Origin of the sequence: Synechococcus sp. W55.2, from assembly GCF_047461635.1 — a bacterium.
GTDB lineage: Bacteria > Cyanobacteriota > Cyanobacteriia > Thermostichales > Thermostichaceae > Thermostichus.
Genome location: NZ_JANSHM010000012.1, coordinates 1 through 51,468, shown reverse-complemented (window position 1 = coordinate 51,468; position 51,468 = coordinate 1). Strand labels below are relative to the sequence as shown.

Sequence of the window (51,468 nt, the reverse complement as noted above, 5' to 3'; positions counted from 1 at the left end):
AATGCCTGGGATCCAGAAGACATTTTGTTAATTTTGGGGAATCAAGATGGCGCGATTCCCCACACCACTTTGAATGCTCAAGAGCCATCTTCTGTTGCCAACACGTTGCTTCTGTTGGTTGAGCAAATGATGCCCCAGGTGGTTGTTTGAACAGATTTTCAGGTATCCAGCAGGCTACAGCTTTTTTTAGCAACATCGACCCCAGCCAACACAGGCGTATCTTTTGTGGGACAGGGATCCCTCCCGCAAAGCCGGAAAAGGGGAGACTGGATTCTGTGGAGATTCGCCGGATAATAAAATGTCCTGAGTGCTCTTTCTGGCCAGCCATTGAACCAAGGGGATCCCTGCTGTGTTGCTGCTCGATTGCTCTCCCCTGACCCTTTCCCCAGAGGCAGCGCGGGAGAAACTGTTGTACCTCCTTGCCCAACTGGCCTACCGAGAAGGCTCCTTTACCCTCACTTCTGGACAGAAGAGCCCCTACTACATCAACTGCAAACCGGTTACCCTTCACCCCCAAGGAGCTTATTGGGTGGGATCCCTGCTGCACCGGCTGTTGCCTCCCGAAACCGAAGCAGTGGCTGGGATGACGCTGGGAGCGGATCCCTTGGTGACGGCGGTGAGTTTGGCCTCCCTGAGGGCTGAGCCTGCCAACCTAGCCGCCCTAATCGTGCGCAAAGAGCCCAAGGGGCACGGCACGCAAGCCTGGATCGAGGGGCCGGAGTTGCCGGCAGGCAGTCGGGTGTGGATCCTGGAAGATGTGGTGACCACCGGCAGTTCTGCCTTGAAGGCGGTAGAGCGGGTGCGGGCAGCCGGCTATCGGGCGGAAGGGATCCTCGCTTTGGTGGATCGGCTGGAAGGGGCAGAAGATCGCTGCCGCGAAGCAGGGATCGCCTTTCGTCGCCTATTCACCCTTCCAGAAGTGCAGGCTTGCCATCGGGCCTTGACCTCAGGAAAATCAAAGGACTAGCCTGCCCCCTTGGTGAGCATCAAAGCTTTGGAGAGCGGACATGCTGCCCCCTGCCTACTCAGCTCTGCCCAGCCGAAATCTGCCGAGCCTACCGCATCGGGCGCGGGTGGCCGTGTATGTGGTGATGAACATCGAGCACTTCACCTTTGGCAAGCTGGGCACAGCCATTCAACCCCATCTCACCAGCTCCCCTGAGATCGCCAACTATGGCTGGCGGGACTACGGCAACCGGGTGGGCATTTGGCGCCTGTTTGAGCTGTTTGCCGAGCTGGGGATCCCGGTGACGGCGGCCTTGAATGCAGAAATGGTGCAGCTTTACCCCCCCATCATTGAAGGGATCCGCCAATACGGCTGGTCGGTGTTGGCCCACGGCTGGAACAACTCTACCGGCCACAGCGGCCTGGCCCGCGAAGCCGAACAAGAGCTGATCGAGCGCAGCTTGTCCCTTTTGGAGAAGGTTTCCGGATCCCGACCCTGGGGCTGGCTGACACCGGGGTTTTCCGTTAGCGAGAACACCTTTGACCTGCTCAAGGCTGCCGGGATCCGCTACACCACCGACTGGGTAAACGACGACCAACCCTACTGGTTCCCAACTGCCGCCGGCCCCCTCTTGGGGATCCCTTACACCCTGGAGGCCAACGACATCAGCCTCTGCCTCAGCGCCCGCCTGTCGGCAGAAGACTTTGCCCAAGCCCTCATCGACCAGTTTGATCAACTCTGGCAGGATGGGGAACGCTCCCCCCGCATCATGGCCATTGGCCTGCACCCCTTCATCGTTGGGCAGCCGCTGCGGATGGGATCCCTAAAAAAAGCCTTGCAGCACATCCAATCTCGCCCTCATACTTGGCTCACCACCGGGGATGGCCTCTATGACTGGTATGCCCAAGCCTGCCCTGCGCCTGAGATGGCCTGACAGGATCCCAGTTCCGGATCCCTGGCCAGGGCGGAAAAGGGGGTCTTTTGGCTTTGTGCCGATTTTGTCTTGTCTGGAGCTGTTCATCGTGGCTCTGGAAGTGACAGCATAGGCGGTGAAGCCACCTTCAGCAAAAGGGCTTGGCCATGCGCATGGGCAGACTCAGTGGGATCCTCTTGCACCCCACCTCGCTACCGGGGCCATTTGGTATCGGCGATCTGGGGCCATCGGCTTATCGCTTTGTGGACTTTCTGGTGGAGAGCGGCCAACGCCTCTGGCAGGTTCTTCCTCTTGGGCCGACCGGCTGGGGCAACTCCCCCTACATGAGCTTTTCCTCCATTGCCGGCAACCCGCTTCTCATCAGCCCGGAGCTATTGGTGGGGGCCGGTTGGCTGGATCCCAACAGTTGGCAGGATCTGCCCCAATGGCCGGCCATCCAGGCGGGAGATAGGGGCCGGGTGGACTACGAAACCGTGATCCCCTTCAAGCTGGGCCTGCTACACCGCGCCTGGGCAACCTTCAAAGAAAAAGCGTCCGCCGCCGACTGGGAAGCCTTCCAAGCCTATTGTGCTGCCGAAGCCGATTGGTTGCCCGACTATGCCCTGTTCATGGCCCTCAAGGATGTGTACGGCGAGCAAGAGTGGAACCAATGGGATCCGGCCTTGGTGCGACGGGATCCGCCGGCTTTGCAAGAGGCTCGCGATCGCTATGCCGATGCCATTACCGAGCAGATGTTTTGGCAGTATCTGTTTGCCCAGCAGTGGGGATCCCTAAGGGAGTATGCTCATCGGCATCAAGTGCGGCTCATTGGGGATGTGCCCATCTACGTTGCCCCCAACAGTGCCGACGTGTGGGCCAACCGGGAGCTGTTTCACCTGGATGAACGGGGACAGCCCTTGCAGGTAGCCGGTGTGCCGCCCGACTATTTCAGCCCTACTGGGCAACGCTGGGGTAACCCCCTCTACAACTGGGAGGTGCTCAAGGCTCGCGGCTACGACTGGTGGATCCGGCGCATCCAGGCCATCCTCAAGCAGGTGGACTGTGTGCGCATCGACCACTTTCGCGGCTTCGAGAGCTACTGGGCCATTCCAGGCGATGCAGAAACGGCTGTGGAAGGGGAGTGGCAAAAAGGGCCGGGGGCAGATTTCTTTCAGACCCTGGCCGACAAGTTGGGGGAAATCCCGGTGATTGCCGAAGATCTGGGAGACATTACGCCGGAGGTGTTGCAACTGCGGGATCAATTTGGCTTGCCCGGCATGAAGGTGTTGCTCTTTGCCTTCGGCTCTGGGCCCGATAACCCCTATTTGCCCCATGCCTATGAGCGCAACTTTGTCGTTTACACCGGCACCCACGACAACAACACGGTGGTGGGTTGGTTTAATGACCCGGATCGCTCGGAGTGGGAAAAACAAAACCTGCTGCGCTATTTGGGCTGCCAGGGATCCGAGGGCATCCATTGGGATCTCATTCGCCTAGCCCTTGCTTCCGTAGCCGACCTGGCCATCATTCCCCTGCAGGATGTGATGGGGCTGGGGGCAGAGGCGCGCATGAACTTCCCCGGCACCACCGAGAACAACTGGGCCTGGCGCTACCGCGAGGACATGCTGCGGCAGAACATGATCCAGCGGCTGGCCGAGATGAGCGTCACCTACGGGCGCATCTCTCCTCAAGAGTTGGAACAACGGCGAGCAGCCCTAGCCCAAGAACGGGCGGCAGGATCTTCTCAAGCTGCCCCCGGCCTCGTCTAATGCTGGATCCCGCCCATCAGCAGCCCTAGCTGCTCTTCGGTGGCCTCTTCAGGCGTGAGTTCTCCCACCAGGTGGCCCTCATGGATCACCAAAATGCGATCCGACAAGCTGATCACCTCATTCAAATCCGCCGACACCAGCAGCACCCCCATGCCCTGATCCCGCGCCTGCAGGATGCGCCGATGAATGGCCTCGATGGCCCCCACATCCACCCCCCGCGTCGGTTGGGCAGCCACCAGCACCTTGGATCCACAGGAAAGCTCCCGCCCCACAACGATCTTCTGGGCATTGCCGCCAGAATAGCGGCGGGCCGTCAACACGGCCGTCGGCTGGCTTTTCTTTAGAAAGGGACATTCAGGCCCTTTCTTGAGCTCCCCGGCATCTGGGATCCTCAAGTTCTGAAAACTCCACTGCCCTCCATTGCCGCAACCGGCTAGTTGAGCGCCTGCACCTGATCCAGGAAGTCTGCCACCGTCAGGGATCCCAGCTCCTGTCCATGGCGCTGGCGCACGCTCACCGTTCCTGCCGCCTGTTCCTGTTCCCCCACGATCAGCATGAAGGGGATCCGGGCCTTCTCGGCATTGCGGATTTTCTTCGGCAAACGATCGCTGTCGGCATCGATGTGGACGCGGATCCCGTGCTCCCGCAGCTGATCCCGCACCTGGAGGGCGTAGCCCAGGTATTGGTCGGAAACGGGCAAAATGCGCACCTGTTCCGGGGCCAGCCAGAAGGGAAAATCCCCAGCGTATTCTTCGATGAGGATCCCAATCAGCCGCTCCAGCGAGCCAAAGGGAGCGCGGTGGATCATCACCGGGCGTTGCCGGGATCCGTCCTCAGCTACGTATTGCAGATCAAAGCGCTGTGGGTTTTGGTAATCCACCTGCACCGTGCCCAGTTGCCACTCCCGATCCAGGGCGTCGCGGAAAATAAAATCCAGCTTTGGCCCATAGAAGGCTGCTTCGCCGATCCCTTCAAAATGGGGCATCGAGAGCTTCTCTACAGCGCGACGGATGGCATTCTCGGCCCTGTCCCAGTCCTCAGGGGATCCCAGATATTTGTCCGACTTGGGATCGCGGAAGCTGAGGCGGGCGCGAAAATCTCTGAGTTTAAGCTTGTCGAAGACCACCAAAATGAGATCGACAACCTTAAGAAACTCCTCCTCCAATTGATCGGGGCGAACAAACAAATGGGCATCGTCCACCGTGAAGCCACGCACTCGCGTCAGACCTCCCAATTCCCCCGATTGCTCATAGCGATAGACGGTGCCGAATTCGGCATACCGTAGGGGCAAATCGCGGTAGGATCGCAGCTCGGATTTGTAGATTTGGATGTGAAAAGGACAATTCATCGGCTTCATGACAAAGCCCTGTTCAGCCGCACGCGCCTGCTCATTCTCCGCCATCATGGGGAACATATCTTCCCGGTACTTTTGCCAGTGGCCGGAGATCTTGAACAAGTCCACACGGGCAATATGAGGGGTAACCACCGGCAGGTAGCCCCGCTTGAGCTGCTCCTGCTTGAGAAAATCCTCCAGCACCGAGCGCAGAATGGTGCCCTTGGGTGTCCAGAGAGGCAGCCCCGGCCCCACCTCATCCGAAAACAAAAATAGGCCCAGTTCTTTGCCCAGCTTGCGGTGATCCCGCCGTTTGGCTTCTTCCAGCCGCCGTTTGTATTCTTTCAGCTCCTCTGGGGTCTCCCAGGCGGTGCCGTAGATGCGTTGGAGCTGCGGCTTGGTTTCATCCCCCCGCCAATAAGCGCCGGCCACACTGAGCAAATCAAAGGCTCTGGGGTTGAGATCTCGGGTGTTTTCCACGTGGGGGCCAGCACAGAGATCCCACCATTCATCCCCCAAGTGATAAATGCTGATGACCTCTCCTTCGGGAATGCTGTCCAAGATCTCCAGCTTGTAGGGTTCTCCGAGGGCTTCGATGCGGCGCCTGGCCTCTTCACGGCTCACCTCCTCGCGGATCACCGGCAGGCCCTTTTTGATGATTGCCTGCATCTCTTTTTTGATGCGATCCAGATCTTCCGGCGTGAAGGGCTCGGGATGGTCAAAATCGTAGTAGAAGCCGTAGTCGGTTGTGGGGCCGATGGTCACCTGGGCCTTGGGAAACAGCTTTTGCACCGCCATAGCCAGGACATGGGAAGTGGTGTGGCGGATGCGCTCCAGTTGGGGAGACTCGTGAGTGCGCAGCAGTTTGAGGGTGCTGTTGGCCTTCTGAGGTGATTCGGCTGGCTGAGACATCGGAACCTGCTTCGACAACAAAGAAAGAACAGTGAAGAAATGGATATCCGTGTCCCTATCTTAGGCTGGGGCGAGAACGGCAGGGATCCCCAGCTAATCAATTCCCCTGTTTGCCGAGTCAACCGCGAACCTCACCTCACGACTCGGCCCGGAACAAGGGGGGAAAGTACACAGTATCCTAAAGGGGTTGACCCCCTTACCCGAGCCATGATCTCTTCGCCCACCAACTTCACGGAACGCTCTGTCACCTCTGCTTCCCCAGTTTCCGAAACCAGCCCGGCTTCTCGTTCTGAATCTTGGGCGGCCCCCGTTCTGGCGGCCATCGATGTGGGCAGCAACTCTCTCCACATGGTGGTGGTGCGCATCAATCCCCGTATCCCCAGCTTCACCATCATCTCCCGCGAAAAAGCCACCGTGCGGCTGGGGGAATACTGCAACCAGACGGGCGCCCTCACGCCTGCAGCTATGGAACGGGCCCGGACGGCTCTGGAGCGGTTTTGCCGCATTGCTGAGAGCTTTCAGGTGCAGGATATTGTTGCCGTGGCTACCAGTGCTGTGCGCGAGGCCCCCAATGGGCCGGAGTTTTTGAAGCGGATTGAACGGGAGCTGGGCCTGCGGGTGGAGTTGATCTCGGGGCAGGAAGAGGCCCGCCGCATCTACCTGGGGGTGCTCTCGGCGATGGAGTTCCACAACCGGCTGCACGCGGTGGTGGATATTGGTGGCGGCTCCACCGAGCTGATTTTGGGCAATGGCCAAGAGCCGGAGTTTCTGCGCAGCGTCAAGGTAGGGGCAGTGCGTCTGACCCAGGCTTTTTTGCAACACGACCCGCCCACTTCTGCCGAACTGCAAGCCCTGCGCCAGCACATCCGCGGCATGCTGGAATCCCCCATCGAGCAGATGAAGCGGATCCTTGCCTCTTCACAACAACAGGGATCCCTGCCTTTGGTGGGCACCTCTGGCACCGTCGAGTGCCTGGCCCAGTGGGATGCCCGCCGTCGGTTGGGCGCTCTCCCCCATCGCCTGCAGGGGTATGAGTTCAGCCTGGAAGCCTTGCGCGGCTACATCAAAGAGCTGCGATCCCTCACGGTGGCCGAACGGCAAAAGCTGCCCGGCCTGGGGGAAAGGCGGGGGGAGATCATCCTAGCCGGCGCCCTGATCCTAGAGGAAGTGATGAGCCTGCTGGGGGTAGAGCGGGTTCAATTTTGCGAACGGGCTTTGCGGGAAGGGCTGATCGTGGACTGGATGATCGGCCAAGGGCTGATTGAGGATCGGCTGCGCTACCACAGCTCGGTGCGGCGGCGCAGCGTCCTCAAGTTGGCGGAAAAATACCAGGTGGAGATCCCCTATGCCGAGCGGGTGGCCGAATTTGCCCTCAGCCTCTTCGACCAGACCCGCGGCCTGTTGCATGGTTGGGGATCCCGGGAGCGGGCTCTTCTCTGGGCGGCGGCCATGCTGCACAACTGCGGCCACTTCATCAGCCATGCCGCCCACCACAAGCACTCCTACTACCTGATCCGCCATGGAGAACTCTTGGGCTTCAACGAAGAAGAGGTGGAGGTGATCGCCAACTTGGCCCGCTACCACCGCAAGTCGCCCCCCAAGAAGAAGCACGAGAACTTCCAGCGCCTCAGCGACGAGCGGGATCGCCAAGTGGTGCTGGAACTGAGCCCCCTGCTGCGCATAGCCTGTGCTTTGGATCGCCGCCGCCTGCAGGCCATTCAAGCCCTGCACTGCCGTTTTCAGCTCCTGGGAGAAGGCCCCCGCCGCATGGAGTTGATTTTGGATCCCAGGCATCCCAAGGACGACTGTGCCCTAGAGTTGTGGAGCTTAAACGAGAAGAAAAAAGTCTTCGAGCAACAGTTCAACCTGCAGGTAATCCCCAAGCTCTCTACCCAGATCCAGCGCAGCGCCGATCCCTTTGAGGCAGCAGTTTAGCCTTCTCGGGGATCCTAGCTAAGGGGCGATGGTAATGGGCGAGGGGCTGGTTTGGGTGGTCTTTTGGCCCCCTCTTTGCAAAATCACCTCGATGATGCCGTTGTTGACCGGCTGCATGTTGAAGGGCAACTGCTGCTGGGTTTCGTATAGGCCCGGCGCCACCTCCCGCATTTCGACTTCCGGCGTTACCCCAACAATCCGAAAAGCAGCCCGCCCCCCCGGATCCCCTCGCATGGTGACTTTGAGAATTTCTCCCATGCGCAGATTGGTGCTGTTGGTGGTGACACTGAAAATCTGGGGCAGTCCCGTGGCGACGGGTGCGGAAACCGGCTGAATGGTGGAGCGGGTTCCTCTGGAGCCATCGATGGAAAAAGGAAAAATCTCCCGATGTTCCTGGCTGAGGCCGTCCTTGGTGAGCACAATCCTCAAGGTGGGATTGTTGGCCTGGTGGGTGGGGGCTACCACGTAGGTGCCTTCGTAGTGGTTGGGTCGTACCTCCCGCATCGGCTGGTTCAGGGCCAGATTCCCCAGATCAAACTGGGCGATCCCTCCAGATTCCCCCCAAATGGCAATGGTGAGAATGTCCCCTTCCACCAAGTCGCGCTGGGGATCCAAGCGAATGGCCTCAATGCGCGGATAGCGATTGCCGGCTGCAGTCAAAGGGGCAGGGGACGGCTGCGGCAGAGGAGCCGGGGGCGGAAACACCGACTCCACCGGCGGGGGAGCGACATTGCCCAAGGCCAGTTGAGGTAGCCGCCGTTGAACGCGGGTACTGACGCCATTGAGGGTCAACTGAATACTGATGTCGGGGCCAAAGACGGCATCCTGAGGACCAAGGCTATAAACTGCGCGGTAGTAGCCGGGCTGCACCTCCTGCATCGGCAGACCCTGAACCACGCCGCCGATATCAACCGTAGCCCTGCCGTTGGGAGTGGCCTGCGCTTCAATGGTCAAGGTTCCCCCTGCAGGAACACTTCCTCCCTCGGGAGTGATCCGCGTTTGGAAGATTTCGGGTTGGACAGTCTCGGCCACCGGAGCCGGGGAAGGACGCAACTGGGCCACAGGGGGTGGCAAGGGCGGAAGCTGACCGCGATACACCAGGGCCTGATGCAACAACACTGCCCCTTCTGCTCGCCTCAGCACGCGATTGGGCTGAAGACGGGCCGGATCCGGCACATTCACCAGCAGCCCCGCCTCGCCTGCCATGGCCACAAAAGCCCGCCCTACCTCCGGCACATCAGCCGCATCGGTGTACAGAGCCATCCAGCGCTCAATGTCGGCCTGGGTGGGAGCAGGCAATTGCAGAGCCCGCACCAAAATGGCCAGGGCTTCCAGGTGGGTGATATCCCCTTGCGGGCGAAACTCGTTGCCCTCGTATAGGCGCATGGCCCCCGCCTGCAGCACGGCTTGGGCAGTCCAATAGTCGGGGGTGTTGGGCTCCAGGTCGCGAATCTCCTGCACCTGGTTGGGATTGGGAATGTAGCCGAAAAACTCCGTCAGCCACTGGGCCAATTCCAGACGGGTCAGGGTGGCTGACAGGGGTTCTTGGGTGATCACCACATCTGTCTGACGTTCCAGAGCCGCCACGTAGGGGTCGGTCCAGGCCAGCGAGGCTTGCTGCTCCACCCCTTGGGACCAAGCCGGCAAGCTGACACCCGACCAGCCCAGCGTCCAACACAAGCTCAGAGCTAGGGGCCACGAGCACCGCATAGCTGTCACTCCTGTTCCAACAACATCCCCTCAGGGCCAGCTTATCTCAAACTTCCGCCCCATCCTCAAGCCCTCGATGCCCCTTGGGATTGCGCCCTTTGGCAGTGAGATTCTGAAAACTCGGGTAAGAAGGTTCGCCGCAGGGATCCCTTAGGAGATTTTACCTATGCAAGACGGGATCCGGCTTGACAGCAAAGGGCCTAAGCAAGGGTCTCGTAACTTGTAGTTGTGCATCCAAATCCTTATCATTGTGTTATAGACTCAGAAAGTTCAGAAAGCACTTTTGCCCCTACCCTAGGGAGGAGTTTCATGGCTGGCAGCACCGGAGAGCGACCTTTTGTCGATATCATTACCAGTGTCCGCTACTGGGTTATTCACGCCCTGACCATTCCCGCTTTGTTTTTGGCAGGCTGGCTTTTTGTGAGCACTGGCCTGGCCTATGATATTTTTGGCACCCCGCGCCCCAATGAGTATTTCACGGCAGAGCGCCAGGAGTTGCCGATCGTTAGCGATCGCTTCAATGCTCTGGAGGAGCTGGAGAGGCTGACTCGCTAAGGGTGGCTGTGGGCAAGTGGACTATTCGTTGTTGCAATTTGTAAGTTGATTGAGCTTTTTGCGTAGGGTGATATCTATGGCCACTAAATCTGATGAACCCGTTTTTTACCCTGTTTTTACCGTCCGTTGGCTGGCGGTACATACCTTGGCGATCCCAACTGTTTTCTTCTTGGGAGCTATTGCTGCAATGCAGTTTATTCAACGGTGAACCCAATGGCTGATCAACCCGAAAGGAATCCCAACTCCCAACCGGTGGAGCTAAACCGCACTTCCCTTTACCTGGGTTTGCTGCTGGTGTTTGTGGTTGGGCTGTTGTTCTCCAGCTACTTTCTCAACTGAGGCCAGGATCCCACTCTGCTCTTGGAGTTGGGAAAGAGCGCAGGGGACAATGCTGGCTTTTGGCTAGCCCTTGCTCCCCTTTGCTAAGTTTACTGAGAATGTAATTGCTGCTAGTTCTGTCTTTTTTGGAGACCAGTTGCTATGACCAGTCAAGCAAGGATCCCTTTGTGGATAGTGGCTGTGGTTGCCGGTTTGGGTGTGATCACGGTAGTTGGGCTCTTTTTCTATGGCTCCTATGTGGGCCTAGGCTCTAGTCTGTAGGTTTGAGGTTTTCGGTCTGGTAGTAGCCCCCAATAGGTAGGGGTAAAGGGTCCCATGGTTTTTACGACCTAGCCGAATTCAGTTAGGCTTTGTTGACCCATGGCCAGTGTATCTACCACTTTTTTCGGGGCTACCTACCACAGCGCAATATCGATCCCTTGCCCAGCAGGGATCCCACTTCATTGCAGACCTTAATACTCAACTTAATACTCAATACACAGTCCGAAAAAGCTGCCGCTATTCCTCACAACTGGTTACAACCAGGCGGTGAATCTGGACTTCTCTCTTCTCCCCCTGGAGAGGGTGAAGTTCGCGTTAGCAGGTCAGGGATCATGGGCAAGAGCGCGAATTGCTGAGGACAGGTTCTGCGAGGGAATGTCTCAAACTTATGTCTCAAACTTATTTAGAAGAGCTATCTCTGTGTTAAGCGAGCATGAACTTTTTTAACGATCCGGATGGCAGTTGCCGAGAAGGTAACTTAGGCCCCGTAGAATGAATCGCAAAATTCCAGGCAGGACTTTCGGACATGGATTACATTCGCACCTTTAACGACGATCCCTGCGAGGGGCATCTTTCGACGCCCATCAGCGATTCTCCTGTCACCCGTCTGTTTATCAACAATCTTCCCATCAACCGTCCTGGCTTATCGCCGCTGTTGCGGGGTCTAGAAATTGGGCTGGCCCATGGCTATTTCTTGGTAGGGCCAGAAATTGTGCTGGGGCCGCTGCGGGATTACCCTGAGGCAGCTAACTTAGGCGGGCTGGTTACGGCGATGGCGATTGTGCTGCTGGGAACCGCCTGCATGTCGGCCTATGGCAGCGTTACCTTCGGAAACAAGCCGGAAACACCGGGGGCCGCTCCTCTGGCTACAGCTCGGGGTTGGGGGGATCTGACGGCAGGATTTTTCTTGGGAGGTATGGGTGGCGTGTTCGCTGCCTATTTCCTGCTGGAGAACTTTGCCGGGATCGACGCCATCTTTCGAGGGCTGGTGAATTAGTTGTCAAGTTTGTCAAGTCACTTGAGAGGAGCAAAATCATGACCGGTTCTTACGCTGCTGCTTATCTTCCTTGGATTTTTATCCCCATTGTTGGTTGGCTGCTTCCTGCAGTGGGCATGGCAGTGCTTTTTTTGTACATTGAGCGGGACTAGTCCCGGAGTGCTTTGATACTCACTAGTGCTGATTAATTTCAATTATTTCAGGCTAGAGATCAACCCCAGATATTGAGGCAGGGATCCCAAAAAAGGGATCCCTCTCTTTTGGTCAGGATGATTTCCATCCGCGCTACCAGAGTCCCGAAAGGCGAAGGCTGTCCCCTCACCTCTTTTTTTTAGGAAGGGAGCATTTCCAAAGGACTTTAGATTGGAGCAGGATCCGGCGAGCTGATCCCAAGCCAACAAGGGGAAGGGCAGCTTCCGCAACACCCTTGCAACTTCAACGAGAAGGAGGAGTCGATGGCCAGCCTTAGCTTTCCAACCCTGCGTATTGGGGATCCCATTCAAGAGGGCAGTTTCCAGGTTTTCCCTCTCTTTTCTCAGGGGGAGCAGGAAGTTGCCTATCGCCTTCCAGAACTGCAAACCCAGGAAGCAACCATCACCGAGGTGAGCGAGGCTGGAGCAGTGCCCTACCTGGCTGTGGAAAACCACAGTGAGTTCCTATTGCTGCTGGGAGTACCGAGCAGAGTCCCAGCGGGGCGACCAAGGCTCAGCTCTGTTCCATGACGGGAAGGTGGTTTATCTTTCAGCAGTCTCTCGGCAGTAGTGCCAGGCTTCTCACCTAAGCTGGTTCCCCCTTTGGGGGATCCCTAGAAATTGGAAGAAAAAGAAAGAAATTGGAAAGAAAAAACATCCTGAGTTAGCTCGGTCACCGCCTGTTTGGCTTCCTGGCGGCCTCGGCAATACCGCTCTAACCGCTCGCTAACGGAGATGGGATCCCCGACGGTCACGTGAACCCCCCGCCAGCCTAGGCGAGGGCGGGCTGGGTAGGATTCCCCTCGAAGGCGGGCCAGCACATCAAATAGAATGAGGGCAGTTTCTGCCAGCCGCTCAAAAGAGGGTTTGCTCAGCAAATACTCTTCCTGGACGGCTACACAGCTTTCCACCAAGCGCATGTGCTGCAGGTAGAGCGTTGCCTGGTGGGCTTTCCAGTCGAGCAACCCCCGCTGCAGGGGAGACAGGGATCCAGGATGCCGCAATTCTTCTCGGTAAATCTGGATCCAGGCGACTTCTTCAATGCGGCGGCAGCGGCTGTTCCAATCCCCCTGGGGAGATAGGCCAAAGTAGGTCTCTGCGGTTTCCAGGGCTCTGTGGAGCAGCCGCTCCAGGCGAGCGTTAAAGTGGCCAGGGGCTAGCCTCTGCTCTATCCGTGGTTCTTCTTCATCTCTCCCAGAGATGAAGGGAGGTAGGTCGTAGAAAGCTTCCAGTTGTCCCAGGAGATGCTGGGCTAGGCGGCAGATCCGCTGGGTGTAGCGAAGGTTGGGGCTCCTGGAGGATCTTGGCTCTGGCTTCGGAGGCGTCAACCCACTCAGGTGCTCAAGGCGCGCCAGCAGGCGCTCCAGCTTCGTCCAGGAGGGATCCGTGTAGTAGTACCGAATGCCAATGGGCAGCAAAATGACGGTCTCTGAGCGACCAGCTTTGGCCAGGTCCTCGGCGCACCAAAAGCACAGCTGAGCCATTCCCGGTTCCAGGGGATTGATCCGTTCGCTGTGGCCGTTGGTGGCTCCTTCTGGGGCGATTGCAAAGGGAAATTGCCCATCCAGGAGCAGTTGCCGGGCCGCCTTTAGCGCCACCCGATCCACCCTCCGACCGCGGCGTATAGGGATCCCGCCCAGGCGAGACAACAGCCACCCCAGCCATTCCCCTCCCCAGAGGGGCATGCCCCGGTCGTAGAGAAAATGGGCGTGAAGGGGTTCTCGAAGGCGGATCCCTTGTCGACGGGCGGCTTCGGGCACCAGGCGAGATAGAACGTACAGGCCCACCAGCGGGTCATCCACCTCCACATGTCGGAAAGCCAGGACTAGGCGAATTTGACCCTCCTGGAACTGGTGGTAGAGCCGCGCCAAGATCTCCGCCCCTGTGGCCTCGATTTTGGCAATGCCGGAAGGAAGCCAGCGCCGCACCCTCACCCGCAAGAGCAGGGGCAGGATCCCGTGGACGAGCCGTAGCACCCAGGCGCTATAGGCGGGCGGAATAAAGTCGAGGGGAGGACGGGCAAAATGGGGCGGTGGTGACAAGAGCAAGATTTGTTCCCAAGGTAGCTCAAGAGAAGAAGTGTAGTTAAACGCAAATCAGATTCATATCCCATCGCTCAGATTATTCATCAAGTCGCTACAGAGATCACTGGATATGCAGCCATTCTCAATCAATAATCAATATCAACAATATCAATGATTGAGATCCTTCCCCTGAGACCCCACGCCGTCGGCGCAACCGCTCTCTACTCTCCTCAAGCCCCCGACCCCTCTCTCACAAGGGGAGATGAGAGTTGGGAATCGTGGCCATGTCGTGCCCTTTACATTGCTTTCTTTGTCTTCCGTTGCAGTGAAGACGCTCTCTTCTCTCTACTTTCGTCTCTTAACTCAAGGTGGCTACAGGCTGGGCCTCTGCCAAGAGCGCCTGAGTTTGCAGGTCGGTGATGGTGACCAACAAGCGCCGCGAGCTATCAATGGCAAATTCGACGCGAAGGCGATCCTCTCCCACGCGGCCAGGGGGCTGCAAACGGGCCAGACAAACCGGTAAGGACTCCGTCTCGCTGAGGCGAATGGGCAGGGATCCAAGAGGAGCTAGGGATCGGAAATCGGTTTGCCGGGTGAGCTGCCGGCTGCTCATCCGCCCCAGCTCGTCGTAAACCACTTCCGACTGGACTACCTGGGCCACTTCTCCCACCTCTAGGCGAATCTCCGTTTGTCCGTCGTTGGCCACTTGCAGGATCAAGGGCTCAGCCCGTCGGCAGGGATAGGGGCTGCCCTGTTCGAAGAGGGGGTAGTAGATGTAGCTTTTCTGCAAGGGATCCCAGAGGCGGAGGGCATAGCTGTGGTGCAGGCGATCCTCCAGCTTCACCTGGCGGCCCACCTGCAGGGCGCCCAGGGCCACAGCATCGAAGGGGCGTTCGCAGCGCACTTTCTTTTTGCCGAAGTAGGAGCGCAGCAGCTCTTGAACTGCTGGCAGTTGGGAGCTGCCTCCTACCAAGAGCACCTGCTCAATTTGGTTCTTGCCCAATCCCCTCGCCTGGGCGGTGAGGAGAACGTCGTCTAGGCACTGGCGGATTTGATCCAAAAGCTGACGAGCTTCCAGGATCTCTTCCAGCTCCTGCCGGCTTAACTTCAACTCATGGGCAGTGAGGGCTTCGTCGTCAAACCAACTGCCCACCGCTTTCATCTGAGTGGAAAGGGCGATCTTGAGCTGTTCCGCCTGCTCCAGGAGGTTGAGCCAGCCCAGAGCTCCAATTTGCTGTCGGCTTAGCCCCAGTTGCTGCAGTAGGTAGTCGGCAATCCAAATGTCGATGTCCACCCCGCCCACATAGGCATCGGCCTTGGCGATCACCTCCGCTTTGAGGACAGGGCTACCCGCTTGGGGAGCGAGGGTGCGCACCAAGCTGAGATCCAAGGTACCGCCGCCGAAATCCACCACCAGCACTAGGGATCCCGGCTGGCCAACCGCATAGCCCAGGGCTGCTGCCGTGGCTTCATCGACAATTTGAACGGGATCCCAGCCACAGGCACTGGCCACTCCCCGCAGCCAATTCAAGTAGCGCTCGAAGGATCCCACGGGGGCTGTGAACACCACCCGGTCTGGCTGCAGGCCCTCTTTCTGAACCGCTTCCATGACCGCCTGCAGAAAGGCTTGGGCCACCGTTTCGGCGTCGTAGCGTTGCCCATCCAAGAGGCGAGGGGGCGGCACGAAGTCTGCCACCAGCTCCCGCTTAAACCCTTGAAACAGCCGCTGTGGATCCACCGCTCCCCAGCGACCGGCGCGGACGGTTTCCCCCACCAGGAGCTGGCCTTTTCCCTTCACGTAGACCAAGCTGGGAATAGCCAAGTGGTCTGGGCGAGAGAGGCCGGGAAGAGTGAGGAGACGGGGCACTGCTTGGGCGGGATCCCAAACTGCCACCACCGTGTTGCTGGTGCCAAAATCAATGGCTAGGGTCGCTTTGGGGGCAGGTGCCATCAGCTCAATCCTCCGGGCAGGGAACGGCTGACTTTGGCCGGGCAAAGGATGTGATCTCCCCGACGGTAGCCGACAAAGCGAATGTAAACGGGATCCCCCTTTTGAATATCCAGCTGATCCGGTTGATGCAGTTGCGGATCAAAGGGGACGGACTCCAGGGGGTTGCCGATGGGCTCATACCCCCAGCGCTGCAGCAGAGCGTCTAAGGAGCGAAACAGAGCTGTCACGTTTTGGGCCGGCCAATCGGGCTTGCGCTGGGCAATCTGGCGGACAGTGGGGTAGCTGGTCAGCAGCGGCTGCAGCAGAGAGAAGAGGACTTCTGAGGAATCGGTGGCTCCCATTTTGTCATTCCCGTTGAGGCGCAGTAGGGATCCCAAATCCCACTGCAGAGCGGCAGCCAACTTTTGCAGTTGCTCCAGGCGCAGGGATCCCCACTTCCCCTGGCGCACCTGATCAAGGGCGCGGCGGCTGATCCCGGCCTGGGCCTGTAAAGCCCGCCAAGAAGACAGGCCAACAACCCGCATGCGTTCCTGCAGCCAACTATCCAGCGGTCTCTCGGCCATTGGGTTTTGCCAGGGATCCCTACGATCATGCCCCAACTTGGGTCTAGCTCAGGGATCGGCAAGGCGCAGGGAACGGGCTATAGCTTCCACATCTCGGTCATAGCGCTCGCGCCGGCTGGCCGGGTACACGAACTCAAAGCCAGCTTGCAGCGAAGGGCGGACAACTGTTTTGAGATAGAAAATCCGCTGGCCAAAGGGCTCCGCACCGCTGACACGAACGGGCTCGTAGCCGGAGACCACAAAGAAATCCCGGCCAACAGCTTGGTAAGTAACCCGGCGTTGGTTTTCCCGGCTGCGCTGCAGCTCTTCCTGCAGGGCGCTGGCAGGGGTTTCTTGAAAGATGTTGTACCCACCCCAAGCCCGCAGCTCAGCCCCGTCTTGACCGAGGAACACTTGGCCGTCGCCATTGTCGGATTCCCCTTGCGGGATAAAGTCTGCCGGGTAGTCGATGCGGTAGCCGAAACGGGCATTGAGATAGGGCCGGAAACCGGCTTGGGCAACGGGAAGGGCGGGGGCGGGAGCAATGACGGGGATCCCCGCTCCTAGGATCAGTCCGGCAAGCAGACAAGCTAGGCGAGCAGCAGACTTCATGGTTTTGATTGCTCTAATCTGTAGCTATCCTAAGCTCTCTCACCTCCAGCCCCTCTCCTAGGGGGACAGAATTTGGTTTGTCCAAGCTCTTTCCCAAAAGACAAAGGGAATAGGAATCCAAGTTTCACTGCCGTTGAGAATGGGTCGGTTGCGCCGCTTGTATCTGGGTGCCACTTGAAATAGTAGGTATAGCATCTTTTTCGAGAGTTTGAAATAAAATACCGATTTTTGGGCCACTATTTTGTTTTGTCGACCAAGTTTAAGTTTGCCGATCAACATCAGGGTTTTGGCCGGAGCGCAGCCGTTCGATTTCTTCTCTTGCCCGCTGGATAGCGCTGCAATTGTCTACCGCTGCCCAGGTGGAGGCCAGAAACAGTCCGGGTAGGGAAACCTCTCCCTCGTCGTCGCTAAACAACACGCCAAGGAAGAAACACCAGCCCAGAAAAACCATCAAAGCTTTCCACCGCCGCGTGTAGAGGTAGGCTCCGAAGGCAAGCAGAATAGACAGAAGGATCACCATCCCCTCGGACTTTTGAGAAAGGGCATAGGTGCGCCGCACCTCTTCATCTCTGCGCTTTTGATCTTCTTGCTGGAGCAACTCTTGCAGATGCTTGTCCATAAGGCCGCCTCAAAATCGGACGGCCTTATCTTAAAAATCCTGGGAAGACCCTTGTTCAAAACAACTTTTCGGGATCCCACGGCAGAAGAAGAGAGGTGAGACTGGTCATCGCCCCTTCCTTCTGTAGAATGGGAAAGCCTCTCTCTAGTTGCAGGCTACAAGGCCCGGACGGACTCTGCCATGACCTCAGCTTCTTTTGCTTTTTCCCCTCGTGTTTTGGATCCTCTCGACCCGCAGGTGCGTCCGGATCCCCAGGGGCGGTTTGGGCCGTTTGGGGGTCGGTTTGTGCCGGAAACCCTGATGAGCGCCCTAACGGAGCTGGAGGAAGCCTTTGAGCATCACTGGCGGGATCCCGACTTTCGCGTCGAGTTTCACAACCTGTTGCGGGATTTTGTTGGGCGGCCCAGCCCCCTCTACTTTGCCCAGCGGCTAACCGAATACTACGGCGGCCCGCAGATCTACCTCAAACGGGAAGATCTCAACCACACCGGCGCCCACAAGATCAACAACGCCCTTGGCCAAGTGCTGCTGGCGGTGCGCATGGGCAAGCGGCGGGTGATCGCCGAGACCGGCGCCGGCCAACATGGGGTGGCCACGGCAACCGTGTGCGCCCGCTTTGGCCTAGAATGCGTCATCTACATGGGGGCGCTGGATATGGAGCGGCAGGCCCCCAATGTGCAGCGGATGCGCCTTTTGGGCGCTGAGGTGCGGGGAGTGGAATCGGGCACGCGCACCCTCAAAGACGCCCTCTCCGAGGCCATCCGCGACTGGGTGACGAATGTGGAGACCACCCACTATGTGATCGGTACGGTGGCAGGGCCCCACCCTTACCCGAAGCTGGTGCGGGCCTTTCACGATGTCATCGGCCAGGAGACGCGGCAGCAATGCCAGGAGAAGTGGGGAGGGCTGCCGGATGTGTTGCTGGCCTGTGTGGGGGGTGGATCCAACGCGCTGGGGCTGTTCAACGAGTTTGTCCGGGATCCCCAGGTGCGGCTGATCGGCATTGAAGCTGCCGGAGAAGGGCTGCACACGCCCCGCCACGCTGCCACCCTCAACCGCGGTCGGATTGGAGTCCTGCATGGAGCCATGAGCTACCTACTGCAGGATGAAGAAGGGCAGGTGCAGGAGGCCCACTCCATCAGCGCCGGCTTGGATTACCCCGGTGTAGGGCCCGAGCACAGCTATCTGAAAGAAATTGGACGAGCCGAGTACTACGCTGCCACCGATGATGAGGCCGTAGAGGCGTTGCTGCTGCTGTCGCGGCTGGAAGGGATCATCCCCGCGCTGGAGACGGCCCATGCGCTGGCCTACCTGAAAACTTTGGCCCCACAGCTCGGCCCTCAGCAGCGGGTGGTGGTCAACTGTTCTGGGCGCGGCGACAAGGATTTGAACACCGTTTTCAAGTATTTGCAGCAGAGAGGGCGTAGCTTTTAGAGTACGGTTGTTGTGACCACCAACGGGATTCTCTTGGGTGTTCACCTGCCGAGTTCACTTCACGGTTCGATTGCTGGGTCTTCTCGGCCTGCTCCTGGCTGCGGGGCTGGGCTTGTGGACGGGATCCGTGGGTGGTCCGCACCGCTGGCACAACCGCACGGGCGAGACGGAGTTCAATAAGGACTCCGTCCCGCTAACGCGATCAGCAGGGATCCCCTCTCCCAGCCGGCGACAACCTCTCCCTGACACCCTGCCGGCGCTGGCGCGTCAGGCCATTGCCTACTACTTCGCCACCGGCCAGGTGCTGCCACCTCCAGAGGAGATCCCGCCCCACTGGCGGCGCTCTGCGGGGGTTTTTGTAACGGTGAGTACAGAGGGTCGGCCCCGTGGCTGCTGGGGCAGCTTGGATCCCAGCGGCGAGGACCTGGTCAGGGCCACCATCCGGGCGGCGGTGGGGGCAGTCACCCGCGATTGGCGCTACGTACCTCTGCAACCCGGGGAGCTGGAGTCGGCCTCCATTCAGGTAGCCATTGTGCGGCGGGTGGTGCCCATTGCGTCGGCGGGACGGAGTTCTTTTGCCGCTGTGGAGCAGGTGGATCCCACCCGCATGGGCCTATTTGTCCGCTCTGGAACCCGGGGAGCGGTGTTGCTGCCGGGAGAGGCTTTGACGACAGAATGGCAGCTTGCTACCGCTAAGAGGTTGGCCGGGATCCCTGTCGACCAGCCGGTGGAGCTGTTTCGCGTGGAGGCAGAGCTGCTGCATGAGTTTTGAGGAGGGGGCAGATCTCAGCGCTTCGCACCGCTGTCGTGAATGGCTGGCAGCCGTGCTGGGCAACACTCACGTGCGCTGGGGCTGGTTTGTGGGGGAGACCCTGGTGAAGGTGGAGCGGTTTCCTGCTCACCAGCCCTTGTCCTGGCCGCAGCAGACAGAGCTGTGGCTGGCTCCTGTGGGCTCTGCCCCCCTGCCGCCAGCATCGCCCTGGGTGCATCAGTTGGAGCTGTCGCAGGTGCCGCTGCGGGATCCCTACCCAGGGCTGGGGCTGGATCGGGCCTTGGCCTTGTGGGCTGCTGGGATCCACTACGGCTGGCCCTGTTTGGTCATCGACGCGGGTACTGCCCTGACCCTCACAGGAGCTGACTCTGAAGGATCCCTGGTGGGAGGGGCCATCTTGCCCGGCCTGGGGTTGCAGGCGCAGGCGTTGGCTGATCACACAGCCCTGCTGCCCAAAGTGCAGTGGGATCCGCAGGATCCCTTGCCCCCTCGCTGGGCCAACGACACCGTGGCTGCCATCCGCAGCGGCATCCTCCACACCCTCTTGGCTGGCTTGCGCGAGTTCATTGCCGACTGGCGTCGCCGCTTTCCCCAAGGCCCCCTGCTGCTGACCGGCGGGGATGGGAAGTGGCTCCACCCTCACTTGGGCCCGCTTGACCCAGAGCTGCGCTGGGATCCCCACCTGGTGTTGCGGGGAATTGCCGGCTGCCGCCAGCTGCACCGCACTGCCCGCCACTCCCCTAGTGCAGAATAGAAAACAGTCTCTCCCAGCCGCCTGCGAGTAACGGCTTCTTGCTTGGGGATCCCATGGCCAACGGCAACTCCTTCGGTGTCCTGTTTTGCGTGACCACCTATGGCGAGTCCCACGGGGGGGCGGTGGGGGTGGTGGTGGATGGCTGCCCGCCGCGGCTGCCCTTGAGCGAGGCCGACATTCAGGCAGAGCTGGATCGGCGGCGTCCTGGCCAGAGCCCCATCACGACGCCCCGCCAGGAAGCGGATCGCTGCCAGATCCTCTCCGGGGTTTTTCAGGGCTTTACGCTGGGCACCCCCATCCACATCCTGGTGCGCAACCAGGATGCCCGCCCCCAGGACTACCAGGAGATGGCCACCACCTTCCGCCCTTCCCATGCCGATGCCACCTACCAGGCCAAGTACGGCATCCGCAACTGGCAGGGGGGCGGACGGGCCTCAGCGCGAGAAACCATTGGCCGGGTGGCTGCCGGGGCCATTGCCAAGAAGATCCTGCGCCTAGCGGCAGGGGTGGAGATCCTGGCCTACGTGCAGCGGGTAAAAGACGTGGAAGCCCAGGTGGATCCCAGCTCGGTAACTGCAGAGCAGGTGGAGGCCAATATCGTCCGCTGCCCCGATCCCCAAGCGGCGGCGGCCATGATCCAAAAAATTGAGGAGGCGGCGCGGGAAGGGGATTCGCTGGGGGGAGTGGTGGAGTGTGTAGCCCGCCGGGTGCCGCGCGGGCTGGGATCCCCGGTGTTTGACAAGCTGGAGGCCGACTTGGCCAAGGCGGTGATGTCCCTGCCAGCCAGCAAGGGGTTTGAGATTGGCTCGGGGTTTGCCGGCACCTACCTGACGGGCAAGCAGCACAACGACGAGTTTTACATGACCCCCGGCGGCTGGCGCACCCGCAGCAACCGCTCCGGCGGCATCCAGGGGGGCATCAGCAACGGCGAAGACATCGTCCTGCGGGTAGCCTTTAAGCCCACTGCCACCATTCGCCAGCCTCAAAACACCGTCACCCTCAATGGGCAAGAGACGGTTTTGGCGGCGCGGGGACGCCACGATCCCTGTGTCTTGCCGCGGGCAGTGCCGATGGTGGAGGCGATGGTGGCCCTGGTCCTCTGCGACCATCTGCTGCGCCACCACGCCCAGTGCGGATCCCTGGTCTTGCCGGAGGTGCCCCTCCCTGTCGCCGCTGCTCCCCAGGCCTAGGAGTCCCCGGCTATGGCCAAGGCCAAAACCGTCTGGGAGTGCAGCCAGTGCGGCGAGCGCTATGCCAAGTTTTTGGGCCGCTGCGACCATTGCGGCGCCTGGAACACCCTGACGGAAGTGGTCGTCGCCCCAGCGGCCAAGTCCCCACGGGCCCAAGCCCTCGCTCCTAGGTCCAACCGCGCCAATGGGATCCCCCAGTCGGCCCTCCCCCTCTCCCAGGTCTCCTCAGATCGCCACCCTCGCCTCTCCTCCGGCTATGGCGAGTTTGACCGGGTGTTGGGAGGTGGCATTGTGCCGGGATCCCTGGTGTTGATTGGCGGGGATCCGGGCATTGGCAAGAGCACCCTGCTGCTGCAGAGCGCTGCCCACCTGGCCAAGAGCGGGCCCATCTTATACGTGTCGGGGGAAGAATCAGCCCAGCAGATCAAGCTACGCGCCGAGCGGCTGGGGGTGGAAAGCGAGCAGCTCTACCTCTTGGCCGAGACCGACCTGGAGGCCATCGTGGCGGAGATCCAGGCTCTGCAACCGCAGGTGGCGGTGATCGACAGCATCCAAGCCATCTTCTGGGGGCAACTCACCTCGGCGCCGGGATCCGTTTCCCAGGTGCGGGAATGCACCGGCCTGTTGATGCGAGTGGCGAAAAAGTTGGGGGTGGCCCTGCTCATTGTGGGCCATGTCACCAAGGATGGATCCCTGGCCGGGCCGAAGGTACTGGAGCATCTGGTGGACACGGTCTTGTATTTCGAGGGAGATCGCTTCCAAAGCCACCGCCTATTGCGCGCCGTCAAAAATCGCTTTGGGGCCGCTCAGGAAATTGGGGTTTTCGAGATGGCCGCATCCGGCTTGGTGGAGGTGGACAATCCTTCTCAGCTTTTCTTGAGCAGCCGGGATCAGGCCACACCCGGAACGGCCACCATCGTCGCCTGTGAGGGCACCCGTCCTCTGGTGGTGGAAGTGCAGGCCCTGGTCAGCCCCACCAGCTACAGCTCCCCCCGCCGCACCTCCACCGGCATTGAAATCAACCGCTTTTTGCAGATCTTGGCTGTGCTGGAAAAACGGGTGGGGATCCCTCTTTCCAAATACGATGCCTACATCGCCTCTGCCGGCGGTATTCAGGTAGCCGAGCCAGCTGCCGACTTGGGGGTAGCAGTGGCCGTGGCCGCCAGCTTCCGGGATCGCCAAGTGGATCCTTTTACAGTCCTGATTGGCGAGGTGGGACTGGGGGGGCAGGTGCGCCCGGTGGCCCAGTTGGAGCAGCGCTTGAAAGAAGCCAGCAAACTGGGGTTTCGCCACGCCATCATCCCCAACAGCCCTGTGTTGTCGGATCACGGCCTGCGCCTGAGTCGGGTGCAGCGGGTGTTGGAAGCCCTGCTGGTGGCTGTGCCCGGTTCCCAGAGCGCAGAGTGAACATCCCCTTGCCTTCCACCCGTCGCCGGCTGCTGGGCTCTGCTGCGCCTATCTCCAAAGGCCAAGCTCGGCATCCGCTGCTTCGGTGGCATGTCCATCATGTTCCCGAAAACTTTTGTTAGTCTCAAAAAAGGTTACGCCTGCTGCGCGAACAGCTCAGTAGCATGAGTCAAACCCCAGCCCTCAGTTAGCGGCACCAGCAACGGATCCCGGTGAGCATGGTTTCTGCACTCTCCAGCCCAGTCCAGCCCTCGATGCCGGAGGCGGCATTTCCTCTGCCAGAGCCACCGGATATTAGTGACCTGGTCATCGAGGACGATGAGCCTGTGGACAGCATTCACTCGGAGAAGCTGCAGCGCCTGCTCACCGGTGCCCTCTACACCTCATTCCAGCCCAAGGCCAAAGACACCGGGGAACCGATCCCCTTTTTGGCCACGGCCAATGTCGGTCTGTTCTATGCCCTCAAACTGCCTCCCCTGGTGCCCGATGTGATGCTCAGCCTGGAGGTGGCTCCCCCCGCCAGCTTTGAGCGCAAGGAAGATCGCACCTACCTGGTCTGGGAGATGGGTAAGCCGCCGGATGTAGTCATCGAGATTGTCTCCAACCGCAAAGGGGAAGAGCTGGGCCGCAAACTCAAAGACTATGCCCGTGCCGGCGTGAGCTACTATGGGGTCTACGATCCCTTGCGGCAACTAAGGGAACTGCAGGGATCCCCTCTGGCCCTTTTTCAGCGGCGGGGAGGTGAATTTGTCCCCTTCGAGTCCACCTGGCTGGAGGATATCGGGTTGGGCTTGACCCTCTGGCAGGGATCCTTCGAGGGCGTGAACACGGAATGGCTACGCTGGTGTGATCGGGAAGGGGAGGTGTTGCCCACCGGGGAAGAGAAGGCTGCTTTGGAACATCAACGGGCCGAAAGAGAACGCCAACGGGCCGAGGCAGAGTATCAACGCGCCGAAAGAGAACGCCAGCGGGCTGAAGCCCTTCTGGAGCTGCTGCGTTCCCACGGGATCGCGCCGCCGGAAGCCTGAAAAGGGGATCCCGCCCCTGATGGGGCTTTCATTGTCCATTGCCTATCCACTGCCATGTCCACTCTCCCCAGCAGCAGCGAAGTTGCCCAACGGGCCGCCCGCCTGGAAAAAGCCCAACACCTGCGGGAACAAGGGATCCCGCCCTATGCCTATTCTTTTCCTGTTACCCATCTGGCTGCCGAGCTGCAGGAGCAATTTGCCGACCTAGAGCCCGGCGGCGAGCGGGAGGATGTGCAGGTGGCGGTGGCCGGGCGGATCCGGGCGCGGCGGGTCATGGGCAAGCTGGCCTTCTTTACCCTGCAGGATCGCTCTGGCACCATTCAGCTTTATCTAGACAAGAAACGGCTGACGGAGCATATGGGGGAGTTGGCCTTCAAGAACTTGGACAAGCTCATCGACGTGGGCGATTGGCTGGGGGCCAAGGGCTGCCTCAAGCGTACCGAAAAAGGGGAATTGTCGGTGCGGGTGGACGAGTACCAGGTGCTAACCAAGGCGCTGTTGCCGCTGCCGGACAAGTGGCACGGCCTGCGGGATGTGGAGAAACGCTACCGCCAGCGCTACGTCGATCTCATCGTCAACCCTGAGGTCAAGCAGACCTTGCTCGACCGCGCCCAGATCATCCGCTCCCTGCGGCAGACTCTGGAAGAGCGAGGTTTTGCGGAAATTGAGACGCCAGTGTTGCAGGTGATCCCCGGCGGGGCGGAGGCGCGGCCTTTTGTTACCCACCACAACGCCCTGGATCTGGATCTCTACTTGCGCATTGCCACCGAGCTGCACCTGAAGCGGCTGGTGGTGGGCGGGATCGAGCGAGTCTATGAAATTGGGCGGGTCTTTCGCAACGAAGGCATCTCCACCCGCCACAACCCGGAGTTCACCTCTCTAGAGGCCTATCAAGCCTTCGCCGACTACCACACCATGATGGAGCTGACGGAAACCCTGGTCTGCAACGCCGCCCTGGCGGTGCGGGGATCCCTGCAGTTGACTTATCAGGGGGAAACCATTGACCTCACCCCTCCCTGGCGACGGGTGACGATGCAGGAGCTGGTGGAGGAGGCCACTGGCATTTTCATCGATGTGGAAAAGGGATGCCCTGAAGAGCTCTTGCCGGCCTTGGCCGCCCAAGGGATCCCCGATCTCTCCCCCCAGGACTCCCCCGGCCAGTTGCTGGTCAAAGCCTTTGAGCACTGCTGCGAGAGCCGCCTGCGCCAGCCCACCTTTGTTCTGGACTACCCCCTGGATGTGTGTCCCCTCACCAAGCCCCACCGCAGCAAACCGGGGTTGGCCGAGCGCTTCGAGCTGTTCATCGTTGGGCGGGAGACGGCCAACGCCTACTCCGAGCTCACCGATCCGGTGGATCAGCGGCAGCGGCTGGAGGCCCAGGCAGCCCTGAAGGCAGCCGGAGATGAGGAGGCCCACTTTCTGGATGAAGACTTCCTCACGGCCTTGGAATATGGCCTGCCCCCCACAGGTGGCCTGGGCGTGGGGATCGACCGCTTGACAATGCTGCTGTGTGATGCCCCCAGCATTCGCGATGTCATTGCCTTTCCGCTGCTGCGGCCCGAGACGGGAGAAGTGGCGGAGGAGGCTTGAGCCGATCCCTCTAACTGTCCATTCAAATCCCATCGATTTCTAAGAGAGGTTGGAGGTGGCCGCGGCGACGGCGCGGAGCCTTTGGGAAGTGTCTCAACCTATTTTGAAATAACTAGCGATAACGTCTTCCAAAAGCCGACCTTCGTACCCTTGCATCTGGAGGGCAGCCTGGAAATCCTGGCAGGCTCTCTGCCAATCCCCAAGGGCAGTCCGGGCCAGGGCGCGGTTGAGGTGGGCCTTGAGGTGGCAGGGATCCCTATCGCTCGCGTCAGCAGTGCAGAGTGTTATGGCTTGGTCGTAGTCGCGGATGGCCGCCGAAAAATCCCCCTGTTGGGCGTAGGCCCAGCCGCGGTTGTTCAAAACCCAGACCCGCTCCTGGGGATCCAGCTCCAGTTGCAGCAGTCGGGTGTAGTCTTCCAAAGCTTTGTCCGTCTGTCCCGCGCGATCCCACAAGAGAGCTCGGCAGAGCAAAGCAGGGCGCTCCTGAGGGTTCAAGGCTAGGGCCCGCGTGTAGTCGGCAATGGCCAGCTCAGGGCGATTGGCCTGCCGGTGCAGATCCCCCCGTTGACGGTAGGCCAGGGCAGCATCGGCCACCCCCCAGTTCTGGTCGAGGCTCAGAGCTTGGTTGAGATCCGCCAATGCCGCCTCTTGATCCCCCAAAGCCAGATGCACCGTTGCCCGCAAAGCAAAAGCCTGAGAAGCCTGCGGTTGCTGCTGGATCAGCGCCGTGAAATCGGCCAACGCCCCAGCCAGATCCCCCCTCTCTTGGCGACACAAGCCCCGATACAACAGGGCTTCGGTGACCAGCGCTTCTGGATCCCCTGGGCTGGCCAGCTCCAAGACCCGATCCCAATCGGCTATTGCCCCCTCCAGGTTGTGGCGCAGGCGGCGGACTTGGGCCCGCTTCAGGTGGGCCTCCAGATAGAGCTGCCGGGACTGTTCCCCGTCTTGGGCCTCTTCCTGGATGACTTGGTCGAAGTCGGATTCGGCCTGCTCCAAGGCTACGCCCGCTGCAGGAACGGTGCCGCGCACTGCCAACGTCAACAACAGAGAGCCGCGGGCCAAGCGGGCCATCCTGTGTTGGGGATCCCGCTGCAGCAGACGGTTTAGATCTTGCAAGGCCGCTTCGGTCTGACCCAACTGCTGCAGGGCTTGTCCTCGGTGCCACAGCGCTTCCCTGTGGTCAGGATCCTGCTGCAAAACCCGGCTGAGATCCTGAAGGGCGGCAGCCCAGTTGCCCACCTGTCCATGGGCCATGCCCCGTCCCAGCCAAGCCGTCCAGTCCTGGGGATCCTGCCGCAACACCTCGTCGTAGTCGGCAATTGCTTCTTGCCACCGGCCTAGCCGTCGGCACAACTCAGCTCGCTCTTGGCGCAGATCCCGCCGTTCCGGCTGCAAGCGCACCGCCTCGTTCAACTGCTCTAAGGCCGCCTGCAGATCCCCTGTCTGGATTTGGGCCCGCGCCAGATCTCGGCGGATATCCGCCTCGGCCACTGCCACCCCCAGCGCCAAAGCCTGGTGGTAATCCTGGATGGCCCCCAGCCCATCTCCCAGATCAGCCCGCACTTGGCCGCGATGGAAATAAGCCAAGCCCGACTGAGGATCCCCTTGCAGAGCTTGGTCGAAATCGGCCAGCGCTCCCTGCCAATCCCCCAACCGTTGCCGTGCCATACCGCGGCGCAGATGGGCATTAACCAGCAGCTCCGGCCCGCGTGGGATCCCAGGCCTCGCCGCCCACTGCAACACCTGCGAGAAGTCCTCACAGGCTGCCGGCCAATCTTCCCGCTCAACATGGAGTTGGCCGCGGTTGAGGTAGAGCTGAGGGTTCTGCGGATCCCGCTCCAGGGCAGCCGTGTAATCCTGCAGAGCCGCCAGGGGATCCCCCAACAGCCAATGGATTCGCCCGCGGCTGCTGTAGGCACTGGCATCTTGGGGATCCAAAGCAATGGCCTGGTTCAAGTCGGACAAAGCCGCTTCAATGTTGCCCAAGTCCAGGTGGGCAATGCCCCGGTTGAGGTAGGCTTTGGCCATTTGGGGATCCAGCTCCAGGGCGCGGTTGAAGTCTGCCAGAGCGCCGCCGGGATCCCCCAGCCCCTGACGGGCCAAGCCCCGGCAGAGATAGGCCCGCGACAGGTTGGGATCCAGACGGAGAGCCTGTTCACAATCGGCCAGCGCCGGCTCCAGGGTGTTGCTGCTCAGGTAGGCCATGGCCCGCTGCAAGTAGAGATCCGCCTGGGCTGCCGCCTCTGCCTCAGGTAGCTCAGTGGCCTCAGCAGACCGTAGGGATAGGGCCTGAGAAAAATCTTCAACGGCCCCTTGGGGATCCCCCAACGCTTGCCGGGCCAGGCCCCGGTGGTAATAGGCTTTGCCGTGGCGAGGATCCAACTGCAGCGCTTGGGTGTAGTCCTCGACGGCCCCTTGCAAATCTGACAACTGGACCCGCGCCACTCCCCGGTTGAAGTAGGCTTCCCCGTCCTGAGGGTCCCGCTTGATCACCTCGGAAAAATCGGCTGCTGCCCCCTGCGCATCTCCCAGATGGCCGCGCACCACGCCGCGGTTGAAATAGGCCCGCACATCTTCCGGGTTGAGCTCAATGGCCCGCGAATAGTCTTCGATGGCCTGCTGCTGCTGATTGAGTTGCCGGTAAGCATTGCCACGGTTGTAGTAGGCCACCGCCCATTGTGGGTTGAGGCCGAGAGCCTGGGTGTAGTCGGCAACAGCTCCCTCGTAGTCCTCCAGCCGGTAGCGGGCAATGCCGCGGTTGAAATAGGCGCGGGCGTCCCCTGCCAGTTGAATGACTTGGGTGTAATCTGCGATGGCCCCTGCCAAGTCCCCACTTTTGTAGCGGGCGCTGCCCCGCTGGCTGTAGGCGCGGCTATTTTGGGGATCCAATTGAATGGCCAACGTACAGTCGGCAATCGCCCCCTGGAAATCCCCTTGGCGGGCTTTCTCCTGTGCGCGGGCCAACAGGCGCGTCACCAAAACCTGATCCACCGAAACATCGCCGAGCGTCGCCTCTTGGGGAAAAGGCAACAGGGGCCGCAGCGCCTCCAACACCTCAGCAGCCGATTGGAAACGCTCTTGCCAGTGGGGGCAGATCAGGCGATCCAAAATCTCGGCCAGCTCCTCGCTGACCTGAACCAAATCCCGCCAGAGCAGTTGGCCGGTGCGGGGATCGTCCCGGATCTTATGGGGAGGACGACCGGTGAGGGCTTGGATGGCCAGCACCCCTACGGAGTACAGGTCGCTGCAGGGCTGGGGCTTGCCGTTGAGCTGTTCGGGCGCCATGTAGCCAACCGAGCCAATCACCGTCGCCAACTGAGTTTGGCCGGGGGCATGGCTGACCAACCGCCCCACTTCCTTGACTGCCCCAAAGTCGATCAACACCAACTTGCCATCGGCATCGCGGCGCATCAGGTTGGCCGGCTTGATATCCCGATGGACGATCTGGTGGGCGTGTACATGGCGCAGGATCTCCAAAATATCCCACAACAGTTGCAAAACCTCGGCCTCGCTCAGCGGCTTGCCCGGGATCAGCTCCTGGCTGAGATCATGCCCGGCAACAAACTCTTGCACCAAGTAAAAATCCTGATCCTGCTCGAAGTGGGCCAAAAGGCGGGGCACTTGGTCGAAGTGGTTGAGCCGGTTGAGAACCTTGGCTTCCCGTTCAAAGAGCTTGCGAGCCGTGGCCAGTGTATAAGGATCCGTGGAGAGGGGGCGAAGGCGCTTGACGACGCAGGGGCTATCGAAGGTGTCTTGATCCACCGCCTTGTAGGTTATGCCAAATCCCCCTTCCCCGAGGGGATGGAGAATGCGATAGCGTCCCCTGAGCACACTTCCCGCTCTGATCTTGTCTTCCATGGCCAAGTCAGTCCCTGAGCGGCGCAGCCTTTTGCCACTGCAAGCTGGCTCGATTCTGCCACAAGCGGACGCCCTTGGGCGGAGCAATCCACAGCTCCTATCCAGGGTCTTTTTCTGCTTTTTCTTTTCGCGATCTTCAATGTCTGTAACAATTCAGTCAGAGAGAAACCGCGATCTGACCTCGCCGCTCTTCAAAATCGCTGATCAGCAGTCTCACCTCGATCTGCCATTCCCCCGCCAGGGCTAGGGGCACATTTTCCACCACAAATTGGCCAGGCCTATCCGGCGCTACAGTGCGGCGTAGAGGGGGGATCCCCTGTTCTGGCAGGGAAAACCCAAGGGTCAATTCCTGGGCCGGGACTCCCTTCACCTCAGCCCGAATTTGATTTTCCCCAGGACGGCAGGGCAGAATCTTCAGGTGCAGGCTGCCTTCCGGCCAGTTCAAGCTCTCTTCACAACTGGTCTGCCAACCTGATTCCAGGGGGGATCCCATGCCCTGCCTCCCATGACTGGGGGGAGCCTGGGCCACCAGGAAGCTGGTCAAGCCCAGCACCAGCATCAGCCCCACCAACTCCAGGCGGACGATCCGGCGCAGCGACCGGCCCACCGTCTGCCCACCCTGTTGCAATGCCGGCACCAGCCGAAACTTGTTGTGGGCGCCCAACCCCACCATCATCAGCACCAGCAGCAGCTTGGCCCAGAGATACTGCCCATACGGATGATCCCAGTCCCAGCCGCGGTGGATCCCACCCATCCCCACCCCCGCCAGGATAAGCCCCGGTACCGCCCAGGTGGCCACGTCAGAAAACCGTTGGATGATGCCTACAGATGGGTAGGGAGCAGATTCCTTGCCCAGCAGGCGCTCCAGCCCCCACAGCCCTCCCAACCAGAAAGCTGAACCGGCCAGATGCAGCCCCAGCAGCGCCATTGTCCCCATCGGATGCTCACTGGTGAGAGCATGGCCAATGGGCAAAAAGGAGCCGAGCACCAACACCGACCCCATACCGCTGGCCCAGACGGCACCTCCCTCACAGGCCCAGATCAGGATCCCTAGCCCCACCAGCCGCAGTCCTGTACCCCAACCATAGGGAGAGAGCACCACACCCAGCAGCTCTCGCCCATTGAAGTGGGGGTAAAGCTGGGCCAAATGCAAACCGAAGGCCACCGCGGTCAAACTGAGGGTGATCCAAGCTGTCGCAAAAGCCCAAGATCCGGCCTCGGCGTTTAACCGCCCCCGCAACAGTCGCCACCAGCCCAGCACCCCCACCACAAAAAGGCTGCCCAAGTAGATCCCCCAGCGCACCCCCACCAGCGGCCAGTACAAGGGATCCCTTCCTTGAAGCTGGGTCGCCCTCACCGTCTGAACTCGCTCCGGATCCGCTCCCACCAGGAAAACAAACGAACCGCTTACCGGATGAGAATCGGCAGAAATGGCCCGCCAGCTGACAATGTAAACCCCCTCTGGGATCTCCTGGGGCAGATCCCCCTGCGGTGCCTCACCCCTGGTCACCCGATTTTCCAAGGGCAGAGCTCGTCCGTTGCTGTCTAAAACCTGGAGCTGTGTGATCTGCACCGGCTCATTGAAAACAAGCCGCACCTGGGCCGGAGCTTCCTGCAACACTGCCCCATCCTCCGGGAAGGTGGATAGCAAGCTGGCATGGGCAAAAACGGGCTGGATCCCGGCCACCCACAGCAAGGCGCAGAGGATCCCAGACCAAATCCAAGCAAAACCCCTTTTGGGATGAAACATGCTCCTAAGCAGACCGCTTAGCGGGTACCGTGACCATGCCCATGTCCATGCCCGTGGCCTTGCCCATGTCCACTGTCTCCACCTGTCAGCTTCAGCAGCGGAGCCGGCTCCGGCAAACTGTTGGGATCCTCGCCAGGCTGAGCCACCTGGATCCAGCGGTACATGCCCTGCTCGCACTCCTGGATTGCCGGGATAGCTATAGTCTCACCAGGGCGATCCGGCAGCTTCACACCAATGCTGAACTCGTCCATGAGCCCGTCTGGCAGCGAGCCGCCGCTCCAGATCACCTCAGAAACCGTTTCAGTGATCATCTTTCCGTGCATCTCGTAGGGAGTTGCCAGGGGCTTTTTCACGGTTTCAACTTTCCAGAGGGGGTGAACCACCGGCTTCACAGAGACAAATCCCTCCGGGATCTGCACGCGCAGACGAACGGTTGGAGATCCATCACATCCGTGGGACACTCGAAAGGTAAGCTTAACAAAGCTGCCCGCCGGGGCCTCTTTGGGATGGACAGTAACATGGGCCCAGGCAGAGGAAAGGGGTAAAAAACTCATTCCCAGGGCCAGCAGAGATTGCTTGGCCAGGGTCAAGTATCTTTGCAGACTGAACATTCGCAGATGCTCCTTACAAGCCTGTAGAGAAAGAGAAAAATGCAGTGTTTGTTGGTCAAAACCTAGGGGTGGTGATGGGATCCGTGGGATTCCGTTATGCTCATGCTGTGCTGTCCCCAACTGGAGAGGCCCATCGACACCAGGCCGGCGCTGGCCAAACCCATCGACACCAGCCCGAAGGAGAGCGCCCCCATAGCCACTAGGCCGATAGAGAGGATGCCGTGGGTCACCACGCCGATGGCCACCACCCCATGGGCGGAAATGCCCACCGCCACCAAGCCATGTGCTCCCACGCCAACCGACAAGATTTTGCGGCGGGATCCCTGTCCTTCACATCCCTGCTCGTGAGGCAGCCGCTCCACTGGTCTCCCCTGGAGCAGGGCTGGATCTTGAGTCCTCTCTTTGGACACTAGCCTCTACTCCAGTTGTGCTCAGCGCGATCCAAAACGTAGGCCGCCACCGCCTCGATCTCCTCCGGCTTGAGAATCTTGGCAAAAGCCGGCATGGCCCCTTTGCCGTTTCTCACTTGGGCCTGGATCAGCTCAGGGGTGTCTACGTGGTACTCATGAAGAGCCGCCAGAGAAAGGTTTTTCGCTGCCACCAAAGTGTTGCGCCCGTTCAAGTGACAACCCACACATTTGGCCTGAAAGACCTTGGCTCCCAAGGCCAAATCAGGCTCAGCAGAAGCCATTTGCGGGCCTAAAAAGAGGGCAAATACTGCCACCAAAAGCCCGATAAAAAGGTTGATCATTCGCATTTTCACCTCAGAGATTGACCCAAAACTAGCCTTCGTGCTTTGCGCTGCTAACGCGAACAAAGTTGGCCTATTGTCCCAAGCCCGCTGGGCCAGGTCAAAAGACGGCCTGTCGAGCCTCTCCCGGCTACCATAAGGTCAGGATCCCCTGCAGCCATGAGCGGTCTGCCCCCCGATTTCATTCAGTTGGTGCGCCAAAAGGCCGACCTCGTGGAAGTGGTGGCCGAAAAAGTGGTGCTGCGCAAGCAGGGAAAGAACTTCGTTGGGCTTTGCCCTTTCCACAACGACCACAAACCCAGTTTTCAGGTCAGCCCCAGCAAGCAGATCTACAAGTGCTTCTCCTGCGGGGCAGGGGGAGATGTGCTGCGCTTTGTCATGCAGACCGAGCATCTCTCCTTTGCCGAGGCCGTGCGCCACTTGGCCCGGCGCTACCACATACCTCTGCCCACCCGCAATCCCGAGGCGCAGCCCTTGGGATCCCTTGATGAGCGGGAGCTCTCCCACCGGGAAAAGCTGCTGGAGATTTTGGCCATGGCTGCCGATTTTTATCGGCATGCCCTCCGATCCCAGCTAGGATCCGCCGCCCGCCAGTACCTGCACAGCCGCCACCTGAGCGAAGAAACTTTGCAAAAATTTCAAATCGGCTTTGCTCCCCCCGGCTGGCAATCTCTCTACGAATACTTGGTCAACCACAAGCGCCAACCGGTCAAACTTTTAGAAGAGGCTGGATTGCTGGTTCCCCGCCAGCAGGGATCCGGCCACTACGACCGCTTTCGCAACCGGATCATGCTGCCCATTTTCGATGTGCAGGGGCGGGTGATCGGGTTTGCCGGCAGAGCCTTGGGGGAGTCAGGACAGCCCAAGTACCTCAACTCTCCAGAAACAGAGCTCTTCAACAAAAGCCAGGTGGTCTATGGCCTCAACTTTGCCCGCGATGCCATTGCCAAGGCCGATCAAGTCCTGGTGGTGGAAGGCTACTTCGATGTCATCGCCCTGCATCAGGCGGGGGTTGCCTATGCCGTAGCCGCTATGGGCACCGCTTTGACGCCCCACCAGGTGAAGATCCTGCTGCGCTACACCCAATCGAAGCGACTGATTCTCAATTTTGATGCGGATCGGGCCGGTTTGAACGCCGCCAACCGAGCCATTGAAGCCGTTGAAGAACAAGCTCGGCGCGGAGAAATTGAGCTGCGCATTCTCACCCTTCCTGAGGGCAAAGATGCCGACGAATTTTTGCGGGAGCACAGGGGCTCCGCCCCGCTGACACCAGCGGTTTCTGAACTGCAAACCCTGATTGAGCAGGCCCCCCTGTGGCTGGATTGGCGAATTGAACAGGTGTTGGCCGGTCGGGATCTGAGCCGGGCCACCGATTTTCAGCAGGCCCGTCAAGCCCTTGTGCAACTGCTGGCCGGTTTGGGTGGACAATGGCGCTCTTTGTATTTGCACAAAGTGGCAGAATTGCTCAGCCGCGGCAATGGTCGCCTCAGTCGAGATTTGGAAGAAGACCTGCGCCGAGCCGTGCGGCAGTACCGCTGGGCCAAACCCCGGCAACCTTCCCTCAATAAGGGATCCAAACTCTTGCAATCTGAGTCCCATCTTTTGCAGATCTTTCTGCATTTTGGCGAGTATCGCCGCGAAATTCGGCAAACTTTGCTGGAGCGAGAGCTGCAATTTAGTTTTCGCCCCCACCGGGAGCTGTGGCAGCGGATCTTGGAGCTGATCTCGGCACAGCCGGAGCTGGAAGACCGGGGAGAGACTTTGCTGACGGCTTTGCGCACCCTCTGTGCCCAAGATGAGCAGCTCAACGAGCGCCTCAGCCATCTGCTCTGGTTGGACGAAAATACCCGCGTAGCCCTGATGCGTCCACGGATGGTGGTGCGGGCCGCCATTGCCAACATGGAGCTGGAAATTCGCCAGAAGCGCTACCGCTATTGGACCCAACTGTGGGATCAAGCCTTTTCCGAAGGCAACACCGCCCTGGCTGCCCAGTACCAGGCCAGCATCCAGCAGGAATACCAGGCGATTCAGGCGCTGCAGCGGCAGGTGCAACTGAGCCTGGAAGACATGTCGGAAACCCCACTGGCCGAAGATTTATAGTCATTTCGATTCAAACTAGGACACTAAACCCATAACCCCATACGCGGCCAGAAGGCTTCTCTCTATAGCCCGAGTGTCTCACCCTAAACTGAACAGACTGTAGTGGCTGATGGACGGCCTGTTGGTGCTCAAAAGGGCTTCGCTCCCCTAGCGCGAGATCAGCTCCGCTTGCAACCGCTCCCGGGCCACCTGCAAAGCCTCTGCCAATTTCTCCGGCTGTTTGCCCCCAGCTTGGGCCAAGTTGGGCCGTCCGCCGCCGCCCCCTCCGGTGAGTTTGGCAATCTCGCCGATGAAGGATCCCGCCTTCAGGCCAAGTTGCTGCACAGCAGGGCTAAAGGCAGCCACCAGGCTGACCTTACCGGCTTCCGGCACCGATCCCAGCACCACTGCCCCTTCCCCCAGCTTGTGGAGCAGATGCTCGGCAGCGGTTTTGAGGGCCTCAGGGGTGGTGGATCCCAGCTCGGCCACCAGCACCTTGAGATCTGCGACGGCAACCGCCTGGGCCAGCAGACCTTCGGCCTGTAGCAAGGCCAACTGGCTGCGCACCTCTTCCAGTTCCTTCTGGGCAGCTTTCAGCTCCGCCTGTAGGGCGGCAACCCGCTCCGGCAGTTCCTGGGGCTTGGCTTTGAATTGGGCGCTCAGCTCCCGCACCACCCTGTCCCGTTCGTTCAGGTATTCCAGCACAGCCGGCCCGGCCACGGCCTCGATGCGGCGGATCCCGGCAGCCACCCCGGTCTCGGCGATGATCTTGAACAGGCCGATCTCGGCGGTGTTGTTGACATGGGTGCCACCGCACAGCTCCATCGACACCCCCGGAAAGTCGATCACCCGCACCTCGGCGCCGTATTTTTCCCCGAACATGGCCACAGCACCTCTGGCTTTGGCCTCGGCCAAGGGCATGATCGCCACCTGAGCAGCATGGGCCTCGGCGATCCAGGTGTTCACCAAGTTCTCGATCTGTTCCAGCTCCTCAGGGGTGACTGGCCGGGATAGGGTGAAATCAAAGCGCAGCCGGTCAAAGGCCACCAGGGATCCCGCCTGACCAATCGAGGGATCGACAATTCTTTTCAGGGCTGCCTGCAGCAGGTGGGTGGCGGTGTGGTGGGCTTGGGCGCGCCGCCGACAGGCCAGGTCGATTTGGGCTTGGACGGGATCCCCCACCCGCAGGATCCCGCGTTCCACACGGCCAAAGTGAACGAACAGATCCCCTTGCTTTTGCACATCTTCAATCCGCACCAGCAGGCCGTCCCCAGAAAGGTAGCCCCGGTCGCCAATTTGCCCGCCGGACTCGGCGTAGAAGGGCGTGCGATCCAAAACGACCTGCACTGCCTGCCCTGCCTCCACTTGGGGCACCGATTTTCCCCCGACCAGCAGGGCCTCGACCACGCCGCGGGCAGAAGATTGGCTGTACCCCAAAAACTCCGTTTGGCTGAGGAAATCCGCCAACTCGTCCAGGGATCCCTGGGCTGTGAGATCGATGGTTTGGTGGGCGGCGCGGGCCCGCTGCCGCTGTTTCTCCATCTCTTGCTCAAAGCCCTCCAGATCCACGCTGAAGCCGTGTTCTTGGGCGATTTCTTGGGTTAGCTCCAGCGGAAAACCGTAGGTATCGAAGAGCTTGAAGGCGTCGGCGCCGGAGATCTGCTTTGGCGAGCCGCTGTCACGGCGGGAAGATTCGACGGCAGTAAACAAATCCAGCAGTAGCCGTTCCCCCCGCTCCAGGGTTTTGAGAAATTGCTCTTCCTCCCGTTGCAGCTCGGTCTTGATCAGGGTTTCTCGCTCCCGCACCTGAGGATAGGCAGCCTCGGCCAACTGAATCGCGGTCTCGATCACCGGGATGGTGAAAGGCTCGCCGATCCCCAGCAACCGACCGTGGCGCACCATCCGCCGGATCAGCCGCCGCAGCACATAGCCCCGATCCACATTGGAAGGGAGCACCCCATCGGCAATCAAGTGCATCACTGCCCGCGCGTGATCCCCGATCACCTTCAGGGAGATTTGCTGCTCCGGGTCGGCCTTGGAGTAGTTCAGCCCGGCGATCCCAGCCGCCGTCTGAATGATGGGAAAGATCAAGTCCGTCTCGTAGTTGTTGGGCACCCCCTGCAACACCTGGGCCAACCGCTCCAACCCCAGGCCGGTGTCGATGTTTTGCTTGGCCAGCGGCATCAGGTGACCTTCGCTATCCCGGTTCAGCTCCATGAACACCAGGTTGTAGATCTCCAGAAAGCGGGAGTCATCCTCCAAATCGATCCGCTCATCCCCCAGCTCTGGCTTGAAGTCGTAGTAGATCTCAGAACAAGGGCCACAGGGGCCAGTGGGGCCGGCAGCCCAGAAATTATCCGCCTCTCCCATGCGCTGGATGCGGTGGGCCGGGATCCCTATCTCATCTCGCCAGAGGGCAAAAGCCTCCTCATCTTCGCGAAAGACGCTCACCACCAGCCGTTCCGGGGGCAGGCCGAACACCTCCGTCACCAGCTCCCAGGCCCAGGCGATGGCCTCCTTTTTGAAGTAGTCGCCAAAGCTGAAGTTGCCCAGCATCTCGAAGAAGGTGTGGTGGCGCGCCGTTCGGCCCACGTTCTCGATGTCGTTGGTGCGCACACATTTCTGGGCCGTTGTAACCCGTGGGTACTCCGGATCCCGTTGCCCCAGGAAAATGGGCTTAAAGGGCAACATGCCAGCAATGGTCAGCAGCACCGTCGGATCTTCCGGCACCAAGGAGGCGCTGGGCAACACCTGGTGGCCCCGCTGAGCGTAGAAGTCCAGAAAAGTTTGCCGAATGGCGGCACCGGAAAGCGCTGGAAACATGACAGGCGAAGATGGCTGTATTCATCAATTCTAAGTTTTCCATCCAGCCCTTGCTGCCCTCGCTTCGTTTCACCCAACCCCATCCGCCGAAAACCTAAGCGATTTGTCCGATGAACCTCAGGGCGGGCAGACGCTAAGATCAGCCTATCTGAGGCAGTTGTGCAAGATTTGTTTCTTCTTGGTCTAACCTGTATGTATCTCTCACAACTTGCCTGCCGACTTCTTGGCTCCGTCTCGGTTGTCCGGATCGCCAGCCGGTAACCCCAAACTGGTATGCCCACTTGCTACTGCCTTAACCCTGCCTGTTTGCACCCGGAAAACCCGGCGGATGCCTCTACCTGTGCCTCTTGTGGCCATCTCCTCCTGCTGCGCAATCGCTACCGGGCCTTCAAGCGCATCGGCCAGGGGGGATTTGGCTCTACCTTTTTGGCGCGGGATGAGGACATGCCCTCCAAACCTTGGCGGGTGATCAAGCAGTTGCGCCCGGTCGAGGGATCCCCGCAACTGGCCAAGCTGGCGGAGGAGCTCTTCAATCGCGAGGCCCAAGTGTTGGAGCGCCTGGGCGAACATTCGCAGATCCCCAAGCTCTACGCCCACTTTCAGGAAGGCGGCAAGTTCTACCTGGTGCAGGAATTTATCCAGGGCACCACCCTCTCCCAAGAAATGCGTCGCAATGGGCCCTTTTCCGAAGAACAAACCCGGCAGGTGATGCAGGAGGTGCTGCTGATCCTCAGCTATGTCCACAGCCACAACACGGTTCACCGAGACATTAAACCCGCCAACCTGATTCGTCGCAAAGAAGATGGCCGATTGGTGCTGATCGACTTTGGGGCCGTCAAGCAGCTCGGCCCGGGCCAGGATTCGGCAGAAGAGGCGACGGCCATTCGCTCGCTGGGCTTTTCTCCCCCAGAGCAAGTAGCCGGCCAGGCGGTCGGTCCCTCTAGCGATCTCTATGCTTTGGCGGCTACCTGCATCAACTTGATGACGTTGGAATCTCCGGCCAAGTTTTATAACCATGAAACGGGACAGTGGGATTGGTCGGATTGCCTGCAGCTCAGCCCGGAATTCGACGCCATTCTGCACCGCATGTTGCAGCCGGCCATCAATCAGCGCTTTGCCACCGCCACCGAGGTCTTGCGGGCGCTGCAAGGGATCCCGGTGGAAGAAGCACCGATTGTGTTGCCCAACTCCCCCCTGTCTGCCAATCCCAGCACATCGGTGATCTCCGGCTACTGGGCCAAGCGCCGCTCGGGTGGTTTCGTGCCCACACCCCTCCCTCCGTCCACCGCAGGGGGAATGACAGCCAGCAGCCCGGTATCCATCCCCTCTGAGTGGGGGAGCACCACCGGTTTCACCCAACTGGGCCGAGCCAGTAGCATCACAGGCGGCGGACGGATCAAGCCGGCCACCCCACCGCGGATCCCTTCCATGGCGGGAGCGGATCTGCGGGGAAAGTCCTTTGCCAACCAAAACCTAGCCGGCTATGATTTGCGCCAGGCCGATCTGCGGGGGGCCGATTTCTCAGGGGCCAACTTGCAGGGGGCGGATCTGCGCGGGATCCTCTTCAACACCCCTCAACCCCATTGGCTACGGGTTTTGAGCCAACTGTCTGGATCGGCCAAAACATTGGGAGGGATCCTGACAGGCTTGGGGGGGCTGCTGGGCTCAGGGATCCTGGCCTTTTTGCTTGTCCGCCTGACCACGGGCAATTTGGTTTATGCGTTAGGAGCGGCTGGGATCGCCTTGGTGGTGGCCAGCTCGGTGATCTGGTCGATGGGCGGTGGGGTTCGTTTGGCTCGATACCCAGAAGAAAAGAGCAAGCGCTTTACCAACTTTTGCAAAGCGGATCTGCGGGGGGCGCGGATGGACGAGAAGCTACGGAAGTTTGCCCGTCGGCAGGGAGCCATTTTGAGCTGACGCAGGGCGGATTGCGGATCTGGCGGATCTGGAATTTTGCGTTGCGATCTTTAACTTTATAGATCTTTAATAGTTTTATAGTTGTTTCAGGTTAGGATGAGACGCCTGGGCTACTGATCGCGCCGGCGGGACGGAGTCCTTAGAAAAGCCTTCTGGCCCTCCGCATTCAACGCTTTGTCCTAGTTTGAATCGAAATGACCACAAAACCATAAAAGAGAAAAGTTCAAGAGCTCAAGCCATTGAAGGGGGTGGAGAGGCCCATCTGCGAAGCGATTGATTGACCTGTTCCATCAAAGCTCGGCAGGCCACGGTCTTGCCCTGTTGCCGATCCCCAGCTTGGTCGTAAAAGACGATGCCATCGGCCCGGGAAAGGCCCAACGCCAAGAACAACAGCTCCAAAACCCCAAAAGAAGCAGTCTCCAGCTCCGGCGATCGCTCCTTGAGCTCTGCCAGTGTGGTGTGGGCATCTTCCAGGTGGCCGAAGGCCGGGATCCACAGATGAGTCGTCGGCTGGGATCCCTCTGAGGATGAGTCGCCAGCAGCAGGATCCTCGACCACCCGCACCGTCAGCCAGCCGCCATCGGGGTAGCGCAAGGTGGTGTATTGCAGGTGATCCAGGTGTTGGGCCACCTGAGTGAGCACATCCGCCACCTGTTGCATCGCCGCCGTTGGGATCCCATTTTGCGGAGCGGTATCCACAAGGGTTGCGGCCTGTGCTGCCAGACTAACCACCATGATTGACAACAATCCTCGTCCACATCCAGAATAGATATTCGCAGCGATTGGGGCTGTAGTTCAATTGGTTAGAGCACCGCCCTGTCACGGCGGAAGTTGCGGGTTCGAGCCCCGTCAGCCCCGTACTCCTAAAACACTCTAGCTTAGTCGCTCCCCTGCAGCCCTCACATTTCCAGACTGATCTGATTTCTTGATTTCTGACGGTGACTGCTGCACAATGCGGCCGGCTCAGGGTTCAAGTTTCGGCGGTGGGGTATGGAAAGCCCGCCCTAAAATGGGGCTTAGTCCAGGGGAAAAACCATGCAGTATCGCAGATTTGGGCGTACCGAGCTGTCTATGCCCGTGCTGAGCTGTGGTGGCATGCGCTATCAACACAGCTGGCAAGATACTCCTTGGTCAGGGATCCCAGCGGCAAGCCAGCAGAACCTGGAGGCGACGATTCGCCGGGCCTTGGAGGTGGGCATCAACCACATCGAAACTGCCCGCGGCTATGGCACTTCTGAAATGCAGTTGGGCCGCATTTTGCCGCTCTTTCCCCGGCAAGATCTGATTGTGCAGACGAAAATTGGCCCCAGCGCCGACCCGCAGCAGTTCCTGGCCAAGTTCGAGCAATCGATGAGCTACTTGAACCTCGATTATGTGGATCTGCTGGCCATCCACGGGTTGAATACCTGGGAAGACTTGGAGCACAGCCTGCGTCCAGGGGGGTGTCTGGAGGTGTGTCAGCGCCTGGTACGGCAGGGGCGGGTGCGTTTTGTCGGCTTCTCCACCCATGGGCCGACGGAGTTGATCGTGGAAGCCATACAGTCAGGGGGCTTCGATTACGTCAACCTACACTGGTACTTTGTCAACCAGACCAACTGGCCTGCCATTGAGGCCGCCGCTCAGCAGGATATGGGGGTATTCATCATCAGTCCCTCGGATAAGGGGGGCAAGCTTTACGATCCGCCCGCCAAGCTGGTGCAGTTGTGCCAACCCCTCAGCCCGATGGTCTTCAACGACCTGTTCTGTCTGTCCCATCCCCAGGTTCACACCCTCAGCATTGGGGCAGCTCGACCCAGCGATTTTGATGAGCACCTGCGGGCGGTGGAGCTGTTGGATCGGGCTGATGAGCTGTTGCCGCCGATCCTGGCCCGCCTAGAGCAAGCTTTGATCGAGCAGGTGGGGGAACACTACGCCAAAACTTGGCACCAGGGCCTGCCTCGCTACGACCAAACCCCCGGACAAGTGAATATCCCGTTCATTCTGCTGCTGCGCAATTTGGTCTTGGCCTATGACTTGGTGGACTATGCCAAGAGCCGTTACAACCTGTTGGGCAATGCCGGCAGTTGGCTCCGCGGCCAGCGGGCAGACAAAGTGGATGCCGAAGCCCTGCGACCTTATCTTATCCACAGCCCCCACCGCGACCGGATCCCGGCTTTGTTGCAAGAAGCCCATCGCCTGCTCTCTGGAGCTGAGGTGAAGCGCCTATCTCAGAGCTAGCTTGCTCAGGGATCCCCCCGTTTGACGGTCGAGATCCGGTGGAGAAGATGATATGGCAAGGTTTACTCTTTAACCGCAGGAAAAAAAGAGTTGTCAGCTCCCGCCAGCGGCTCCTTATCTCATTTGGGTAGCTCGTGTTAGAGTCTGAGCACTTTCGGCTATCTGAGCATGCGTTGAGACGGCTGCAGCAGCGACAAGAGATCGCAAGCCAGTGGATCGAGAGAGTTCTGAGCTGCCCTGACTACGTACAAGTGGATCCTAAAGATCCTCAGCTCAAGCAAGCCTATGGTCGAATTCCGGAGTACGGCAATCGCCTCCTGAAGATTGTTTACGATGAATCAACGGATCCTTGGACAGTGGTGACTATCTTTTTTGATCGAACAATGGGGAAAAAGCTGCCATGAGACCTTTCATCGAGTTTGATCCTGATGTGGATGCTGGATATATTCGTTTGACAACAGCTCAAGTCCAAAGCTCAGAGGAGATTGCCCCTGGGGTTGTTTTGGATTTCGACAAGGAAAATCAACTGGTTGGAGTTGAGGTTCTCTCTGTTCATCGACAAATGGATAGCGACATTAAAATGCTTCCGCAAGAGATTCAAGACTACGTCGTTTTATTGAGAAACTCCGTGTTGCAAGAACAGTTACTGAGTTAGATGAGAGTCTGGCAACACTAGCCCCACAGCATCTGTAGACGCAAGAGGAGTACCATTGCGATGGCCAGCCTTTTACTGTGGCCTGTTTGGCATGGTTGTAGGTGATTGAGATAACAGTCGCCGACCTTTCGGATTGCCAACGGATGTGCCGTCACTTTTATCGGATAGGCCGCACTCTCTTGGATCTGGACGCTGCCAAAACCGTTCGGGATCAACCCACCTGGTTTGAGGCTCCATCTTAAGGTCAGGGGCAGGAACCTGTTTGCCAGCAGCCTCAATCCCCTTGGACAGAGTGCTCTCAGCCACCCAACCCCATCGCTTCAATTTGATGAATGTAGTCGGGGGGAAGCCCATGCTCTCGTGCCCCCTTCAAGATTCCTTGAAGATATCCCTCGCTTGGGATCAATGAATCATCAATGAATGAATCTCCCGCCACGTAAGTCATTGCTTCAATCACTTCACCCTCATCGCTTCGAAGCTGAACCTGCTGGCGACGGTAATGACCTCCCGGAATTCCTTCGTACCGATCCATCCTCTCCAGCCTGTCCGAGCTGCACAGATAGGCAACTCCCCACACAACCCCAGAGGGATCCCGGACAATGTTGGCCTTGCCGGTTCCATCGTTGCCGCGCTTGTTGAACGTCAGGCGGTATCCCTGCAAACGAGCACGCCTAGCTTCCTTGAAATCAACAGCACGGTGTCCCATCTGCTGGGCATCTAGGTTACTTCCGTATGCAAAATACCAATGCTCACTCACCTCTGGCCCCTTGGTGTCGGATGAACCCGTCCATCAAGAGTTACACTGAGACATTGAGCACATTAGCATTACGGGATCCCGCCCTTCCATGAGCTACTTGGTTATCGACACCGAGGGCAACCCCAACCTCAAAGAAATCGCCCTTATCGACAGCAGCGGCCAGCTCATCTACCACGCCTACACCCAAGAATACTCGCCCCACCACCCCCAGCCCAAACCTTTGGCCCAAATCGTTGCTGACCTGCGGCGCTTGGCACAAGGCAAGACTCTTGTTTTCCACCATGCAGATCACGACCTAAAAACCCTTAAACAAGCCTTTGACCAAGTTAACCAAGATTGGCTTCCTAACCCCATCTTCTGTACTTGGTCAGCCGCCAAGCAATGTTTTCCCAACCTTGCCGGTTACAGCCTAGAGTATCTCAGCAAACATCTCGGGATCCAACTGGAGAGCGGTTACTTCAACTCCAAACTGGCCCACGACGCCAGCTACGATGCCCTCTTTACCTACCACCTCTATCGCCACCTCACCCACGCTCAGCTCAAAGCCCAGAATGTTCCCAATCCTTTCGCCAACAGCAGAGTTGACAATCCCTTTCAGCATTATCCCGACGAGACCACCATCTATCAGCCTCAGTACCAGCAGCTCACTGCCACCCTACAGGACATCCAACGGGATCCCAACCACCAGAGCCGAGGGGTTGTCTTACTGGGTGAACCTGGATCCGGCAAGACCCACCTGATCATGCGGGTGGCCCAAAACCTCCTGCGCCACAACCGTCTCCTGTTTATCCCTCAGCCCACCCATCCCGACAACATCTACCACCACATCTACAGCCACACCCTGGAATCCCTGCGCGAACGGGTAGATGCCCATCACCACACCCAGCTCGACTACTTGATTGCCAAGAGCTTTGTGGAAATCTTGAAAACCTTCCCCCAAACCTCAAAAACTGAAGAGCTTCTCTCCCTTCTCACGGCGGATCCCCTCAACCTCTTTCATCGCCTGGGAGCAGAAGGCACCGAGCGTCGTCGTCAACAATGGCAAGCCATTGAAAAACTGGTTCTGCGCTGGTGGGCAGAGCAAAACTTCCTTACCGGTTCCACCGAAAACATTCTCAAGGGCATCATCAAATACTGCAGCTACAGGGATCCCAACCGCCGTCACCAGATCATCCGCTGGCTCAGCGGTACCGACCTGGATCCTGAAGAAACCAACTTGATTGGGTTGCCCCCTTGGAGTGCAGATCTGGATCGCAACACCTTTGCCCTAGAAGGGATGAAAGTCATCGGCAGGCTTTCGCTGCTCGACCAGCCCCTGATCATTGTCTTCGACCAATTGGAGGCTCTGGGCCGAGAGGAAAATCGAGATATCCTTCTCAACTTTGGCGATGCTCTAAAAGAGCTTTTTACCCGTATCCCCAACAGTCTGTTTATCCTCAATCTGTTCCCCGACCGTTGGCAACATTTCCAAACCCAATTTGACCGGGCTACCGTCGATCGCCTCTCCCAAACCGTCCTCTCCCTAGATCTCCCCTCTCTTCCCCAGCTTCAAGCCCTTCTCCAGAGCCGCCTGCCTTCAGGGATCCACCTCCAAGCTCTCTTCACCGCCGATGACCTCAGCGATATCCTCAGCCAACCCTCCATCCGCGCCATTCTCAACCGGGCCTCAGCCTACTATCGCCACTACATCAACGGGATCCCTCTCCCTCCCCAGGTGCAAGTTGTACCCACTGCCAGCAATCTAGCCGCCCGTGTCCAGCGGCTCGAAACTGAGCTGCAAACCCTCAAACAACTGCTCATCCCCCTTCTGCCTGCCCAGAGTCTCCTTGCTGTAGCTCCGCCTCTCCAGCCACCCAGCCTCTCTGAGGATCCTGCCGAAGTCTTGGAACCCTACCTCCGTGATACCGAGGCCCAGCTTCGTGGCAGCTATCCCCAAGAGGCGATCATCGACAGCACAGCCGATATCGGCAAATTGCGCACCATCGTCAATGCCCTGCAAGGGATCCATCCTGTCCCCATGAGTGCCCTGAGACTGGGCCAACGCAAACTTCCAGATCACCTCTATTTCTCCGCCCAGAAGCGGGTGATCGCCTTTATCCAAGTGAATCCCAGCAGCATGTATGGACAGCTCAATAACTTCAACCAATTGGTGATTGCTCACCCTGAGCTTCAGTTTCTTTTGCTACGGGATGCCCGCCTTAAGCCTCCTTCCAAAACGGCTACCGCCACCCAAGCGGCCTTGGCCGCCCTCAACAACAGCCCCAATGGCAAGTATGCTCTGCTCACCCAAGACGACCGCATCCATCTGGAGCTTATGCACAGGATGATCACCGACATCCAAAACCGCGACCTGGAAATCGACCTGACCCAAGCCGTTCGGTATTATCTTGACCACAGGGATCCCCCCCTTATTGCCTGGATCCTGGGCCGTGATTAAGCGCTCCAGATCCGTCGAAACCCCATGTTGTTCAAGGTCGGCTCCGCATCGGGATCCAGCACCGTAAAACCGGGATCCCATATTGTCCGGCCAAGCTTGTGACCTGATTCTTAAGGCTGCCGATCAACGGAGCCAATGGCAAGGGATTGACAGCGGAGCCAAAGTACCTCAAAGTTTCCGGCATAGTGGGCTTTGTCCGGCTCAAGCCCTCCCCTGATTACTCAGTATCGGAGCGGCGGGATTTGAACCCACGACCCCCACTACCCCAAAGTGGTGCGCTACCAAGCTGCGCTACGCCCCGACGCACTTACGGGTAGAAGCCCATGAAGTGCCTAGCTAGTCTAGCATCGGATCACGGCCAGAGTTAACCCCAAGCTGCGGGATCCCGTGGAAAACATGCTAGCTTAGTTAAGCCGTTAAGAAATCGCACGCCTGAACCACCGGGTGTCCTTACAGCCCTTTCGCGGTTTGCTGCAACAGCTCCTGAGTTCCTTGCCAATGGGGGTAGAGCGCTCTGTGCAGGTAACCGGCGGGAAGGCCGTAACTGGGATCCGTTCGGGCGGAGGCTAACCCGTAGGAGAGGAAAAACTCATGAGCGTAGTCAGTTTGCCTCAACTGTTGGAGGCAGGGGTTCACTTCGGCCACAAGGCCAGCCGCTGGAACCCGAAAATGCGGCCCTACATTTTTACCGAGCGGAACGGCATCCACATCATTGATTTGGTGCAGACGGCCCGCTATCTGAACGAAGCCTACGAGTATGTGCGGGATGCTGCTGACAGGGGTTGGCGCTTCCTGTTTGTGGGCACCAAACGGCAAGCTGCCGGGATCATCGCTCAAGAGGCTCGTCGCTGTGGCAGTTACTATGTCAACCAGCGCTGGTTGGGGGGTATGCTCACCAACTGGGCCACCATCAAAACCCGCATCGACCGCCTCAAAGAAATTGAGGAGATGGAGAGCAGTGGTCTTCTGGATCGCCTGCCCAAACAAGAGGCCAGCCGTCTGCGGCGAGAGTTGGCCAGGTTGGAAAAGTACTTAGGCGGCATTAAAACGATGCGCAAGCTCCCCGATGCGGTGATCATCGTCGATCAGCGGCGGGAGGCTAACGCCGTTCAGGAATGTATCAAGCTGAACATCCCGATTATCTCACTCCTGGACACCAACTGCGACCCCGATCTCAGCGATATCTTCATTCCCTCTAACGACGATGCCATTCGAGCGATTAAGCTGATTGTAGGCAAGTTGGCGGATGCCATCTACGAAGGGCGGCATGGGCAGCTCGACACCGTTGAAGAGGATGAGTACGACTACGAAGGGGCCATGGATCTGGACGACGACATTCTGGAAGACATGGAGGACGAAGAAGAAGGAGAAGCCGACGAAGGCTAGAGCAAGGGCAGGGATCCCGTGCAATCCGGGCACTTTCCTGCCTGTTCCCTATCCAGAGGCGTGTATTCTTGAAATCTAGGTTTACAATTCTACCGAAGCCCGCTCATTCTCACTCATATCCCGCCACATTCTTCCCGTTCTTTCATTCGAGGAGCCCTCATGAGCATTGATGCCAAACTGGTCAAAGAGCTGCGCGAAAAGACGGGCGCAGGCATGATGGACTGCAAAAAAGCCCTGGAAGATTCCGGTGGCGATATGGAGAAAGCCATCACCTGGCTGCGACAGAAAGGGTTGGCAGGGGCAGCCAAAAAGGCCAGTCGCGTCGCGGCAGAGGGGGCGGTTGACAGCTACATCCACTTCGGCAATCGAATTGGGGTGTTGGTGGAAGTGAACTGCGAGACGGACTTCGTGGCCCGCAACGAAGATTTCAAGAAACTGGTGCAAGACATCGCCAAGCAGATTGCCGCCTGCCAAAACGTAGAATACGTCAGCGTTGACCAGATCCCTGCTGAAGTGGTGGAGCGGGAAAAAGCCATTGAAATGGGCAAAGAAGATCTGGCCAATAAGCCGGAGAACATACGCGAGAAGATCGTGCAAGGTCGCATCGAAAAGCGCCTGAAAGAGTTATCCCTGTTGGATCAACCCTTTATTAAAGATTCCTCGATCACGGTGGAGGAATTGGTCAAGCAGCACATTGCCAAACTGGGGGAAAACATTCGGGTGCGGCGGTTTGTGCGCTTTGTCCTGGGAGAGGGGATCGAGAAAGAAGAAGTGGATTTTGCTGCTGAGGTTGCCGCTCAAGCCGGTCTCAAGCCGGCAGAGGCCCCCAAAGTGGAAGAGACTCCACCCGCTCCTCCTGAAGAACCTGCCCCAGAACCGGCCCCTGCTGCCGAGAGCAAGCCGGCCAAAAAAGGCTCCGCCAAGAAAAAGAAATAGCCGGTCAAGGCTGAGCTGTAGGGCCATGTCGGCGGTGCAGAGGCGTTGAAACTGCGTTATGGAGAGTGTGGGCACCTCTATGAAGGACTCTAATCCATCGGCAGTTCTATAACCACTACGCTTGGGTATCCCTTGGGGGAAAGGCTAGGTTATGCATGCAAATGTTCTGATCCTCCCGCCTTGGCAGGGTTAACTCCAGCACGCTAAGGTAGCAGGCGGCCTTTTTGGATCCCGGGCATGAGTTTTATCTTGCGCAATGCGTTAATTCCCACCGCCACCGGCTACGAAACCGCAGATGTGCGAATCGAGGGGGAACGGATTGCTGCCATAGGCAGAGGGTTACCCGCGACGGGCGCAGACAGCCTGGAACTGGATGCCAGTAACCAACTCTTGCTGCCGGGCTTTGTCAATGCCCACACCCATTCTTCCGAAATGTGGCAACGAGGGATCATACCACCCTATCCGCTGGAGCTGTGGCTGGCACAACTGCACGAGTATGCGCCGCCGGATCCGGAAAAAATCTATCTCAGCGCGCTGGGGACGGCGGTGGAAACCCTGCTGACGGGCGGCACAACAGTGGTGGATCATCTGGTGCTGATCCCTGGCCAGGAACTGGCCACCATTGAGGCAGCAGTGCGGGCCTACCGGGAGGCCGGGATCCGCGCTTTCATTGGCCCGCTGCTTCAGGATCAGGCTCTCCCCACTTGCCTGCCGGGCGGGGAAGGAGAGCCAACAGCTTATCCCCTCTCCACCCTGGAGGTGTTGGCCATCCTGGAAGAGGCAGTTCAGAAATACCACCGCCCCGAGGAAGGCATCAGCCTGATGGTGGCCCCTACAGGGATCCAACTCTGCTCAGACGAGCTGTTCAAGGGCTGTGCGGAGTTAAGCCAGAAGTATGACCTACCCCGCCACGCCCACCTGTTGGAAACCCGCGCCCAGCAGATGTTGGCCCAGGAAAAGTACGGCTGTAGTGCTGTGGAGCATCTGGAGCGCTTGGGCTACCTAGACCGGAAAACTTCCTTGGCCCACTGCGTCTGGCTCAGCGATGCCGATATCGAGATCTTGGCCCGCACCGGCTCTACCGTTGTTCACAACCCCCTGAGCAACCTGCGCCTAGGCAGCGGCATTGCCCCCATCTTGAAATACCGCCGGGCAGGGGTGAACGTGGCCTTTGGCTGCGATGGATCCGCCAGCAACGATTCCCAGGATCTCCTGGAGGCCATCAAAATCGGCACTATCCTGCACAACATCACCGATCCCGACTACCGCCACTGGATCTCGCCCCGCGAGAGTGTGGAGATGGCCTCCCGCGGTGGGGCCATTGGCCTGGGGCTAGGGGAGGAGCTGGGATCCCTGGAGGTAGGCAAGCAGGCAGATCTGGTGCTTTATGATCTCACCCCGCTGTCGCTGCTACCGCGCACGGATCCCATTGGGCTGCTGGTGTTGGGCCGGCCTACCCAGGCAGTCCACAGCGTCTGGGTGCGAGGAAAACAGGTGGTGGCCGACGGAGCTGTAACGACGGTGGATGTGGCTAATCTGCGACAGGAGTTGTTTGCTTGTAGCTCCTGGGATCCCTCCCGCCGCTCCCAGCAGGTGGCACAGCTGGAGGCCCGCTACCGCCGCGTGATGGGTTTGCCGGCATAGCCATGGCAGGGATCCCTGCGGGTTCAGAGGTCGACTGGGCCAGAGCCACTGCGCAGGTGAAACGACAGGCCCTGGCCCTGGGTTTTGACAAAGTCGGCATTGCCAGCATAGAGGATCCCCCCGACTTGCGGGGCCTGCAAGCTTGGCTGGCTGCGGGCATGGCCGCCGACATGGCCTGGATGGCGGATCCTAGGCGAATGGATCCAAAGCAGGTGCTGCCAGGGGTGCAGTCGTTGGTCTGTGTGGCTTTGAATTACTACACCCCCATCCGCCACAGCCAGGATCCCGGCAAGGGCAAGATCTCCCGCTACGCCTGGGGGCGAGATTATCACCGCGTGTTGGGGCGGCGGCTGAAGCAGCTCCACCTCTGGATGCAAGCCCAGTTCCCAAATCATACGGGTCGATTCTACGTGGATACCGGCCCGGTTGCGGAAAAGCCCTGGGCCATGCAGGCGGGCTTGGGTTGGATCGGCAAAAACAGCCTGTTGCTCACCCGCGAGTACGGCTCCTGGGTGTTTCTGGGAGTGATCCTGACCACCCTGCCGTTGCTCCCTGACCAGCCCCACACCGCTCACTGCGGCACCTGTACCCGCTGCCTAGAGGCTTGCCCCACGCAGGCCATCGTCAGCCCAGGGGTGGTGGATTCCCGCCGCTGCGTTGCCTACCACACTCTAGAAAGCCACGCCGAGCGGATCCCTGCCAAGATTGCCCAGAACCTGCACAACTGGGTGGCCGGCTGTGACATCTGCCAGGAGGTCTGCCCTTGGAACCAACGCTTTGCCCAACCCAGCCGGATCCCGGATTTTCAGCCCTACTCTTGGAATGTTGCCCCTGATCTCCAGGAGCTGGCCCGGATCGATGATCGGGAATTCGACCACAAGTTTCCGGCCTCTGCCCTGCGCCGGCTCAAGGCCCACCGCCTGCGCCGCAACGCCCAAGCAGCCCTGGGAGGCAATTCCAGCTCTGCAGCTGGCAGCAACGATTTGGAAGCCCCCTCTACTTAACTTGGATACGCTTTCCTAGCAGGATCTTGCGGCCTCGAGGCCGGCGCCAGAAAATGGTGGGGCTATTGTCTCTGGGCCAGGGACGCAAGCTAACATACATGCCCTACCCTCTTTCTGAGGCCACAGTGCTGGGCCGCCATGGTCTTGCTCTCGTGGGAGCGGTTTTGCGCAAAGGACGTGTGGACTTGGTGCAGGAGTTTACCCACCGCTTTGTTTGAGCTGGATCGACTCAAACACAGTAGCCCCACCTAAAACACGGTCATTTCAAGCTAGATTAGGACACTCCGTAAACTACCCGACCCTGACTGCTTCGCAGTACAGGGCGGGCTTTCGGTAGCCCTGCAGTTGGCAAGCCAACCACGAACCTCTAGGCTGGTTTACAGCAGCCCCCAAAAGCGCAATCACATTCGCACCATTCAAATCCGCATCCCCTTCCCATCCACAGTGCCCACACTTGAACGACTTGCCACTGCGGTAGGATTGCGCAGGATCGGGATGGATATGCAAACACTTGTGGCAGGTCTGCGACGTGTAGGCAGGCGGCACCAGAATCAAAGCAACCCCCGCACGCAGAGCCTTGTACTCCAGAAACTGACGTAGTTGGTAGAACGCCCAACTGTTGGTCCTACGCCGCTCAGCTTTGCTGCGCGGCTGTTGATTGACTCTTTCTCGGATCCCTGTCAGGTCTTCCAGAGCGATAGCGCTGTTGGTAGCTTTTGCTCTAGAGACAATAGCTTTAGAGATGCGATGATTGACCCACACTTGAAAGCGTCTCTCCTTGCCAGACAGCCGTTGCAACAGTTCTCTGCATCTGCGCCGCGAACTGCGTGTGCCCTTACTGGCTTTGCGTTGGAGT

General features: G+C 59.3%; 44 protein-coding genes, 2 tRNA genes and 1 pseudogene. 29 read left to right on the top strand and 18 right to left on the bottom strand.

Annotation, left to right across the window (positions count from 1 at the left end; translation table 11 throughout):
- Positions 1 to 349 precede the first annotated feature (349 nt).
- The 3 genes from pyrE (at position 350) to malQ (ending at position 3,628) form a co-directional block, all read left to right on the top strand.
- Positions 350 to 967 (top strand): orotate phosphoribosyltransferase, encoded by a 618-nt coding sequence (pyrE, locus tag NW828_RS04435; protein ID WP_414381887.1) that lies wholly within the window; start codon positions 350 to 352, stop codon positions 965 to 967.
- 40 nt (positions 968 to 1,007) lie between these two features.
- Positions 1,008 to 1,880 carry a polysaccharide deacetylase family protein gene (locus tag NW828_RS04430; RefSeq protein WP_414381885.1) on the top strand — a complete coding sequence of 291 codons (873 nt, stop codon included), beginning with the start codon at positions 1,008 to 1,010 and terminating at the stop codon, positions 1,878 to 1,880.
- 146 nt (positions 1,881 to 2,026) lie between these two features.
- Positions 2,027 to 3,628 carry a 4-alpha-glucanotransferase gene (malQ, locus tag NW828_RS04425; protein ID WP_414381882.1) on the top strand — a complete coding sequence of 534 codons (1,602 nt, stop codon included), beginning with the start codon at positions 2,027 to 2,029 and terminating at the stop codon, positions 3,626 to 3,628.
- Here malQ and NW828_RS04420 read toward each other — a convergent pair.
- Positions 3,625 to 3,948: a sugar ABC transporter ATP-binding protein gene (locus tag NW828_RS04420; RefSeq protein ID WP_414381879.1), complete on the bottom strand. Its 324-nt coding sequence runs from the start codon at positions 3,946 to 3,948 to the stop codon at positions 3,625 to 3,627. The two genes, malQ and NW828_RS04420, sit on opposite strands and share 4 nt — an antisense overlap.
- Before the next feature lie 113 nt (positions 3,949 to 4,061).
- The gene (thrS, locus tag NW828_RS04415) at positions 4,062 to 5,873 is read right to left on the bottom strand and encodes a threonine--tRNA ligase (protein ID WP_414381877.1); all 1,812 of its coding nucleotides are present in this window, start codon (positions 5,871 to 5,873) and stop codon (positions 4,062 to 4,064) included.
- A gap of 207 nt (positions 5,874 to 6,080) precedes the next feature.
- Here thrS and NW828_RS04410 point away from each other — a divergent pair, with 207 nt between their 5' ends.
- Positions 6,081 to 7,808, top strand: coding sequence for an HD domain-containing protein (locus NW828_RS04410; protein ID WP_414381875.1), 1,728 nt, complete (start codon positions 6,081 to 6,083; stop codon positions 7,806 to 7,808).
- A gap of 18 nt (positions 7,809 to 7,826) precedes the next feature.
- Here the strand turns inward: NW828_RS04410 and NW828_RS04405 are convergent, their stop codons facing one another.
- The gene (locus NW828_RS04405; protein ID WP_414381873.1) at positions 7,827 to 9,518 is read right to left on the bottom strand and encodes an S-layer homology domain-containing protein; all 1,692 of its coding nucleotides are present in this window, start codon (positions 9,516 to 9,518) and stop codon (positions 7,827 to 7,829) included.
- Between the two features lie 309 nt (positions 9,519 to 9,827).
- On the opposite strand from NW828_RS04405, the gene psbE reads away from it, so the two are divergent.
- The 7 genes from psbE to NW828_RS04370 all read left to right on the top strand — a co-directional run bounded on the left by psbE (position 9,828) and on the right by NW828_RS04370 (position 12,392).
- Positions 9,828 to 10,073 (top strand): cytochrome b559 subunit alpha, encoded by a 246-nt coding sequence (psbE, locus tag NW828_RS04400; protein ID WP_011433109.1) that lies wholly within the window; start codon positions 9,828 to 9,830, stop codon positions 10,071 to 10,073.
- Between the two features lie 76 nt (positions 10,074 to 10,149).
- On the top strand, positions 10,150 to 10,281 hold the full coding sequence (gene psbF, locus NW828_RS04395; RefSeq protein ID WP_011433110.1) for a cytochrome b559 subunit beta: 132 nt from the start codon (positions 10,150 to 10,152) through the stop codon (positions 10,279 to 10,281).
- Between the two features lie 5 nt (positions 10,282 to 10,286).
- Positions 10,287 to 10,412 (top strand): photosystem II reaction center protein L, encoded by a 126-nt coding sequence (locus NW828_RS04390; RefSeq protein WP_011433111.1) that lies wholly within the window; start codon positions 10,287 to 10,289, stop codon positions 10,410 to 10,412.
- A 141-nt stretch (positions 10,413 to 10,553) separates the two neighbouring features.
- Entirely contained in the window at positions 10,554 to 10,673 is a 120-nt protein-coding gene (locus NW828_RS04385) for a photosystem II reaction center protein J (RefSeq protein WP_011433112.1), read from the top strand.
- 526 nt (positions 10,674 to 11,199) lie between these two features.
- Positions 11,200 to 11,670, top strand: a complete 471-nt coding sequence (locus tag NW828_RS04380; RefSeq protein ID WP_011433113.1) for a photosystem I reaction center protein subunit XI — start codon at positions 11,200 to 11,202, stop codon at positions 11,668 to 11,670.
- A gap of 38 nt (positions 11,671 to 11,708) precedes the next feature.
- The gene (locus tag NW828_RS04375) at positions 11,709 to 11,822 is read left to right on the top strand and encodes a photosystem I reaction center subunit VIII (protein ID WP_011433114.1); all 114 of its coding nucleotides are present in this window, start codon (positions 11,709 to 11,711) and stop codon (positions 11,820 to 11,822) included.
- 303 nt (positions 11,823 to 12,125) lie between these two features.
- Entirely contained in the window at positions 12,126 to 12,392 is a 267-nt protein-coding gene (locus NW828_RS04370; RefSeq protein ID WP_414381870.1) for an ARPP-1 family domain-containing protein, read from the top strand.
- Between the two features lie 83 nt (positions 12,393 to 12,475).
- Here NW828_RS04370 and NW828_RS04365 read toward each other — a convergent pair whose 3' ends face one another.
- From NW828_RS04365 to NW828_RS04345, 5 genes are all read right to left on the bottom strand, one after another.
- Positions 12,476 to 13,909, bottom strand: coding sequence for a 1-acyl-sn-glycerol-3-phosphate acyltransferase (locus NW828_RS04365; protein ID WP_414381867.1), 1,434 nt, complete (start codon positions 13,907 to 13,909; stop codon positions 12,476 to 12,478).
- Between the two features lie 334 nt (positions 13,910 to 14,243).
- A complete protein-coding gene (locus tag NW828_RS04360; RefSeq protein ID WP_414381864.1) occupies positions 14,244 to 15,836 on the bottom strand; it encodes an Hsp70 family protein in 1,593 nt (530 codons plus the stop codon).
- Complete coding sequence (locus NW828_RS04355; RefSeq protein WP_414344372.1) at positions 15,836 to 16,399, bottom strand: helix-turn-helix domain-containing protein; 564 nt, start codon at positions 16,397 to 16,399, stop codon at positions 15,836 to 15,838. The genes NW828_RS04360 and NW828_RS04355 overlap by 1 nt, the downstream gene beginning before the upstream one ends.
- A gap of 48 nt (positions 16,400 to 16,447) precedes the next feature.
- A complete protein-coding gene (locus tag NW828_RS04350) occupies positions 16,448 to 16,990 on the bottom strand; it encodes a hypothetical protein (protein WP_414381861.1) in 543 nt (180 codons plus the stop codon).
- Positions 16,991 to 17,249: 259 nt separating this feature from the next.
- Positions 17,250 to 17,609 carry a hypothetical protein gene (locus NW828_RS04345; protein WP_011433121.1) on the bottom strand — a complete coding sequence of 120 codons (360 nt, stop codon included), beginning with the start codon at positions 17,607 to 17,609 and terminating at the stop codon, positions 17,250 to 17,252.
- 180 nt (positions 17,610 to 17,789) lie between these two features.
- Between NW828_RS04345 and trpB the strand changes: the two genes are divergently transcribed.
- The 7 genes from trpB (at position 17,790) to lysS (ending at position 25,784) form a co-directional block, all read left to right on the top strand.
- Positions 17,790 to 19,043, top strand: a complete 1,254-nt coding sequence (trpB, locus tag NW828_RS04340) for a tryptophan synthase subunit beta (RefSeq protein WP_414381858.1) — start codon at positions 17,790 to 17,792, stop codon at positions 19,041 to 19,043.
- A gap of 37 nt (positions 19,044 to 19,080) precedes the next feature.
- Entirely contained in the window at positions 19,081 to 19,815 is a 735-nt protein-coding gene (locus tag NW828_RS04335; RefSeq protein WP_414381856.1) for an AMMECR1 domain-containing protein, read from the top strand.
- Positions 19,805 to 20,569 carry a pantothenate kinase gene (locus NW828_RS04330; RefSeq protein WP_414381853.1) on the top strand — a complete coding sequence of 255 codons (765 nt, stop codon included), beginning with the start codon at positions 19,805 to 19,807 and terminating at the stop codon, positions 20,567 to 20,569. The genes NW828_RS04335 and NW828_RS04330 overlap by 11 nt, the downstream gene beginning before the upstream one ends.
- A gap of 53 nt (positions 20,570 to 20,622) precedes the next feature.
- A complete protein-coding gene (aroC, locus tag NW828_RS04325; RefSeq protein WP_414351901.1) occupies positions 20,623 to 21,759 on the top strand; it encodes a chorismate synthase in 1,137 nt (378 codons plus the stop codon).
- A gap of 12 nt (positions 21,760 to 21,771) precedes the next feature.
- Complete coding sequence (gene radA / locus NW828_RS04320) at positions 21,772 to 23,166, top strand: DNA repair protein RadA (protein WP_414381850.1); 1,395 nt, start codon at positions 21,772 to 21,774, stop codon at positions 23,164 to 23,166.
- A 218-nt stretch (positions 23,167 to 23,384) separates the two neighbouring features.
- A complete protein-coding gene (locus NW828_RS04315) occupies positions 23,385 to 24,194 on the top strand; it encodes a Uma2 family endonuclease (RefSeq protein WP_414381847.1) in 810 nt (269 codons plus the stop codon).
- 54 nt (positions 24,195 to 24,248) lie between these two features.
- On the top strand, positions 24,249 to 25,784 hold the full coding sequence (gene lysS / locus NW828_RS04310; protein ID WP_414381844.1) for a lysine--tRNA ligase: 1,536 nt from the start codon (positions 24,249 to 24,251) through the stop codon (positions 25,782 to 25,784).
- A gap of 93 nt (positions 25,785 to 25,877) precedes the next feature.
- On the opposite strand, the gene NW828_RS04305 is transcribed toward lysS, so the two are convergent.
- The 5 genes from NW828_RS04305 to NW828_RS04285 all read right to left on the bottom strand — a co-directional run bounded on the left by NW828_RS04305 (position 25,878) and on the right by NW828_RS04285 (position 32,757).
- Positions 25,878 to 29,645, bottom strand: coding sequence for a tetratricopeptide repeat protein (locus NW828_RS04305; RefSeq protein ID WP_414381841.1), 3,768 nt, complete (start codon positions 29,643 to 29,645; stop codon positions 25,878 to 25,880).
- 157 nt (positions 29,646 to 29,802) lie between these two features.
- Positions 29,803 to 31,395, bottom strand: a complete 1,593-nt coding sequence (locus tag NW828_RS04300) for a copper resistance CopC/CopD family protein (protein ID WP_414381838.1) — start codon at positions 31,393 to 31,395, stop codon at positions 29,803 to 29,805.
- 17 nt (positions 31,396 to 31,412) lie between these two features.
- Positions 31,413 to 32,006: a YcnI family protein gene (locus NW828_RS04295; protein ID WP_414381836.1), complete on the bottom strand. Its 594-nt coding sequence runs from the start codon at positions 32,004 to 32,006 to the stop codon at positions 31,413 to 31,415.
- Positions 32,007 to 32,068: 62 nt separating this feature from the next.
- A complete protein-coding gene (locus NW828_RS04290; protein ID WP_414381833.1) occupies positions 32,069 to 32,416 on the bottom strand; it encodes a hypothetical protein in 348 nt (115 codons plus the stop codon).
- A complete protein-coding gene (locus NW828_RS04285; RefSeq protein WP_011433133.1) occupies positions 32,416 to 32,757 on the bottom strand; it encodes a c-type cytochrome in 342 nt (113 codons plus the stop codon). Before NW828_RS04285 ends, NW828_RS04290 begins: the two co-directional genes overlap by 1 nt.
- A 159-nt stretch (positions 32,758 to 32,916) precedes the next feature.
- Here NW828_RS04285 and dnaG point away from each other — a divergent pair, with 159 nt between their 5' ends.
- Positions 32,917 to 34,857, top strand: a complete 1,941-nt coding sequence (gene dnaG, locus NW828_RS04280) for a DNA primase (protein ID WP_414381830.1) — start codon at positions 32,917 to 32,919, stop codon at positions 34,855 to 34,857.
- Positions 34,858 to 35,004: 147 nt separating this feature from the next.
- Here the strand turns inward: dnaG and alaS are convergent, their stop codons facing one another.
- On the bottom strand, positions 35,005 to 37,659 hold the full coding sequence (gene alaS, locus NW828_RS04275; RefSeq protein WP_414381827.1) for an alanine--tRNA ligase: 2,655 nt from the start codon (positions 37,657 to 37,659) through the stop codon (positions 35,005 to 35,007).
- A gap of 273 nt (positions 37,660 to 37,932) precedes the next feature.
- Between alaS and NW828_RS04270 the strand changes: the two genes are divergently transcribed.
- Positions 37,933 to 39,576 (top strand): protein kinase domain-containing protein, encoded by a 1,644-nt coding sequence (locus NW828_RS04270; protein ID WP_414381824.1) that lies wholly within the window; start codon positions 37,933 to 37,935, stop codon positions 39,574 to 39,576.
- A gap of 231 nt (positions 39,577 to 39,807) precedes the next feature.
- Here the strand turns inward: NW828_RS04270 and NW828_RS04265 are convergent, their stop codons facing one another.
- Positions 39,808 to 40,311, bottom strand: coding sequence for a hypothetical protein (locus NW828_RS04265; RefSeq protein ID WP_414381821.1), 504 nt, complete (start codon positions 40,309 to 40,311; stop codon positions 39,808 to 39,810).
- A 49-nt stretch (positions 40,312 to 40,360) separates the two neighbouring features.
- Here NW828_RS04265 and NW828_RS04260 point away from each other — a divergent pair.
- The 4 genes from NW828_RS04260 to NW828_RS04245 all read left to right on the top strand — a co-directional run bounded on the left by NW828_RS04260 (position 40,361) and on the right by NW828_RS04245 (position 42,448).
- Positions 40,361 to 40,434 (top strand) — tRNA-Asp (locus tag NW828_RS04260).
- 177 nt (positions 40,435 to 40,611) lie between these two features.
- Positions 40,612 to 41,793: an aldo/keto reductase gene (locus NW828_RS04255; protein WP_414381819.1), complete on the top strand. Its 1,182-nt coding sequence runs from the start codon at positions 40,612 to 40,614 to the stop codon at positions 41,791 to 41,793.
- 134 nt (positions 41,794 to 41,927) lie between these two features.
- Entirely contained in the window at positions 41,928 to 42,197 is a 270-nt protein-coding gene (locus NW828_RS04250; protein WP_011433139.1) for a DUF4258 domain-containing protein, read from the top strand.
- Positions 42,194 to 42,448 carry a DUF2283 domain-containing protein gene (locus NW828_RS04245; RefSeq protein ID WP_414381816.1) on the top strand — a complete coding sequence of 85 codons (255 nt, stop codon included), beginning with the start codon at positions 42,194 to 42,196 and terminating at the stop codon, positions 42,446 to 42,448. Before NW828_RS04250 ends, NW828_RS04245 begins: the two co-directional genes overlap by 4 nt.
- Positions 42,449 to 42,746: 298 nt before the next feature.
- On the opposite strand, the gene NW828_RS04240 is transcribed toward NW828_RS04245, so the two are convergent.
- Positions 42,747 to 43,205 carry a gamma-glutamylcyclotransferase family protein gene (locus NW828_RS04240; protein WP_414381813.1) on the bottom strand — a complete coding sequence of 153 codons (459 nt, stop codon included), beginning with the start codon at positions 43,203 to 43,205 and terminating at the stop codon, positions 42,747 to 42,749.
- An 88-nt stretch (positions 43,206 to 43,293) separates the two neighbouring features.
- On the opposite strand from NW828_RS04240, the gene NW828_RS04235 reads away from it, so the two are divergent.
- Positions 43,294 to 45,642: an AAA family ATPase gene (locus tag NW828_RS04235; RefSeq protein ID WP_414381810.1), complete on the top strand. Its 2,349-nt coding sequence runs from the start codon at positions 43,294 to 43,296 to the stop codon at positions 45,640 to 45,642.
- 227 nt (positions 45,643 to 45,869) lie between these two features.
- Here NW828_RS04235 and NW828_RS04230 read toward each other — a convergent pair.
- Positions 45,870 to 45,943 (bottom strand) — tRNA-Pro (locus NW828_RS04230).
- A gap of 290 nt (positions 45,944 to 46,233) precedes the next feature.
- On the opposite strand from NW828_RS04230, the gene rpsB reads away from it, so the two are divergent.
- From rpsB to queG, 4 genes and pseudogenes are all read left to right on the top strand, one after another.
- Entirely contained in the window at positions 46,234 to 47,028 is a 795-nt protein-coding gene (gene rpsB, locus NW828_RS04225; RefSeq protein ID WP_414381808.1) for a 30S ribosomal protein S2, read from the top strand.
- A gap of 159 nt (positions 47,029 to 47,187) precedes the next feature.
- Positions 47,188 to 47,832: pseudogene (gene tsf / locus NW828_RS04220) on the top strand (translation elongation factor Ts); the annotation flags it as partial.
- Positions 47,833 to 48,201: 369 nt separating this feature from the next.
- Complete coding sequence (locus tag NW828_RS04215; RefSeq protein ID WP_414381805.1) at positions 48,202 to 49,608, top strand: amidohydrolase; 1,407 nt, start codon at positions 48,202 to 48,204, stop codon at positions 49,606 to 49,608.
- A gap of 2 nt (positions 49,609 to 49,610) precedes the next feature.
- Positions 49,611 to 50,612 carry a tRNA epoxyqueuosine(34) reductase QueG gene (gene queG, locus NW828_RS04210; protein ID WP_414381803.1) on the top strand — a complete coding sequence of 334 codons (1,002 nt, stop codon included), beginning with the start codon at positions 49,611 to 49,613 and terminating at the stop codon, positions 50,610 to 50,612.
- Positions 50,613 to 50,903: 291 nt separating this feature from the next.
- On the opposite strand, the gene NW828_RS04205 is transcribed toward queG, so the two are convergent.
- Positions 50,904 to 51,468 (bottom strand): RNA-guided endonuclease InsQ/TnpB family protein (locus tag NW828_RS04205; RefSeq protein ID WP_414381801.1); only part of this gene is annotated, 565 nt, incomplete at its 5' end.

What these genes read in the sequence shown, in the direction of transcription:
- NW828_RS04430 (WP_414381885.1), top strand. Translation starts at nt 1,008, where the DNA reads ATGCTGCCCCCTGCCTACTCAGCTCTGCCCAGCCGAAATCTGCCGAGC.
- malQ (WP_414381882.1), top strand. Translation starts at nt 2,027, where the DNA reads ATGCGCATGGGCAGACTCAGTGGGATCCTCTTGCACCCCACCTCGCTA.
- thrS (WP_414381877.1), bottom strand. Translation starts at nt 5,873, where the DNA reads ATGTCTCAGCCAGCCGAATCACCTCAGAAGGCCAACAGCACCCTCAAA.
- NW828_RS04410 (WP_414381875.1), top strand. Translation starts at nt 6,081, where the DNA reads ATGATCTCTTCGCCCACCAACTTCACGGAACGCTCTGTCACCTCTGCT.
- NW828_RS04405 (WP_414381873.1), bottom strand. Translation starts at nt 9,518, where the DNA reads ATGCGGTGCTCGTGGCCCCTAGCTCTGAGCTTGTGTTGGACGCTGGGC.
- psbE (WP_011433109.1), top strand. Translation starts at nt 9,828, where the DNA reads ATGGCTGGCAGCACCGGAGAGCGACCTTTTGTCGATATCATTACCAGT.
- psbF (WP_011433110.1), top strand. Translation starts at nt 10,150, where the DNA reads ATGGCCACTAAATCTGATGAACCCGTTTTTTACCCTGTTTTTACCGTC.
- NW828_RS04390 (WP_011433111.1), top strand. Translation starts at nt 10,287, where the DNA reads ATGGCTGATCAACCCGAAAGGAATCCCAACTCCCAACCGGTGGAGCTA.
- NW828_RS04385 (WP_011433112.1), top strand. Translation starts at nt 10,554, where the DNA reads ATGACCAGTCAAGCAAGGATCCCTTTGTGGATAGTGGCTGTGGTTGCC.
- NW828_RS04380 (WP_011433113.1), top strand. Translation starts at nt 11,200, where the DNA reads ATGGATTACATTCGCACCTTTAACGACGATCCCTGCGAGGGGCATCTT.
- NW828_RS04375 (WP_011433114.1), top strand. Translation starts at nt 11,709, where the DNA reads ATGACCGGTTCTTACGCTGCTGCTTATCTTCCTTGGATTTTTATCCCC.
- NW828_RS04370 (WP_414381870.1), top strand. Translation starts at nt 12,126, where the DNA reads ATGGCCAGCCTTAGCTTTCCAACCCTGCGTATTGGGGATCCCATTCAA.
- NW828_RS04360 (WP_414381864.1), bottom strand. Translation starts at nt 15,836, where the DNA reads ATGGCACCTGCCCCCAAAGCGACCCTAGCCATTGATTTTGGCACCAGC.
- NW828_RS04355 (WP_414344372.1), bottom strand. Translation starts at nt 16,399, where the DNA reads ATGGCCGAGAGACCGCTGGATAGTTGGCTGCAGGAACGCATGCGGGTT.
- NW828_RS04350 (WP_414381861.1), bottom strand. Translation starts at nt 16,990, where the DNA reads ATGAAGTCTGCTGCTCGCCTAGCTTGTCTGCTTGCCGGACTGATCCTA.
- NW828_RS04345 (WP_011433121.1), bottom strand. Translation starts at nt 17,609, where the DNA reads ATGGACAAGCATCTGCAAGAGTTGCTCCAGCAAGAAGATCAAAAGCGC.
- trpB (WP_414381858.1), top strand. Translation starts at nt 17,790, where the DNA reads ATGACCTCAGCTTCTTTTGCTTTTTCCCCTCGTGTTTTGGATCCTCTC.
- NW828_RS04330 (WP_414381853.1), top strand. Translation starts at nt 19,805, where the DNA reads ATGAGTTTTGAGGAGGGGGCAGATCTCAGCGCTTCGCACCGCTGTCGT.
- aroC (WP_414351901.1), top strand. Translation starts at nt 20,623, where the DNA reads ATGGCCAACGGCAACTCCTTCGGTGTCCTGTTTTGCGTGACCACCTAT.
- radA (WP_414381850.1), top strand. Translation starts at nt 21,772, where the DNA reads ATGGCCAAGGCCAAAACCGTCTGGGAGTGCAGCCAGTGCGGCGAGCGC.
- NW828_RS04315 (WP_414381847.1), top strand. Translation starts at nt 23,385, where the DNA reads ATGGTTTCTGCACTCTCCAGCCCAGTCCAGCCCTCGATGCCGGAGGCG.
- lysS (WP_414381844.1), top strand. Translation starts at nt 24,249, where the DNA reads ATGTCCACTCTCCCCAGCAGCAGCGAAGTTGCCCAACGGGCCGCCCGC.
- NW828_RS04305 (WP_414381841.1), bottom strand. Translation starts at nt 29,645, where the DNA reads ATGGAAGACAAGATCAGAGCGGGAAGTGTGCTCAGGGGACGCTATCGC.
- NW828_RS04300 (WP_414381838.1), bottom strand. Translation starts at nt 31,395, where the DNA reads ATGTTTCATCCCAAAAGGGGTTTTGCTTGGATTTGGTCTGGGATCCTC.
- NW828_RS04295 (WP_414381836.1), bottom strand. Translation starts at nt 32,006, where the DNA reads ATGTTCAGTCTGCAAAGATACTTGACCCTGGCCAAGCAATCTCTGCTG.
- NW828_RS04285 (WP_011433133.1), bottom strand. Translation starts at nt 32,757, where the DNA reads ATGATCAACCTTTTTATCGGGCTTTTGGTGGCAGTATTTGCCCTCTTT.
- dnaG (WP_414381830.1), top strand. Translation starts at nt 32,917, where the DNA reads ATGAGCGGTCTGCCCCCCGATTTCATTCAGTTGGTGCGCCAAAAGGCC.
- alaS (WP_414381827.1), bottom strand. Translation starts at nt 37,659, where the DNA reads ATGTTTCCAGCGCTTTCCGGTGCCGCCATTCGGCAAACTTTTCTGGAC.
- NW828_RS04270 (WP_414381824.1), top strand. Translation starts at nt 37,933, where the DNA reads ATGCCCACTTGCTACTGCCTTAACCCTGCCTGTTTGCACCCGGAAAAC.
- NW828_RS04265 (WP_414381821.1), bottom strand. Translation starts at nt 40,311, where the DNA reads ATGGTGGTTAGTCTGGCAGCACAGGCCGCAACCCTTGTGGATACCGCT.
- NW828_RS04255 (WP_414381819.1), top strand. Translation starts at nt 40,612, where the DNA reads ATGCAGTATCGCAGATTTGGGCGTACCGAGCTGTCTATGCCCGTGCTG.
- NW828_RS04245 (WP_414381816.1), top strand. Translation starts at nt 42,194, where the DNA reads ATGAGACCTTTCATCGAGTTTGATCCTGATGTGGATGCTGGATATATT.
- NW828_RS04235 (WP_414381810.1), top strand. Translation starts at nt 43,294, where the DNA reads ATGAGCTACTTGGTTATCGACACCGAGGGCAACCCCAACCTCAAAGAA.
- rpsB (WP_414381808.1), top strand. Translation starts at nt 46,234, where the DNA reads ATGAGCGTAGTCAGTTTGCCTCAACTGTTGGAGGCAGGGGTTCACTTC.
- NW828_RS04215 (WP_414381805.1), top strand. Translation starts at nt 48,202, where the DNA reads ATGAGTTTTATCTTGCGCAATGCGTTAATTCCCACCGCCACCGGCTAC.
- queG (WP_414381803.1), top strand. Translation starts at nt 49,611, where the DNA reads ATGGCAGGGATCCCTGCGGGTTCAGAGGTCGACTGGGCCAGAGCCACT.